Annotated in this window: 52 protein-coding genes and 1 tRNA gene (1 of these 53 running past the window's edge); 36 read left to right on the forward strand and 17 right to left on the reverse strand. The window is 57.0% G+C overall.

The window, feature by feature from the left end:
- The 5 genes in view from dapD to map are tightly spaced (at most 31 nt apart) and all read right to left on the reverse strand, a layout consistent with a single transcriptional unit that may run on beyond the window.
- Nucleotides 1-544, reverse strand: partial view of a 2,3,4,5-tetrahydropyridine-2,6-dicarboxylate N-succinyltransferase gene (dapD, locus tag AAC076_RS03600; protein ID WP_339843023.1) — the 5' portion only. It extends 491 nt beyond the left edge of the window; only the first 544 of its 1035 coding nucleotides appear in the window; the start codon lies at nt 542-544; the stop codon falls past the left edge of the window.
- A gap of 31 nt (nt 545-575) precedes the next feature.
- On the reverse strand, nt 576-920 hold the full coding sequence (locus AAC076_RS03605) for an ArsC family reductase (protein ID WP_339843024.1): 345 nt from the start codon (nt 918-920) through the stop codon (nt 576-578).
- Nucleotides 917-2113, reverse strand: coding sequence for a succinyldiaminopimelate transaminase (dapC, locus tag AAC076_RS03610; protein ID WP_339843025.1), 1197 nt, complete (start codon nt 2111-2113; stop codon nt 917-919). The genes AAC076_RS03605 and dapC overlap by 4 nt, the downstream gene beginning before the upstream one ends.
- Before the next feature lie 27 nt (nt 2114-2140).
- Nucleotides 2141-4840, reverse strand: a complete 2700-nt coding sequence (locus tag AAC076_RS03615) for a [protein-PII] uridylyltransferase (RefSeq protein ID WP_339843026.1) — start codon at nt 4838-4840, stop codon at nt 2141-2143.
- 20 nt (nt 4841-4860) lie between these two features.
- The gene (gene map, locus AAC076_RS03620; RefSeq protein ID WP_339843027.1) at nt 4861-5649 is read right to left on the reverse strand and encodes a type I methionyl aminopeptidase; all 789 of its coding nucleotides are present in this window, start codon (nt 5647-5649) and stop codon (nt 4861-4863) included.
- A 273-nt stretch (nt 5650-5922) separates the two neighbouring features.
- Here map and rpsB point away from each other — a divergent pair, with 273 nt between their 5' ends.
- The 26 genes from rpsB to AAC076_RS03750 all read left to right on the forward strand — a co-directional run bounded on the left by rpsB (nt 5923) and on the right by AAC076_RS03750 (nt 37840).
- Nucleotides 5923-6666, forward strand: coding sequence for a 30S ribosomal protein S2 (gene rpsB, locus AAC076_RS03625; RefSeq protein WP_339843028.1), 744 nt, complete (start codon nt 5923-5925; stop codon nt 6664-6666).
- A gap of 136 nt (nt 6667-6802) precedes the next feature.
- The gene (gene tsf, locus AAC076_RS03630; protein ID WP_339843029.1) at nt 6803-7672 is read left to right on the forward strand and encodes a translation elongation factor Ts; all 870 of its coding nucleotides are present in this window, start codon (nt 6803-6805) and stop codon (nt 7670-7672) included.
- Between the two features lie 201 nt (nt 7673-7873).
- Entirely contained in the window at nt 7874-8608 is a 735-nt protein-coding gene (gene pyrH, locus AAC076_RS03635; RefSeq protein ID WP_339843031.1) for a UMP kinase, read from the forward strand.
- A gap of 2 nt (nt 8609-8610) precedes the next feature.
- Complete coding sequence (gene frr, locus AAC076_RS03640; protein WP_339843032.1) at nt 8611-9168, forward strand: ribosome recycling factor; 558 nt, start codon at nt 8611-8613, stop codon at nt 9166-9168.
- A gap of 24 nt (nt 9169-9192) precedes the next feature.
- On the forward strand, nt 9193-9945 hold the full coding sequence (gene uppS / locus AAC076_RS03645; RefSeq protein ID WP_339843033.1) for a polyprenyl diphosphate synthase: 753 nt from the start codon (nt 9193-9195) through the stop codon (nt 9943-9945).
- Nucleotides 9945-10760: a phosphatidate cytidylyltransferase gene (locus AAC076_RS03650; protein ID WP_339843034.1), complete on the forward strand. Its 816-nt coding sequence runs from the start codon at nt 9945-9947 to the stop codon at nt 10758-10760. The genes uppS and AAC076_RS03650 overlap by 1 nt, the downstream gene beginning before the upstream one ends.
- Nucleotides 10757-11941 (forward strand): 1-deoxy-D-xylulose-5-phosphate reductoisomerase, encoded by a 1185-nt coding sequence (gene ispC / locus AAC076_RS03655; RefSeq protein ID WP_339843036.1) that lies wholly within the window; start codon nt 10757-10759, stop codon nt 11939-11941. Before AAC076_RS03650 ends, ispC begins: the two co-directional genes overlap by 4 nt.
- A gap of 75 nt (nt 11942-12016) precedes the next feature.
- Entirely contained in the window at nt 12017-13378 is a 1362-nt protein-coding gene (rseP, locus tag AAC076_RS03660) for an RIP metalloprotease RseP (protein WP_339843038.1), read from the forward strand.
- A 70-nt stretch (nt 13379-13448) separates the two neighbouring features.
- Entirely contained in the window at nt 13449-15800 is a 2352-nt protein-coding gene (gene bamA, locus AAC076_RS03665; RefSeq protein ID WP_339843039.1) for an outer membrane protein assembly factor BamA, read from the forward strand.
- Between the two features lie 34 nt (nt 15801-15834).
- Complete coding sequence (locus AAC076_RS03670; RefSeq protein WP_339843040.1) at nt 15835-16341, forward strand: OmpH family outer membrane protein; 507 nt, start codon at nt 15835-15837, stop codon at nt 16339-16341.
- A gap of 8 nt (nt 16342-16349) precedes the next feature.
- Nucleotides 16350-17411, forward strand: a complete 1062-nt coding sequence (gene lpxD, locus AAC076_RS03675) for a UDP-3-O-(3-hydroxymyristoyl)glucosamine N-acyltransferase (protein WP_339843041.1) — start codon at nt 16350-16352, stop codon at nt 17409-17411.
- Between the two features lie 50 nt (nt 17412-17461).
- On the forward strand, nt 17462-17899 hold the full coding sequence (gene fabZ / locus AAC076_RS03680) for a 3-hydroxyacyl-ACP dehydratase FabZ (protein WP_339843043.1): 438 nt from the start codon (nt 17462-17464) through the stop codon (nt 17897-17899).
- Entirely contained in the window at nt 17896-18672 is a 777-nt protein-coding gene (gene lpxA / locus AAC076_RS03685) for an acyl-ACP--UDP-N-acetylglucosamine O-acyltransferase (RefSeq protein ID WP_339843045.1), read from the forward strand. The genes fabZ and lpxA overlap by 4 nt, the downstream gene beginning before the upstream one ends.
- A 2-nt stretch (nt 18673-18674) precedes the next feature.
- The gene (gene lpxB, locus AAC076_RS03690) at nt 18675-19856 is read left to right on the forward strand and encodes a lipid-A-disaccharide synthase (RefSeq protein WP_339843046.1); all 1182 of its coding nucleotides are present in this window, start codon (nt 18675-18677) and stop codon (nt 19854-19856) included.
- Nucleotides 19853-20503: a ribonuclease HII gene (gene rnhB, locus AAC076_RS03695; protein ID WP_339843048.1), complete on the forward strand. Its 651-nt coding sequence runs from the start codon at nt 19853-19855 to the stop codon at nt 20501-20503. The genes lpxB and rnhB overlap by 4 nt, the downstream gene beginning before the upstream one ends.
- Nucleotides 20504-21471: 968 nt before the next feature.
- Nucleotides 21472-24996 carry a DNA polymerase III subunit alpha gene (dnaE, locus tag AAC076_RS03700; RefSeq protein ID WP_339843049.1) on the forward strand — a complete coding sequence of 1175 codons (3525 nt, stop codon included), beginning with the start codon at nt 21472-21474 and terminating at the stop codon, nt 24994-24996.
- A 102-nt stretch (nt 24997-25098) separates the two neighbouring features.
- Complete coding sequence (gene accA, locus AAC076_RS03705; protein ID WP_339843123.1) at nt 25099-26055, forward strand: acetyl-CoA carboxylase carboxyl transferase subunit alpha; 957 nt, start codon at nt 25099-25101, stop codon at nt 26053-26055.
- On the forward strand, nt 26056-27411 hold the full coding sequence (gene tilS, locus AAC076_RS03710) for a tRNA lysidine(34) synthetase TilS (protein ID WP_339843051.1): 1356 nt from the start codon (nt 26056-26058) through the stop codon (nt 27409-27411).
- A gap of 190 nt (nt 27412-27601) precedes the next feature.
- Nucleotides 27602-29233 carry a CTP synthase gene (locus tag AAC076_RS03715; protein WP_339843052.1) on the forward strand — a complete coding sequence of 544 codons (1632 nt, stop codon included), beginning with the start codon at nt 27602-27604 and terminating at the stop codon, nt 29231-29233.
- Nucleotides 29234-29242: 9 nt separating this feature from the next.
- Nucleotides 29243-30088 (forward strand): 3-deoxy-8-phosphooctulonate synthase, encoded by an 846-nt coding sequence (kdsA, locus tag AAC076_RS03720; protein ID WP_339843124.1) that lies wholly within the window; start codon nt 29243-29245, stop codon nt 30086-30088.
- 55 nt (nt 30089-30143) lie between these two features.
- Nucleotides 30144-31433: a phosphopyruvate hydratase gene (gene eno, locus AAC076_RS03725; RefSeq protein ID WP_339843053.1), complete on the forward strand. Its 1290-nt coding sequence runs from the start codon at nt 30144-30146 to the stop codon at nt 31431-31433.
- 107 nt (nt 31434-31540) lie between these two features.
- A complete protein-coding gene (locus AAC076_RS03730) occupies nt 31541-31813 on the forward strand; it encodes a septum formation initiator family protein (RefSeq protein ID WP_339843054.1) in 273 nt (90 codons plus the stop codon).
- A complete protein-coding gene (gene ispD, locus AAC076_RS03735) occupies nt 31813-32508 on the forward strand; it encodes a 2-C-methyl-D-erythritol 4-phosphate cytidylyltransferase (protein ID WP_339843055.1) in 696 nt (231 codons plus the stop codon). The genes AAC076_RS03730 and ispD overlap by 1 nt, the downstream gene beginning before the upstream one ends.
- Nucleotides 32509-32695: 187 nt before the next feature.
- On the forward strand, nt 32696-33310 hold the full coding sequence (gene imuA / locus AAC076_RS03740; protein ID WP_339843057.1) for a translesion DNA synthesis-associated protein ImuA: 615 nt from the start codon (nt 32696-32698) through the stop codon (nt 33308-33310).
- Between the two features lie 4 nt (nt 33311-33314).
- Complete coding sequence (locus tag AAC076_RS03745) at nt 33315-34730, forward strand: DNA polymerase Y family protein (protein ID WP_339843058.1); 1416 nt, start codon at nt 33315-33317, stop codon at nt 34728-34730.
- A complete protein-coding gene (locus AAC076_RS03750) occupies nt 34706-37840 on the forward strand; it encodes an error-prone DNA polymerase (protein WP_339843126.1) in 3135 nt (1044 codons plus the stop codon). The genes AAC076_RS03745 and AAC076_RS03750 overlap by 25 nt, the downstream gene beginning before the upstream one ends.
- A 27-nt stretch (nt 37841-37867) precedes the next feature.
- On the opposite strand, the gene AAC076_RS03755 is transcribed toward AAC076_RS03750, so the two are convergent.
- From AAC076_RS03755 to AAC076_RS03775, 5 genes are all read right to left on the reverse strand, one after another.
- Nucleotides 37868-39019, reverse strand: coding sequence for an acyl-CoA dehydrogenase family protein (locus AAC076_RS03755; protein ID WP_339843059.1), 1152 nt, complete (start codon nt 39017-39019; stop codon nt 37868-37870).
- Complete coding sequence (locus AAC076_RS03760; RefSeq protein WP_339843060.1) at nt 39020-40066, reverse strand: enoyl-CoA hydratase/isomerase family protein; 1047 nt, start codon at nt 40064-40066, stop codon at nt 39020-39022. It abuts the gene before it with no gap.
- Nucleotides 40063-40956: a 3-hydroxyisobutyrate dehydrogenase gene (mmsB, locus tag AAC076_RS03765; protein ID WP_339843061.1), complete on the reverse strand. Its 894-nt coding sequence runs from the start codon at nt 40954-40956 to the stop codon at nt 40063-40065. Before mmsB ends, AAC076_RS03760 begins: the two co-directional genes overlap by 4 nt.
- Before the next feature lie 100 nt (nt 40957-41056).
- Nucleotides 41057-41821, reverse strand: a complete 765-nt coding sequence (locus AAC076_RS03770) for a transporter substrate-binding domain-containing protein (RefSeq protein WP_339843062.1) — start codon at nt 41819-41821, stop codon at nt 41057-41059.
- Between the two features lie 136 nt (nt 41822-41957).
- Nucleotides 41958-42034, reverse strand: a tRNA-Met gene (locus AAC076_RS03775).
- A 259-nt stretch (nt 42035-42293) separates the two neighbouring features.
- On the opposite strand from AAC076_RS03775, the gene AAC076_RS03780 reads away from it, so the two are divergent.
- Nucleotides 42294-43475 (forward strand): GGDEF domain-containing protein, encoded by a 1182-nt coding sequence (locus AAC076_RS03780; protein ID WP_339843063.1) that lies wholly within the window; start codon nt 42294-42296, stop codon nt 43473-43475.
- A 62-nt stretch (nt 43476-43537) separates the two neighbouring features.
- Entirely contained in the window at nt 43538-44632 is a 1095-nt protein-coding gene (dinB, locus tag AAC076_RS03785; RefSeq protein WP_339843064.1) for a DNA polymerase IV, read from the forward strand.
- A 6-nt stretch (nt 44633-44638) separates the two neighbouring features.
- On the opposite strand, the gene AAC076_RS03790 is transcribed toward dinB, so the two are convergent.
- Nucleotides 44639-45076 (reverse strand): hypothetical protein, encoded by a 438-nt coding sequence (locus tag AAC076_RS03790; RefSeq protein ID WP_339843065.1) that lies wholly within the window; start codon nt 45074-45076, stop codon nt 44639-44641.
- 145 nt (nt 45077-45221) lie between these two features.
- Here AAC076_RS03790 and AAC076_RS03795 point away from each other — a divergent pair, with 145 nt between their 5' ends.
- Nucleotides 45222-46004 carry an SDR family oxidoreductase gene (locus AAC076_RS03795; protein ID WP_339843066.1) on the forward strand — a complete coding sequence of 261 codons (783 nt, stop codon included), beginning with the start codon at nt 45222-45224 and terminating at the stop codon, nt 46002-46004.
- A gap of 58 nt (nt 46005-46062) precedes the next feature.
- Here AAC076_RS03795 and AAC076_RS03800 read toward each other — a convergent pair whose 3' ends face one another.
- Together AAC076_RS03800 and AAC076_RS03805 are read right to left on the reverse strand one after the other, a co-directional pair.
- Nucleotides 46063-46491, reverse strand: coding sequence for a DUF2489 domain-containing protein (locus tag AAC076_RS03800; RefSeq protein WP_339843067.1), 429 nt, complete (start codon nt 46489-46491; stop codon nt 46063-46065).
- 25 nt (nt 46492-46516) lie between these two features.
- Nucleotides 46517-46987 (reverse strand): LEA type 2 family protein, encoded by a 471-nt coding sequence (locus AAC076_RS03805; RefSeq protein WP_339843068.1) that lies wholly within the window; start codon nt 46985-46987, stop codon nt 46517-46519.
- A gap of 121 nt (nt 46988-47108) precedes the next feature.
- Between AAC076_RS03805 and AAC076_RS03810 the strand changes: the two genes are divergently transcribed.
- Complete coding sequence (locus tag AAC076_RS03810; RefSeq protein ID WP_339843069.1) at nt 47109-47642, forward strand: hypothetical protein; 534 nt, start codon at nt 47109-47111, stop codon at nt 47640-47642.
- A 28-nt stretch (nt 47643-47670) separates the two neighbouring features.
- Here AAC076_RS03810 and AAC076_RS03815 read toward each other — a convergent pair whose 3' ends face one another.
- Together AAC076_RS03815 and AAC076_RS03820 are read right to left on the reverse strand one after the other, a co-directional pair.
- Nucleotides 47671-48141, reverse strand: coding sequence for a YchJ family protein (locus AAC076_RS03815; RefSeq protein WP_339843070.1), 471 nt, complete (start codon nt 48139-48141; stop codon nt 47671-47673).
- A gap of 2 nt (nt 48142-48143) precedes the next feature.
- The gene (locus AAC076_RS03820; protein ID WP_339843071.1) at nt 48144-48629 is read right to left on the reverse strand and encodes a DUF6231 family protein; all 486 of its coding nucleotides are present in this window, start codon (nt 48627-48629) and stop codon (nt 48144-48146) included.
- A gap of 172 nt (nt 48630-48801) precedes the next feature.
- On the opposite strand from AAC076_RS03820, the gene dinG reads away from it, so the two are divergent.
- The 4 genes from dinG to AAC076_RS03840 all read left to right on the forward strand — a co-directional run bounded on the left by dinG (nt 48802) and on the right by AAC076_RS03840 (nt 53789).
- Nucleotides 48802-50934 (forward strand): ATP-dependent DNA helicase DinG, encoded by a 2133-nt coding sequence (dinG, locus tag AAC076_RS03825; protein WP_339843072.1) that lies wholly within the window; start codon nt 48802-48804, stop codon nt 50932-50934.
- A gap of 78 nt (nt 50935-51012) precedes the next feature.
- A complete protein-coding gene (locus AAC076_RS03830) occupies nt 51013-52185 on the forward strand; it encodes a serine hydrolase domain-containing protein (protein ID WP_339843073.1) in 1173 nt (390 codons plus the stop codon).
- A gap of 79 nt (nt 52186-52264) precedes the next feature.
- The gene (gene pdxH, locus AAC076_RS03835; RefSeq protein ID WP_339843074.1) at nt 52265-52906 is read left to right on the forward strand and encodes a pyridoxamine 5'-phosphate oxidase; all 642 of its coding nucleotides are present in this window, start codon (nt 52265-52267) and stop codon (nt 52904-52906) included.
- Between the two features lie 64 nt (nt 52907-52970).
- Nucleotides 52971-53789 carry an SDR family oxidoreductase gene (locus tag AAC076_RS03840; protein WP_339843075.1) on the forward strand — a complete coding sequence of 273 codons (819 nt, stop codon included), beginning with the start codon at nt 52971-52973 and terminating at the stop codon, nt 53787-53789.
- Here the strand turns inward: AAC076_RS03840 and AAC076_RS03845 are convergent.
- Nucleotides 53773-55020 (reverse strand): TIGR03862 family flavoprotein, encoded by a 1248-nt coding sequence (locus AAC076_RS03845; protein ID WP_339843076.1) that lies wholly within the window; start codon nt 55018-55020, stop codon nt 53773-53775. The genes AAC076_RS03840 and AAC076_RS03845 overlap by 17 nt on opposite strands.
- A 50-nt stretch (nt 55021-55070) precedes the next feature.
- The gene (locus tag AAC076_RS03850; RefSeq protein WP_339843077.1) at nt 55071-55991 is read right to left on the reverse strand and encodes a histone deacetylase; all 921 of its coding nucleotides are present in this window, start codon (nt 55989-55991) and stop codon (nt 55071-55073) included.
- A 179-nt stretch (nt 55992-56170) separates the two neighbouring features.
- Here AAC076_RS03850 and tesB point away from each other — a divergent pair, with 179 nt between their 5' ends.
- Both tesB and AAC076_RS03860 read left to right on the forward strand, forming a co-directional pair.
- Nucleotides 56171-57034 (forward strand): acyl-CoA thioesterase II, encoded by an 864-nt coding sequence (tesB, locus tag AAC076_RS03855; RefSeq protein ID WP_339843078.1) that lies wholly within the window; start codon nt 56171-56173, stop codon nt 57032-57034.
- Between the two features lie 3 nt (nt 57035-57037).
- Nucleotides 57038-57637: an HAD family hydrolase gene (locus AAC076_RS03860; RefSeq protein ID WP_339843079.1), complete on the forward strand. Its 600-nt coding sequence runs from the start codon at nt 57038-57040 to the stop codon at nt 57635-57637.
- The last annotated feature ends 34 nt before the right edge of the window (nt 57638-57671 follow it).

Raw genomic sequence — 57671 nt, forward strand, 5'->3', positions numbered from 1 at the left:
CGCCGGTGGGTACCACGTAGTCGGTCATGGACGGGAACTTGTCGATACTCAGGACGTTGAGCATCTGCCCTGCCATACGCGCGGCAAGTTGCCGTTGGGGCAGCTCGTTGATATCGATTGCGCCCTGGTTGGTCCATGCCACATTGGGCAGCAATGGAAATATGCCCGCCAGTACTACACCGTGTGGCTTGACCAGGCGGTGTGACAGAAGATGCAGCTTGAGATAGGCCTCAGGGGTGGAAACAGGCGCAGCGTCGGTTTCCAGTACGGTGACAACCAGCGGACGGCTGCTGCCTTCGAGCTGGCTGACCATGGCCCCTGTATCGGCAAAACCAGCTTGCTTCAAAGCTTCACCAAGTGCGCTGCACTGGCTGGAAGGCAGGTTGATGGCCTGGTTGCCTTCGCTGTAACCAAGCAGGTCGGTAATTACCTTGACCATGGCTGGCTTGGGGTTCAGCACGGGCTGCGGATAATAAACCTCCAGCCACTCACCTGCAGTGTTCTGGGTACCGATACCAAAGGCCAGGCTAAAACATTCGCTCATTCGTAATTCCTTGGATTCTGTTGGTGCATGGTCATTGGAAAGCAGCGGCATAAAGGTCGGGCTTGAAACCCACCAGACGCCTCGAACCGATATCGAGTACCGGTCTCTTGATCATTGACGGATTGGCCTGCATCAGTGCTATGGCCTTATCCGTGTCGATATCGCTCTTATCGTCTTCGCTCAGTTTGCGAAAGGTCGTGCCCTGGCGATTGAGGATGGTTTCCCAGCCGTGTTCTGCGCACCAGGCAGCCAGACTGTCAGTGTCGATACCGTCCTTCTTGTAATCATGAAACTGATAACTCACGCCCTTATCATCCAGCCAAGTGCGAGCTTTCTTCATCGTATCGCAAGCCTTGATGCCGAAGAGGGTAATCATCTGGCCAGGTCCTCAAGAAACTGTCGGATGCGCTGTGCCGCTTCAATGCAATCGGCAAGGGGTGCTACCAGCGCCATACGTATGCGTCCGGCGCCGGGATTATACCCGTCAATTTCCCGGGAAAGGAAACTGCCGGGCACCACAGCCACATTCTGCTCAGCAAGCAGACGGCAGGCAAACTCACGATCATCGATTGGTGTCCGGGGCCACAAATAAAAGCCGGCGTCTGGTCGTTCGACGCTCATCACGCCGCCCAGAATGTCGAGTACCGCATCAAACTTCGCCTGATATTGACGGCGGTTCTCGGCAACATGGTCTTCATCCTGCCAGGCGGCAAGGCTGGCCATCTGGCTCTGAATCGGCATGGCGCAGCCGTGATAGGTGCGGTACGTCAGATAGGGTGCCAGCAGGCGAGCATCGCCGGCAACGAAGCCGGAGCGCAGACCTGGCAGGTTGGAGCGCTTTGACAGGCTGTGAAATACCACGCAGCGTGCATAATCATCCCGGCCCATCGCAGCGCATGCCTGGAGCAGTCCAATCGGGCCGACCGCTCCGGGGGCATGGATCTCGCTATAGCATTCATCCGATGCAATCACGAAGTCGTGACGGTCTGCCAGCTTGATCAGTTTCTGCAGCGTGGTCAGAGACATGACGGCGCCGGTGGGGTTGCCCGGTGTGCAGATGAACAGGATCTGACAACGCTGCCAGATCGACTCAGGTACCTGGTCGAAGTCTGGGACAAAGCCATTGCTTTCGTCGCAGGCAAGATAATGAGGCTCTACGCCGGCGAGAAAGGCTGCTCCTTCGTAGATCTGGTAGAACGGATTGGGGCTGACGACCAGGCCTGCGGTATCCCGCCTGACCATCGCCTGTGTGAAGGAAAACAGCGCTTCACGGGTGCCGTTGACCGGTATTATTTGTGTCGCTGGGTCTATCTGCTTGAGCTGGAAGCGATTTGTGAGCCAGTCGGCAATACCCTGGCGTAGCTCGCCGATGCCCAGGGTCGTGGGATAGATAGCAGCCTTGTCCAGATTGTCCGCCAGGGTCTGGAGCACGAACGGGGGGGAAGGGTGCTTGGGTTCGCCAATGGAAAGTGCTATCGGACGTAGCTCAGGATTGGGTGCCACGTCGGCGATCAGCGCGCGCAGCTTCTCGAAAGGATAGGGTTGCAGGCGATCCAGGTCGGCGTTCATTGGGCGGTCTTCATGGTTGGAGTGTCCTCAGATCAGAATCTGGTTGGGCATGGTTGTCTGCGTCTGATCACTGGTATTGCCGAGCGTCTCGACGATCGTGTTCTGCAGTCTGCGACACAGTTCGGGATCTGACAGAGCCTGATTATTTGCATCGGTTATGACGAATACGTCATCCACGCGCTCACCCAGAGTTACGATCTTGGCGTTCTGCACGTTGATATCGAAGTCCAGCAGTATGCGTCCCATACGTGCCAGCAGTCCTGGACGGTCGGGGGCGCTGAGCTCAAGAATCGTATGCTGGCGCTCGGGTGCATTGAAAATCGTTACTTCAGGAGCAAAGGAAAAATGCTTCAACTGGCGTGGCACAAGACGCTGGATGATTGACGGGTATGCGTCAGGATCGGCCAGTGCCTCAATCAGGTCATGCTTTATTTGACGAATACGTTCCGGACTGTCGCCGATAGAGCTGCCGTCGGCATCCAGCACAATGTAGGTATCGAGGCTGAACCGGTTGGTCGACGTAATGATCCGCGCGTCCTGAATGCTCAGGTTGAGCTGATCCATTGCCGCCACGGTCACTGCGAACAGATCGTGTTGCTCCGGGGTATAGATGAAGATCTGCGTAGCGCCCTCAAACTCGCGCTGGGCTGTTTCCTTTATCAGTACCAGTGGCCCGTTACGGTCGGGGTGCTGCACGATTGCCTCGGTATGCCAGGCAACATCACTGGCAGTGTGACGCAGGAAGTAATCTTCGCCCAATTGCTCCCAGAGCTCCTCGGCATCCTCTTCCTCGACACCGCTACGTACGAGAATATCCAGCGCCGCATGCTGAGTCTGGCGCACATGCTCTTCCCTGTCTGGCGGATTCTCCAGGCCGCGGCGCAGGGCGCGTTTGGTCTCTGTATAGAGCTGGCGGAGCAGGGAGGCACGCCAGGAGTTCCATAGCGTTGGATTGGTCGCATTGATGTCGGCGATGGTCAGTACATACAGGTAATCCAGCCGTACCTGATTGCCAATATGCAGAGCAAAATCGTGGATCACATGCGGATCGGAAATGTCCTTGCGCTGGGCTGTGGTTGACATGATCAGATGGTTTTCCACCAGCCAGCTGATCAGGTGTGAGTCCCAGGCAGGCAACTGGTGGCGCTGACAGAACGCCATGGCATCGACTGCGCCGAGTTCCGAGTGGTCACCGCCGCGGCCCTTGGCAATATCGTGGTACAGGCCGGCCATATACAGGAGGTCGGGTTTGGGCAGGCGACAGAAGATGCGCCAACCCAGCGGAAACTTTTCCTGGTACTCGGGCTGGTTCAGTTTGCGCAGGTGCTTGATCAGGTTGAGCGTATGCGCATCAACGGTATAGATGTGAAACAGATCGTGCTGCATCTGACCGACGATCTTGCCGAATTCAGGCAGATAACGGCCCAGAATGCCATAGCGGTTCATCCGGCGCAGATTGCGGTGGATGCCCTCCCGGCAACGGAACAGCTCCACAAACAGACTGGTGTTGCGAATGTCCGCTCGAAAGTCATCGTCGATCAATCGTCGATGGTCACGCAGCAGGCGAATGCTGTCGGCGCGCACGCCGCGGATTTGCGGGTTCTGCGCCATCAACAGGAATATTTCCAGCAGGGCGAAGGGCGTGCGTTTGAACACCTCGGGATGTGTCACTTCGATATAGTGGTTACGTATCTGGAAGCGCGCGTTCAACGGTTCGATCTCGGTCGTCTCGGCGTTGCGCAGCAGAATCTCCTCGAAGTGCTGCATCAGCAGGTCGTTGAGCTCCGACAGGGACATGACCGTTCTGTAGTACTTCTGCATGAAACGCTCGACGGCGAGCTTGCTGTCGTTGTCCTCATAGCCGAGCTGTTTGGCCAGCGTGCGCTGGTAGTCAAACAGCAGGCGATCTTCCGCCCGCCCGGCCAGATTGTGCAGGGCGAATCGGACCTGCCAGAGAAATGCCCGCCCGGCCGTCAGGATTCCGTACTCGGGCTCGTTGAGAAAGCCGCGGTCGACCAGTTCACGCAGGTCATTGGTACCAAAATGCCTGAGTGCCACCCAGCCAATGGTCTGTATGTCGCGCAAGCCGCCTGGTGAGCTTTTTACGTTGGGCTCAAGGTTGTACTCGGTATCGTTGAATTTGGCATGTCGGCGCTGCTGTTCGGATCGCTTGGCACGGAAGAACTCTGCGTCAGTCCACATGTGCTCGGCGCTGAGCGCCTCGATCATTGCCTGGCGCAGGCTCTCATCGCCTGAGAGGGTCCGCGACTCCATCAGGTTGGTGATCACGGTGATGTCGTTGCGCGCTTCGTCCTGACATTCGCTGATGGAGCGAACACTCTGGCCTACCTCAAGCCCGATATCCCAGAGAAGCATCAAGAACTGTTCTATGGAGTCGCGGTAGGCATCGGTATTGCTTTCGCGTAGCAGGATCAGTAGATCGATATCAGAATGTGGGTGCAGCTCACCACGGCCGTACCCGCCAACCGCAAGCAGCGCGATACCCGGCGTGTCGGTTGTGGCCTGAATCGACCACGCCTTGCGCAGTATCTGGTCGGTGAACCAGGCGCGCTCGTGGATCAGTTGGTGAATATCACGACCGCTCTCGAAGCGCGCACGTAAGACGGTATCCGCATTGCGAATAACTTTCTTGAATGCGCCCACCGGACTGCTCTTCAATGCCAGCTCGGCTTGAAACTGACCCGGGTCGAACAATTCGTTATCCACAGGACTACCCCGATTGTCGTTTACTGGAAGCTCTCTTCCTGGCGACGTGTGAGTACTTCGTAACCGTCCGCTGTCACGAGGATGGTGTGTTCCCATTGGGCGGAAAGCTTGCGGTCCTTGGTAATGGCAGTCCAGCCATCGCCAAGCAGTCGGGTTTCATGGCGGCCCTGATTGATCATTGGTTCGATGGTAAAGGTCATGCCTTCCTTGAGCTCCATCCCGGTGCCGGGGCGACCGTAATGCAGCACCTGAGGATCCTCATGAAAAACCTTGCCAATACCATGCCCGCAGTACTCGCGTACGACGCTGTAATGGTTCGCGTGTGCATGCTCCTGGATCACATGGCCGATATCTCCCAAGCGCGCGCCTGGACGAACCACTTCAATGCCCTTGTACATGCACTCCTGGGTAATCCGTGCCAGACGTTGCACCCACTCAGGTGTCTCGCCGACCAGAAACATCTTGCTGGTGTCGCCGTGATAACCATCCTTGATCACGGTGACATCAATATTCAGGGCGTCGCCGCTCTTGAGCTGCTTTTCGTTGGGAATGCCATGACACACGACGTGATTGATCGAGGTGCAGATTGACTTGGGGAACGGCACGCGGCCTGGCGCGCCGCCATAGTTGAGAGGCGCGGGTATGGCCTTCTGCACATTGACGATATGCTCGTGGCAGATGCGATCAAGCTCTTCGGTGGTGACGCCGGGTCTGACATGCTCACCGATCATTTCCAGCACCTCGGCCGCCAGGCGTCCGGCCACGCGCATGCCAGCTATATCTTCCGGTGTCTTGATGGTAACGGTCATTGCGGGATTCTCTTGGTTGTAACGCCTGCTGGCGAAGTAAACAATCGCGCAGTTTAACAGACATGCAGCGTGCTGTTGAGGGCTGCCGGGCGTGACCGCCGGGCATCTGCGCCTTTATCTGTTTCCGGTTGTATGGTATAAAGCGCCGCGCCTGAACAAAGATCCTCAGGCTAAAACTGAAACCACACACGTATCGACACATTGTCCTGGGTGCCCTCCGGGGTTGGACACTGGGATACGTGGAGGCCTAACCCGAAATACATTGGAGCTGTCATGACTCAAGTATCTATGCGCGATATGCTGAAGGCCGGTGCGCACTTCGGCCACCAGACCCGTTACTGGAACCCGAAAATGGGCAAGTACATTTTCGGCGCTCGTAACAAGATTCACATCATCAACCTCGAAAAAACCATGCCGATGTTCCACGATGCCCTGACCTTCGTAGAGAAGCTGGCATCAGGCAAGAACAAGGTTCTTTTCGTCGGCACCAAGCGGGCTGCCAGCAAGATCATTGCTGAAGAAGCAACTCGCGCCGGTATGCCCTATGTTGACCATCGCTGGTTGGGCGGCATGCTCACCAACTACAAGACCATCCGTGCATCGATCAAGCGTTTGCGCGACCTGGAAATCCAGGCCGAGGACGGCACCTTTACCAAGCTGACCAAGAAAGAAGCTTTGATGCGCACCCGCGATCTCGAGAAGCTCGATCGCAGCCTGGGCGGTATCAAGGATATGGGCGGCCTGCCCGATGCCATGTTCGTCATCGACGTTGATCACGAGCGCATTGCCATCACTGAAGCCAACAAGCTGGGTATCCCGGTTATCGGTATCGTCGATACCAACAGCAGCCCGGACGGCGTCGATTACGTCATCCCCGGCAACGATGACGCGATCCGCGCCATCAAGCTGTACGCTGCAGCCATGGCCGATGCCGTGCTGAGTGGCAAGAACAACGGTGGCGCCGGTGACGAGTTTGTCGAAGAGGCAGCTCCGGCCGCCGAGGCTTCCCAGGGCTAAGGTTATTTGTTAGCCGTTTGACGCCGTAACAAAAAGGGGGCCATGCCCCCTTTTTGCAATATAGTGAAAGCAACATGATACGGCTGCCGGCCAATGAACAGGCAGCCTCAAATCAAGCAAGTTAGAGGAACAACTCATGTCACAGATTTCTGCAGCTATGGTCAAGGAACTGCGCGAGCGCACTGGCCAGGGCATGATGGATTGCAAAAAGGCCCTTGAAGCCGCTGGTGGTGATATCGAAAAAGCGATCGACGATATGCGCTCTGCCGGTGCTATCAAGGCAGCCAAGAAGGCCGGTAACATTGCCGCTGAAGGTGCAATTGCTGCCAAGGTATCCGACGACGGCAAGACCGGCGTTATTATCGAAGTCAATTCCCAGACCGACTTTCTGGCACTTCAGGACGATTTCAAGAACTTCGTCAGCGAAAGCCTGGATGAGGCCGTCGCAGCTGGTTATACCGATGCAGCGCCATTGATTGCCGATCGGGAAACTGCCCGTGAAGCACTGGTCGCCAAGTGTGGCGAGAACGTCAATATCCGCCGTCTGACCCGCGTTGAAGGTGACGTGATTGGTGCCTACCTGCACGGTCACCGCATTGGTGTTCTGGTCACTCTCAAGGGTGGCGACGCAGAGCTGGCCAAAGACATCGCCATGCATGTTGCTGCCAGCAACCCGCAGTTCCTGGACCCGACTCAGGTGTCCGATGAGGCTGTTGCCAAGGAAAAGGAAATCTTCCTGGCTCTTAACGCGGAAAAAATTGCCGGCAAGCCAGAGAATATTGTTGAGAATATGGTCAAAGGCCGTATCAACAAGTTCCTGTCCGAGGCCAGCCTGGTCGAGCAGGCCTTTATCAAGGATCCAGATGTTAAAGTGGGTGAATTGGCCAAGAAAGCCGGTGCCGAGATCATCGACTTCGTACGTTACGAAGTGGGCGAGGGCATCGAGCGCGCTGAAGTCGATTTCGCTTCCGAAGTAGCCGCGCAGGTTGCGGCTACCAAGCAGTGATTATGCGATTGGAACGGCGCATGACAGGCCACCCGCGAGGTGGTCTGTAGTACGTGTTCAGATAGAGGCTTCCCGCGCAGGCGTGAAGCCTCTTTTTTAGGAAACTCTGAACAAGTGGCAACCACCATGACCTGGAGTATCACCCGGTTGTTGCGGTTGTAACTTGTTGAGCGTTTCGCCATTTACAGCAGGAGAGTCCAGATGGCCCAGGTACCCGGCAGTCGCCAGCCCAAGTACAAACGAATCCTACTCAAGCTAAGCGGTGAAGCCCTGATGGGCACCGAGGGTTTTGGTATTGACCCCAAGGTGCTGGATCGGATGTCACTGGAAATCGGTCAGCTGATCGGTATCGGTGTGCAGATCGGACTGGTCATCGGTGGTGGAAACCTGTTTCGTGGCGCGGCCCTGCACGCTGCCGGGATGGACAGGGTTACCGGCGATCACATGGGTATGCTGGCCACCGTCATGAACGCCCTGGCCATGCGGGACTCCCTGGAGCGCTCGAATATTCAGACCCGAGTGATGTCAGCAATTACCATGGAAGGCGTCACGGAGCATTACGATCGCCGCAAAGCGATGCGCTATCTTGCCGGTGGGGACGTGGTAATATTCTCCGCAGGTACGGGCAACCCCTTCTTCACCACCGATACCGCAGCCTGTCTGCGCGGTATCGAGGTTGACGCCGATCTGGTGCTCAAGGCGACCAAGGTTGATGGTGTATATAACGCTGACCCCATGAAAGATCCCAATGCCGAGCGGTTCGACAGTCTGACCTATGACCAGGTTCTGGACCTCAAGCTGGGCGTGATGGATCTGACCGCGATCTGCCTGATACGCGATCACAAGATGCCCCTGCGGGTATTTAATATGAACAAGCCAGGTGCGCTGCTCAATGCGGTAGTAGGCAGCGCCGAAGGAACATTGATCGAGGGTTGATAATGATCAACGAAATCAAGAAAGATGCGCAGGAGCGCATGAAAAAGTCAGTCGAATCTCTCGGCGGCGCCTTTGCCAAGATTCGTACTGGTCGGGCTCATCCGAGTATTCTCGATAGCGTCATGGTCTCCTACTACGGCAGCGATACGCCCCTGAAGCAGGTGGCTAATGTCAATGTCGAGGATTCCCGCACGCTGGCGCTAACGGTGTTTGACCGAAGCATGATTCAGGCTGTTGAAAAGGCCATCATGACCTCCGATCTGGGGCTTAATCCAGCCACGGCGGGCACTACTATCCGTATTCCGATGCCGGCACTCACCGAGGAAACCCGCAAGGGCTTCACCAAGACCGCGCGCTCCGAAGCTGAGAACGCGAGGGTTGCGGTGCGTAATATCCGTCGTGACGCACTGAGTTCACTCAAGGATCTGCAGAAGGAAAAGGAGATCAGCGAGGATGAGGAGCGTCGCGCTGCAGACGAGATCCAGAAGCTGACCGACAAATACATCGCCGAGATCGACAAGGCGCTGGAAGCCAAGGAAGTGGATCTCATGGCCATCTAAGGCCTGGATTCCTAACGCTTATTGATGAATGACAAGACTGCAACAGCACCCTCTTCGGTACCCCGTCATGTCGCCATCATCATGGATGGCAACAACCGCTGGGCACGCAAACGGTTAATGCCCGGGGTGGCAGGACACAAGGCCGGTGTGGATGCGGTAAAGGCGGCGATTGAGGTCTGTGGGGAGGACGGCGTCGAGGTGCTTACCCTCTTCGCTTTTTCCAGTGAGAACTGGCGTCGTCCAGAAGATGAAGTCGGGGCGCTGATGGAGCTGTTTCTTGGTGCGCTGCGCCGGGAAGTTCGACGCCTTCGTGAAAATGATATCCGTCTGCGTATCATCGGTGATCGTTCACGCTTCACCCCAGAATTGCGCAAGGCCATGCACGATGCCGAAGTCCTTACGCAAGGGTGCCGGCGAATGACCCTGGTCATTGCTGCCAATTATGGTGGGCAGTGGGATATCGCCCAGGCGGCACGCCAATTGGCATCCAGGGTTGCTACTGGGGAGCTTGATGCCGGGGCCATTACTGAAGCACATCTCGAGTCCTGTCTGAGTACCTCGGAGTGGCCGCTTCCGGATCTTTGCATTCGTACCGGAGGGGAACGCCGAATCAGCAATTTTCTACTATGGCAGATGGCCTACGCAGAGCTGTATTTCTCAGACCTGTTCTGGCCTGATTTCAAGCAGGAAGCTCTTCGCGAGGCGTTTGCGGACTTCGCCCGTCGCCAGCGGCGATTTGGCAAAACCAGTGACCAGATCGCAGGAGTGCAGACCTGATGCTCAAACAGCGAATCATTACAGCTGTCATCCTCGCACCACTGGCCATTGCCGGTTTTGTGTTTCTGGACGGCGCCGGTTTTGCACTGTTTGTCGGCGTGATTGTCGCACTGGGCGCGTGGGAATGGGCGCGACTGGCCGGTGAAACAACACAGAAGGGTCGTATCGTTTACGCGCTGGTGGTGGCGTTGTTCATGTTTGGCCTGTATCGCAATGCGTGGCCGGCTCATTATCTCTTTCTGCCCGCTCTGGCTTGGTGGCTGGCTGCTCTGGTATTGATCAGTCGTTATCCAAAAGGCCGGGGGCTATGGGCTGGATCCATGATCACTCAGTTGTTCGGGCTGCTGATTCTGCTGCCCGCCTGGTATGGCCTTGTCTGGCTGCGTGCCCAGGAGAGCGGTCTATGGCTCATCCTTGGGGTATTGATACTGATCTGGGCTGCTGACGTGGGCGCCTATATGGCAGGCAAGACCTGGGGGAGCCGCAAGCTTCTGCCTAGCGTCAGCCCGGGCAAGACTGTCGAGGGTTTGCTGGGCGGATTGGTTTTCACTCAAGCGCTGACGCTGGGTGTGTTGTTATATCTAGGGTGGGGAATGACGGCATTGCTGATGGGTCAGGTGACTGCCGCATTGGTTGTGCTGTTCTCCATTGTCGGTGACCTGACGGAAAGCATGTTCAAGCGCGAGCAGGGTCTCAAGGATAGCAGCAGTCTGCTCCCTGGCCACGGCGGTGTTCTTGACCGCATAGACAGTCTGACCGCAGCTGTACCTGTTTTCGCTCTATGCTGGATGGTTCTTGGGGAAAGACTGGCGTGAGTGTTTCCTGGGTAACGGTATTGGGCGCAACGGGTTCTATCGGGGTAAATACGCTCGATGTGATCGCTCGGTACCCGGAGCGTTTCGCTCTGTTTGCCTTGACCGGCCACAGCCGCATGGATGTACTGGAAGCTCAATGTTTGGCTCATCGCCCGCGGTATGCGGTGGTGGCCGATGATCAGCAGGCTGGGTTATTGCAAGCTCGTCTTCGCGGTGCCGGGTGCTCCACTGATGTGCTGGTTGGATCTGACGCGCTAGAGCAGGTCGCTTCAGCGGCGGATGTTGATGTAGTCATGGCAGCTATAGTTGGGGCTGCCGGCCTGCGTCCGACCCTGGCAGCAGTTCGCGCCGGCAAGCGAGTTCTGTTGGCCAACAAGGAAGCGCTGGTAATGTCCGGCGCTCTGTTCATGCAGGCAGTACAGGAAAGCGGTGCCGTGCTGCTCCCGATAGACAGCGAGCACAACGCGATTTTCCAGTGTTTGCCAGTCGACTATGCCCGCGGGATGGCCCAGGTGGGTGTGCGCCGCATCCTGCTTACCGCCTCCGGTGGCCCGTTCCGGGATATGTGTGCCGTCGATTTGAAATTGGTTACCCCGCAGCAGGCCTGCGCTCATCCCAACTGGTCGATGGGGCAAAAAATCTCCGTTGACTCGGCCAGCATGATGAACAAGGGACTCGAGTTGATCGAGGCTTCCTGGTTGTTCAACGTTCGGCCGGCGCAGATCGAGGTTGTGATACATCCCCAAAGCGTAGTGCATTCCCTGGTTGATTATATTGATGGGTCGGTCATTGCGCAGCTGGGTAACCCTGATATGCGAACGCCCATTGCCCATGCACTGGCCTGGCCCGAGCGCCTGGAGTCTGGTGTCAGTCCACTTGATCTGCTATCAATTGCACGCTTGGACTTTCGGCCACCTGATCCGCAGATGTTTCCCTGTCTGCGTCTTGCGAGGGAGGCAGCAGAGGCAGGTGGTACTGCCTGTGCTGTTCTCAACGCCGCAAATGAGGTGGCTGTTGATGCTTTCCTGACCGGCCGCATTGGTTTTACCGATATCCCTGTTATCATCGAGCACACGCTGGACCGCATGGCCTCCGAATCCGTTCAGGATCTGGATCACATCCTTCTGACCGACCGCCTTGCGCGCGAGCATTCGAATAACTGGCTGAGTAAGTATTTCTGACCAGCCGTTTTTGAACCAGTACCGCTGATCGATCGATCGGAACGCGGTATCCACTTTCCCTGAGCGAGGTACTGGATGGATCTCTTATTCACCCTGCTGGCAACCGTCGTAGCCTTGGGTCTGTTGGTGACAATTCACGAATATGGTCATTTCTGGGTGGCCAGGCGTTGTGGCGTAAAGGTTTTGCGCTTTTCCGTGGGGTTTGGTCCTGCGCTCTACAGCTGGCACGACAAGCGCGGCACTGAGTATGCGATTGCATCGATACCACTGGGTGGCTACGTCAAAATGCTGGACGAGCGGGAGGGTCCTGTGGATCCGGCCGAGCTCGATCAGGCCTTCAACCGCAAGGATGTCAAACAGCGTATCGCCATCGTGGCTGCCGGTCCCATTGCCAACTTTCTTCTTGCCATAGTCGCTTTCTGGTTTATTGCCGTGTTCGGTATCACAACCTTGGCGCCCGTGCTTGGCCCGGTAGAGCAGGGTAGTGTGGCAGCCCGCGCCGGTCTGGTCGAAGGATTGGAAGTCGTCGAGGTCGATGGCACGCCCACCCGTAGCTGGCAGGAGGTCAACCTCCAGTTGATCCGCAGGCTCGGGGAGACAGGCCAGATGCAGGTCAAGGCCGTTGAAGCCGGTAACGATGTGCCGCAGAACTACACGCTGGTGCTTACCGACTGGCTACGTGGCGCTGATCAGCCTGACCCTATCAGTGCGCTGGGATTGAGCACTTGGCAGCCCGATGTGCCTCCACTGGTTGGTCAGGTCAGTGATGGCGGGGCAGCTGAGGCAGCCGGTCTGCAGGCGGGTGACCTGATAGTGAGTATCGATGGCGACTCGGTGGATAACTGGCTCACGCAGGTGGTTCCAGCCATTCAGGCCAGTGCTGATCAACCATTGGAACTGGGTATCGAGCGTGATGGGCGTTTTCAGGTTTTGACTCTGGTGCCGCAAGGACGGGAACAGAACGGTCAGGTGTCAGGGTTCGCGGGTCTGGGTGTCGCTGCATTCGATTGGCCCGAGAGCATGATTCGTGAGATCGACTACAACCCTTTGGTTGCTGTTCCGGTAGCTGTAGGTAAAACCTGGGACATGACAGTGCTGACCCTGGAGTCACTGAAGAAGATGCTTACGGGGTTGGTCTCGGCAAAAAACTTGAGTGGCCCGATAACCATTGCTAAAGTGGCGGGCGCTTCGGCCAAGTCGGGACCTGAAAGTTTTCTTAACTTCATTGCCTACCTGAGCATTAGCCTGGGCGTGCTTAATTTACTGCCTATCCCGGTTCTGGATGGGGGACACCTAGTCTATTACACGGCTGAGTGGATCAGGGGCAAGCCGTTGTCCGAGCGGCTCCAGGCCTGGGGGTTGCAGATTGGGGTGGCGCTGATAGCCGGTGTGATGCTGTTTGCCATCTTCAATGATATAAGCCGCCTGGGTAGCTAGTCCGGACCGTATGAACACGAACTGCCGCACGCGGTGGATAGAATTTAACCAGTCAGCCAGAACGGATTTCATGAAACGTTACCTATTGCCTGCGCTATTGCTGATACTCCTCGCGCCAATGGCCCTTGCCGACGCCTTCCGTATCTCCGACATCCGCATTAATGGCCTGCAGCGGGTCTCCGCCGGCAGTGTCTTCGCCGCCCTGCCTCTCAATATCGGCGATCAGGTGGACGACCAGACGCTGGTGGAGGCGAGTCGCTCACTATTTCGCACGGGTTTCTTTCAGGATATTCAGCTTGGGCGCGACAGTAACGTCCTGGTGATCACCGTTGTCGAGCGGCCGTCCATTGCGGCTATCGAATTGGAGGGCAACAAGGCCATCGAAAGTGAAGACCTGCTTGATGGCCTGCGCCTCGCCGGTCTGTCGGAGGGTGAGATCTTTCAGCAGGCTACTCTTGAGGGGGTTCGCAACGAGCTGCTACGCCAGTATGTAGCTCAGGGCCGTTACTCGGCGGGCATCGAGACTGAAGTCATAGCCGAGCCCCGCAACCGGGTATCGATCAAGATTCAGATCGACGAGGGTTCTGTTGCCTCCATAAAGAACGTCAACGTGGTGGGTAACACAGTCTTCGATACCGAAGAGCTGGTTGACCTGTTCGAACTCAAGAGCAGTGGCTGGCTGTCTTTTCTGCGCAGCGACGATAAGTACTCCCGCGAAAAACTGTCAGGCGATCTGGAGCGACTGCGTTCCTGGTACCTGGACCGCGGCTATATCAACATGAATATCGCTTCCACCCAGGTGACCATCACTCCTGACAAGAAGAACGTCTATGTGACCGTCAACATCGACGAAGGCGAGCTTTATACCGTCAGCGACGTCAACCTGTCGGGTGATCTTATTGTTGCCGAAGACGAGGTGCGCCGACTGCTCCTGGTTGAGCCGGGACAGGTGTTTTCGCGTCAGGTCATGACCGCGACATCGGAACTGATTACCCGGCGTCTGGGTAACGAGGGTTATACCTTTGCCAACGTCAATGGTATTCCGGAAATCAACGAAGATGATCAGAGTGTGGGCGTAACGTTCTTTGTCGATCCCGGCAAGCGAGCCTATGTCAATCGGATCAACTTTCGCGGTAATACCAAGACCGAGGATGAAGTCCTGCGCCGTGAAATGCGCCAGATGGAGGGGGGCTGGGCTTCGACCTACCTCATCGACCAGTCCAAGGTTCGTCTCGAGCGCCTGGGCTTCTTCAAGGAAGTGGACGTTGAAACCGTGCCTGTGCCAGGTGCGGACGATCTTATCGACGTCAATTACACCGTTGAAGAACAACCCTCCGGCTCAATCACAGCAAGTCTGGGTTTTGCGCAGGGTACCGGCCTGATTCTGGGTGGCTCGATCAGTCAGAACAACTTTTTCGGTACAGGTAACCGGGTTAGTATCAGTGCCAACCGCTCTGATTATCAGACGGCGCTCTCATTCGGTTTTCTCGATCCCTATTTCACCGCTGACGGCGTAAGCCTGGGTTATAACGCCTTCTATCGGGCTACGGATTACGACAAGCTGAACGTTGATGTGTCGAGCTACTCGGTAGACTCCTACGGTGCGGGATTTAATATAGGCTACCCGATTAGCGATACATCCAGACTGTCCTTTGGCTTGAGTGCCCAGCAGGACGACATTCAGACCGGTAGTTTCACCGTTCAAGAAATCAATCAGTTTCTTGTTCGCGAAGGCGACAGCTTCACCAACTTCAAGTTTAACGCTGGCTGGTCTCAGTCGACCCTTAACAGAGGCGTCTTTCCTGATCGCGGTAGTTCGCAAAGCGTTAACTTCGAGACCACCATTCCCGGAAGTGATCTGTATTTCTACAAGATCGATTACCGGGCTCAGCGTTACTTTCCCCTTAACGACGCTTTCACCTTGCGCATGCATGGTAACCTCGGTTTTGCCCGCCGCTTCGGATCTACCGAGAGCGTGCCTTTCTACGAGCACTATTATGCGGGTGGTATCGGGTCGGTACGGGGCTACCGCGAGAGCTCTCTGGGTCCACGTAGTACTCCAGCAGTGGCTGATCCGGATAAAGATGAACTTCCTTTCGGCGGCAACATCAAAGTTGTTGGTGGTGGCGAGTTGATCTTCCCGGTTCCTTTCATCAAGGATCAGCGATCCCTGCGGACTGTACTTTTCCTGGACGCGGGTAATGTTTACGACACCTATTGCAGCAGAGACGTGCTGAGCAATGGTGAAGATAACCCCGGTTGCGGCGAAGTGGATCTGAGCAGTCTACGCTACAGCGCCGGCCTCGGACTTTCATGGTTGACGGCCCTCGGACCCCTGGGGTTCAGCCTTGCGGTACCGCTGAACAGCCAGTCCGAAGACGATACACAGGTATTCCAGTTTACCCTGGGTCAGACATTCTGATTCGGGACCCCTATCAAGTAACAGGAGCTCTAGAGTGCGCAAGTTTATTCAGGTTGCAATGATTTCCGCCCTGGTCATGGCCAGTTTTACCGTCTCTGCCGAGATGAAAATTGCAGTGCTCGATTATCAGATGGCATTGCTGGAGTCTGATGCAGCCAAGTCGTATTCAGTTGACGCCGAAAAGAAATTTGGTACCCAGTTACAGCGTTTGCGTAACCTCGAGGCCGAGGCCAAAAGGCTTCAGGAGCGCATGCAGCGTGATGGCGAGAAATTGGGTCAGACCGAGCTTGAGAAGCTTGACCTGGAATTTCGTCAAAAGGCGCGTGATTTCCAGACCGAGTCCAAGCAGTTGAACGAGGCCAAGGCCCGGGCCGATCGTGAGATGCTCGAAACCTTGAAGCCACGTCTGGACAAGGCAGTTGAAAGCGTTCTGCAAGGTGGTAGTTATGATCTGGTAATCGATCGAAGCGCAGTAGTCGACGTCAAGGCTGAGTACGATATTACGCGCCAGGTTATCGAGCGCCTGAACGCGACGCGTTGAGAAGACTGGTGAACTCGCCATTTCAGCTATCGCTTTCGACTATCGCCGAGATTGTCGACGCCCGGCTGGTCGGTAATCCGGACCAGCTCATCTGCGGGTTGGCAGCACTGCAGGACGCAGGTCCCAACCAACTCAGTTTTCTGTCAAGCAGTCAGTATCGCAAGTATCTGGGATCGACTGGCGCGGGCGCGGTGTTGCTTACCGAATCCGACGCTGGAGATTTCCCCGGTAATGCGCTGATTGTTGCCAATCCCTATGTTGCTTACGCTCGCCTTTCGCACCGCTTCGATCCCAAACCGCTGGCGGTACCGGGGATTCATCCCTCGGCCGTGGTAGAGGCGGACGCGCAGGTTGATCCAACTGCCAGCATTGGCCCCGGGGCGGTTATTTCCTCGGGTGCACAGGTCGGAGCGGGAACGGTGATCGGTGCGCAATGTTTTGTCGGCGCGCGCTCGGTTGTTGGTTCTGATGGTTGGCTGGCGCCGCGCGTGAGCATCTATCATGATGTTCATATTGGTGATCGGGTGGTCATTCAGTCTGGAGCCGTATTGGGTTCAGAAGGGTTTGGCTTTGCCAATGACAGAGGTCATTGGGAAAAAATCGCTCAGATCGGCGGCGTGGTTGTGGGAGATGACGTCGAGATTGGAGCCAATACCACGATTGACCGTGGTGCCTTGGCTGAAACTCGTATCGGTAATGGTGTGAAACTGGACAACCAGATTCACATTGCCCATAACGTGCACGTGGGTGATCACACGGCCATCGCCGCTTGTGTGGGAATTTCCGGCAGCACTCGCATTGGACGGCATTGCACCATCGCCGGGGGTGTGGGTATGGTCGGGCATATTGAGATTTGTGATAACGTTTTCGTCACGGGTATGACGATGGTTACGCGGTCTATCACTGAGCCCGGCGCCTATTCCTCAGGTACGGCGATGCAGCCTGCGGTTGAATGGCGCAAAAGTGTCGCCCGCTTCCGCCACCTTGATTCGCTGGCCAAAAAAGTCCAGCGACTTGAAAAAGAGCTCATGGCGGTGACTCGGGACTCTCAAGGCTCATCAGAGTCCTGAGCCGCGCCAGCAAGGCGCCTACTACTGTTTATTGCAAGGCCTGCTAATACATGGATATCAAGGAAATAAAAGAATACCTGCCCCACCGCTACCCCTTTTTGCTGGTGGACAGGGTCGTGGAACTGAATCTTGAATCCCGGAATATCCGTGCCTACAAGAATGTCTCGGTTAATGAGCCCTTTTTCAATGGTCATTTCCCCGAGCATCCGATTATGCCTGGTGTGCTGATCATCGAGGCGATGGCCCAGGCTGCTGGCCTGCTTGGTTTCAAGATGATGGACGTCAAGCCAGCCGATGGGACGCTTTACTATTTCGTCGGTTCCGACAAGTTGCGCTTTCGCCAACCGGTTGTACCAGGTGATCAGTTGCAGCTTGAAGCACAGCATTTGAGTAACCGTCGTGGCATCTGGAAGTTTGCCTGCCGCGCGACCGTGGACGGTAAGGAAGCCTGTTCGGGCGAAATTATCTGCGCGGAACACAAGGTATGAGTCGGATTCACCCTTTAGCTCTCGTCGATCCGGCTGCGCGCCTGGCCGATGACGTTGAAGTCGGTCCCTGGACACTGATTGGACCTGATGTGGAAATCGGCGCCGGAACGGTCATTGGGCCCCATGTCGTAGTGAAAGGGCCTACAACCATCGGTAAGCATAACCGTATTTTTCAGTTTTCCTCGGTAGGTGAAGACTGTCAGGACAAGAAGTACAACGGCGAGCCTACGCAGCTGATTATCGGTGACCACAACGTCATCCGTGAAGGGTGCACCCTGCATCGCGGCACCATCCAGGACCAGGGCATAACCCGCATAGGTAGCCATAATCTGCTGATGGCGTATGTGCATGTGGCCCACGACTGCATCGTGAACGACCACATCATCATGGCGAACAATGCCACTATCGCAGGGCATGTACATATCGGTGATGGTGCGATTCTTGGTGGTTATACAACGGTCCATCAGTTTTGCAAGTTGGGCGCATGGTCCATGAGTGCCGCCAACAGCGCTGTGTTCAAGGATATCCCAGCCTTTGTCATGGTCAGTGGAAATCCCGCAGGTGCACACGGCATGAACTTCGAGGGCATGCGACGCCGGGGTTACAGTCCCGAGCTCGTTGCTGCTCTGCGCAAGGCCTACAAGACGGTCTATCGCCAAGGTCTTACCCTTGCTGACGCTCTCAAGGAGCTGGAGGACAGCGCCAACCTGTACCCTGAAATAGCACTGTATCGTGACTCTATTATAGCTTCGACCCGTGGCATAACCCGCTAGCCATGAACGCAGATCATGCTCCGGCGGCACGGCCACTGCGTATCGCCCTGGTCGCCGGCGAAGCTTCTGGAGACACTCTGGGCGCCGGTCTTATTCAAGCCCTGAAGATATCCCACCCTGATGCCGTGTTCATTGGTATTGGCGGGCCCAGAATGATCGCTGAAGGGCTGCAAAGCCGGGTTCCCATGGAACGACTATCGGTCATGGGGTTGGTTGAGGTATTGGGCCGCCTGCGTGAACTGCTACGTATCCGTAAGGAGCTGGTCGCCTGGTTGATCGAACAAAAACCGGACGTATTTATCGGTATCGACGCACCCGACTTCACGTTGGGCGTCGAGCGCAAACTGCGTGAGGTCGGAATAGCGACGGTGCATTACGTCAGTCCTTCTGTCTGGGCATGGCGTGAAAAGCGTGTACTCGGCATCCAGAAATCCACTGATCTCATGTTGACGCTTTTCCCGTTCGAGGAAGAGGTCTATCGCAAGCATCAGGTTGCCGTTCGCTGCGTTGGCCACACCCTGGCCGACGAGATTCCATTACAACCCGACCGCGAGGCCGCCCGAGCTACTCTCGGCATCGCCCAGGATGCACAGTTGCTTGCCTTGATGCCGGGCAGCCGCAATGGTGAATTGCGAAAACTCGGGCTGCTGTTCTTGCAGACTGCCTCCTGGTGCCTGCAACGTGAACCGCAGTTACGTTTCGTGATGCCCTGCGCCAGTGAAGACCGGAAGCAGCAGATGCAGGCGATAATTGCCGAGAGCGGTATCGATCTGCCCCTGATTCTTCTGGATGGTCAGGCCCATCAGGCACTAGCCGCCTGTGATGCGGTGTTGATCGCCTCTGGTACCGCAACCCTCGAAGCCATGCTTTTTAAACGCCCTATGGTCGTTGCTTACCGCATGGCTGGGCTGACGTTCAAGATACTCAAGCGCCTGGTCAAGGTGGGTCATGTGTCCCTACCCAACCTGTTGGCCAAGCGTGAAGTGGTACCCGAGTTTCTTCAGGATGATGCCACCCCTGAAGCTATGGGACCTGCATTGCTGAAACTGCTGGCTCCGACTCCCGAGCGTGCGGAAACCCAGGAAATTTTCATGTGTTTGCATGAAATGCTCAGACGTAATGCTGATGAGGCTGCCGCCGAAGCGGTACTCGATCTGCTCAGGCAAAAGGGCAAACTGCAATGAGTCAAATACTCATGGACTGGAATCGGCCAGTCGGGGCTGAGCTGGTCGCTGGAGTCGACGAGGTAGGACGAGGACCGCTCTGCGGCGCGGTGGTTACAGCAGCCGTGATCCTTGATCCCGCGCGCCCCATCGAGGGTCTGAACGATTCCAAGAAACTGACTGAGGCAAAGCGCGAAGCCTTGTTCCCGATTATTCAGGAGCGCGCGCTGGCCTGGTTCATTGCCCGCGCAGAGGTTGAAGAGATTGACCGCCTGAACATTTTGCATGCGACCATGTTGGCAATGCAGCGAGCTGTTGCTGGCTTGTCCATTCAGCCGGATCGGGTTCTGGTTGACGGCAACCGTTGTCCGGTATTGCCTATGCGCAGCGAGCCGGTCATTCAGGGTGATGGGCGTGTTCCGGCCATTTCAGCTGCTTCAATTCTGGCTAAGGTGGCCAGAGACCGAGAAATGGTAGAGTTAGACCAGCTCTACCCCGGCTATGGCATAGCCCAACACAAGGGCTATCCCACTCCTGTTCATCTGGCTGCCCTGCGCGAACTAGGTGCCTCGGTTATCCATAGGCGCTCGTTCGCTCCGGTAAGACAAGCTCTAACTGTATCTGAATCTGAATCTTCTAAACTTGAGTCTCGGCAGCCCCAGCGCTAGAGTCCACGCCGACACGCTGCAATTACGTCCCTGTAAGCTCGACGATGGCATCCCTGCCATCGACGGTCTGCTTAGTTCTCAAGCCCTGCGTCTGCCGCCAGCTATCAAGCTGCTGATGAGAAAAGCAAAAGCCAAGGCATTGATATGTGTCTACTTTAGACCTTGGACCGCAAACCCAACCTCACTCCTTTGTCCGATGAGCGCACAGCCTGGCAGGGTGCAGAAAGTGTCTAAAACAAGGATGTTTTAGCCAAGCCTCCATGGACGGATTCACGGCGTCTTTCGGAACCTTGCCAGGGTGGGAGCTCCCAGACTCCGAGCCGGCCGGGGACCTTGATTCCGAAAGTGGGAGCCCGGCAGACCCAGACCGAAAGTCCACGCCGACACGCCGTAAATACGTCCATGTAGGCTCGACGATGGCATCCCTGCCATCGACGGTCGGCTTAGTACCCTCGCCCTGCGCCTGCCACGAGCCAATGAGTTGCCGGAGAGAGAACCCAGGGTGTTCCCGGACGAAAAGGCGGGGGCTTTTGACTTTGGATAGCAAATGCCATCCCTGGCGGTCGGGACTTGTGACAAGCCTCCATGGACCGATTCACGGCGTCTTTCGGAATCCTGCCTGGTTGGTAGCTCGCAGACTCCGAGTCTGCGGCCAGACCATTTCTGCACCAATGAGCAGGCAGCCCCAGTCTGAAAAACCACGCCTTCACAGTCGCTCTACCTGATCGGTTTTCTGTATTGCCGGTACTGGCTCGTCAGACCTGGTTGAAGGTCAAAATGGATTCCCGCCTTCGCGGGAATGACGGGAGTGAGGCTGGAAACGATCAGTATTGGTTGCCCGGCGCACAAGTGGTCCCCGGTAAGCCAAGCGCTGCCAGACAGAATTTCAGAGGCATAGTCTGCTAGCCCCCAACTCCCCTCACCGTTACAATCCCAGTCTTGTAGTAGCCCTCAGAAACAGGAATACCATGACCCACTCCTTCGTCCACTTGCGCGTCCACAGCGAGTATTCACTGGTCGACGGCATCGTCAAGATCAAGCCGCTGATCAAGACTGTGGCAGAGCAGGGGATGCCTGCAGTCGCAGTGACCGATCAGAACAACATGTGCAGTCTGGTCAAATTCTACAAAGCCGCCACAGCTGGCGGGATCAAGCCGATATCCGGTGTGGACGTCTGGCTGGTAGGTGATCACGACGAAAGCCAACTGACCCGTCTCAGTCTGCTGGCCATGAATCGCCAAGGCTATCGGAATCTGACTGAGCTTATTTCCCGCGGTTATACCGAGGGCCAACGTAACGGCGTGGTGACTATCCGCCGCGAATGGGTCGCCGAATCCAGCGAAGATGTCATAGCGTTGTCTGCAGCCCGCGAGGGCGAGATCGGCCAATCGCTGCTGTCCAACAACCCTCAGGAAGCCGACGCACTGCTGCAGTACTGGATGAAGGTCTTTCCCGGGCGCTTCTATCTCGAGCTACAGCGCACCAGTCGTCCCAACGATGAAGAGTATCTTCACGCCGCCGTTGATCTCGCGGTCAAGCATGACTGCCCGGTGGTAGCGACCAACGACGTGCGCTTCATCAAACGCGAAGATTATGAAGCCCACGAGACGCGGGTCTGTATTGGTGAGGGTCGCGCTCTGGATGACCCCCGGCGGGTGCGGCAATACAGCGAAGAGCAGTATCTCAAGACCCCACAGGAAATGGCCGAGCTGTTCAATGACATTCCTGAAGCTCTGGCCAACAGTGTCGAGATTGCCAAGCGTTGCAGCATAGACGTGCAGCTGGGCAAGAACTTCCTGCCGGCATTCCCAACGCCTGATGGCATGACCGAGGCCGAGTTCTTTCGCAAGGTCTCCTTTGAAGGCCTGGAAGAGCGTCTCAAGGTCGTTCTGCCGGCCGACTCTGACAATTATGAGGAGCGTCGCCAGGTCTATATCGACCGGTTGAATTTTGAGCTGGATATCATTATCCAGATGGAGTTCCCCGGTTACTTTCTGATCGTGATGGACTTCATCAAGTGGGCCAAGAACAACGGTGTGCCGGTAGGCCCGGGCCGAGGTTCGGGGGCAGGTTCGCTGGTCGCGTACTCCCTGCTGATTACCGATCTTGATCCGATGCAGTATGACCTGCTGTTCGAACGCTTCCTGAATCCCGAGCGGGTATCGATGCCCGACTTCGACGTCGACTTCTGCATGGAAGGTCGTGACCGGGTCATTGAGTATGTGGCTCAGACCTACGGACGCAACGCGGTATCGCAGATCATCACCTTCGGCACCATGGCCGCAAAAGCGGTAGTGCGTGACGTCGCGCGGGTTCAGGGCAAGTCATACGGATTGGCCGACAAGCTCTCGAAAATGATTCCGTTCGAAGTCGGCATGACCTTGGCCAAGGCCTTCGAGCAGGAAGAAATTCTGCGTGATTTTCTTGCGAACGACGAAGAAGCCCAGGAAATCTGGGATATGGCGCTCAAGCTTGAGGGTATTACCCGTAACGTCGGCAAGCACGCCGGCGGCGTAGTGATTGCTCCGACCAAACTGACCGATTTCTCGCCGCTCTACTGCGACGAGGCGGGCGGCGGCCTGGTAACCCAGTTCGACAAGGATGATGTGGAGTCCGCCGGCCTGGTGAAGTTCGACTTCCTGGGTCTGCGTACGCTGACAATCATCGATTGGGCGATGGATACGGTCAACCGTGTGCGCGCCAAGACAGGTGGCGAGCCGCTGGATATCAACTTTATCCCGCTTGATGATCAGCCGACCTACCAGATGTTGCAAAAGGCCGAAACCACTGCTGTGTTCCAGCTGGAATCGCGTGGCATGAAAGAGCTGATCAAGAAGCTCAAGCCCGATTGCCTGGAAGATCTTATCGCCCTTGTAGCCCTGTTCCGGCCCGGCCCGCTGCAGTCGGGCATGGTTGACGACTTCATAAATCGTAAACACGGACGGGAAATTCTGTCTTACCCGCATCCGAACTATCAGCTGGATAGTCTCAAGCCAGTGCTAGGGCCCACCTACGGCATTATCCTGTACCAGGAACAGGTTATGCAGATTGCCCAGGTAATGGCCGGTTATACCTTGGGTGGCGCCGACATGCTGCGCCGCGCCATGGGCAAGAAAAAGCCCGAAGAAATGGCCAAGCAGCGCCAGGTCTTTCTTGAAGGGTGCGAAAATAACGGTATTGATGCTGATCTGGCAGGTAACATCTTTGATCTTGTGGAGAAGTTCGCTGGATACGGCTTTAACAAGTCACACTCGGCTGCCTACGGTCTGGTGTCATACCAGACCGCCTGGCTAAAGGCGCATTACCCTGCGCCCTTTATGGCTGCGGTATTGTCGGCGGATATGCACAACACCGACAAGGTGGTCACGCTGATTGAAGAGTGCCGCAGCATGAAGCTGCGTCTCAAATCGCCTAACGTGAATATCTCCGAGTACAAGTTTACCGTCGATGACGAAGGTGACGTGGTTTACGGTCTGGGCGCTATCAAGGGCGTGGGTGAAGGACCAGTCGAGACCATCGTCGAGAAGCGCCGTGAAGGCGGTCCCTTCGTGGACCTCTTCGATTTCTGCGCACGGGTGGATCTCAAACGCATCAACAAGCGGGTCATGGAAGCATTGATTCGCTCAGGCGCGCTGGATAGCCTGGGCCCTTTCTTTGACACCGACCAGCCGTCCTTCCTCAAGCAGATTGATCGCAATCGCGCATCCTTGATGGCGGCTATGGAAGAGGCAATCGCGTCGGCCGAGCAAACTGCCAAAAGTGCTGATAGCGGCCACGCGGATCTGTTCGGCGACCTGCTTGGGCCATCTACTGAACGGGACGTGTATGAGGCCTATCGCGGTGCACGGGAATGGTCTTTTAAGGAGCGCCTGCGGGGCGAAAAGGAAACCCTCGGTCTGTATCTGACAGGCCATCCGATCGATGAATATGAAAAAGAAATCCGTCGTTTTGCGCGACAGCGGATTATTGATCTCAAGCCTTCCCGGGACAGCCAGACAATAGCCGGCCTGGTATTCGACCTGCGAGTGATGAAAAGTAAGCGGGGGGACAAGATGGGTTTTGTCACCCTGGATGACCGCTCTTCGAGAATTGAAGTTTCCTTGTATGCCGAGGCCTATCAATCGGCCCAGGCACTGTTGCAAAAGGATGCGCTGCTGGTAGTCGAGGGCGAAGTTTCACAGGATGATTTTTCCGGGGGACTGCGGATGCGGGTCAAGCGGGTGATGAGTCTTGAAGATGCCCGTACGACTCTGCTCGACAGCGTACGGATCAGTCTGAATACCAGTCGCCATGGCCCGGAAAGCCTGGGCAAGATCGCCAGTATTCTGCAAAAGCATCCCGGTCATTGCGCGGTGACCATTGACCTTCAACGCCCGGATGCAGCTGCCGAGTTGCGTCTCGGCGAGACCTGGCGGGTTGAACCGGCAGATGACCTGGTGCAGGGATTACGTGACCAACTAGGTAAAGATAGCGTCTCACTGCACTATAGATAACAAGCCATAAGGGGTGTTGGCTCGACGTCGGGCCGCCAATCCCTTAAGGTAATGCAAAAATCGTACGCCCTGTCGCGGGGCCCACGTGGATGATGGATGCTTATGAGTAAGAGCCAGAAATACCTGGAGTTCGAACAGCCTATAGCCGATCTGCAGGCCAAGATCGAGGAGCTGCGGCTGGTAGGCAGCGACAACTCCCTGAATATTACTGACGAGATCTCCCGTCTTCAGGACAAAAGTCGCTCATTGACCGAAAGTATTTTCGGTAACCTGAGCAGCTGGCAGATTGCCCAGATGGCACGTCATCCCCAGCGTCCCTACACCCTGGATTACATCAGCCATATTTTCACCGACTTCGAAGAGCTGCACGGCGATCGACACTTTGCCGACGACGCAGCGATCGTCGGCGGCATCGCCCGTCTGGATGGTCGACCCGTCATGGTTATTGGCCACCAGAAAGGGCGCGATGTAAAAGAGAAGGTGCGTCGTAACTTTGGCATGCCCAAGCCTGAAGGCTACCGCAAGGCCTGCCGTCTCATGCAGATGGCTGAGCGCTTCAAGATGCCGCTGCTGACTTTTATCGATACCCCGGGTGCCTATCCGGGTATTGATGCAGAAGAGCGTGGTCAGAGTGAAGCCATTGCCTGGAACCTGCAGGTCATGGCGCGTTTGAAAACGCCCATTATCGCGACGGTCATTGGCGAGGGCGGCTCCGGCGGAGCACTTGCTATTGGTGTATGTGATCGGCTGATGATGCTGCAGTATTCCACCTACGCGGTTATTTCACCTGAGGGCTGCGCCTCGATTCTCTGGAAGAAATCGGAAAAGGCAGCTGACGCCGCCGAAGCCATGGGGATCACCGCAGAGCGTCTCAAGGAGCTCAAGCTGGTTGATAACCTGATTGCCGAGCCTCTTGGCGGCGCGCATCGTACGCCCGAAGAGATGGCAGCACGCATCAAGGCGCAGTTGCTGGTAGAGCTGGACGCCCTCGAAGCGCTTCCCGCTGATGAGCTGCTCGAGCGTCGTTATGACCGCCTGATGGCATTTGGTCTGAAGTAGATGCTATCCCCGCAGGAGCTGCTCAGGCAGTTGCTGCCCTGCACGGATGCCCGGACCTGGTGGTTGGGGTTGTCCGGTGGCATGGACTCGATGGTACTGCTCGATGCGCTTGTTGAGTTGAGCCGCGAGCATCCCCTCCCTCCCTTGCGTGCAATTCACGTCCACCACGGCCTGCATCCTGACGCTGACGGCTGGGCTGAGCATTGTGCCCGTGAGTGCGAAGCAAGGCAGGTTCCCCTGGTGGTCGAGCGGGTTCACCTGGCGCCTGGCGCTAGCATCGAAGCCCAGGCCCGTGATGCCCGTTATGCCGCCTTTGCTCGTCATATGGGCAAAGATGATTGCCTGCTGCTCGCCCACCACCGGGAAGATCAGTTGGAAACGTTGCTGTTCAGAATGCTGCGTGGCACCGGTCTGCGCGGACTGGCTGGCATGCCATCCAAGAGGGCTCTTGCCCGTGGCAGGCTGGTCAGACCCCTGCTTGAACAGTCACGCAGTGAATTGCAGCTCTGGGCTCGGGCGCGCGACCTGACCTGGGTAGAAGATCCTGCCAACAGTGACCCCCGGTTTGCCCGCAGTGCGCTGCGTCACAACCTGTTGCCGGCCCTGCGGCAGGGATGGCCGACAGTTGATAAAAGTCTGCTGACCCTCGCGCGGCATGCTCGAGAGGCGAATGAACTGCTTGATGAGCGAGCAGCGGAGGATATGCAGTTATTGACGTCCGGTATTGAGGATCTCTGGCTGGCGCACTGGCCAAGTCTTTCTGTTGCAGGGCTGCTGGCGCTGTCCACTGCGCGGCGTAACAATGTGCTGCGTTATTGGCTGCGCCTCCATGGCTGCAGCCTGTCTGAGCGTCGCCTGCATGCCCTTGATCAGCAGCTTGATGGAGCTAGTGATAGTCAGCCCTTGGTCGAGCTTGAGGATGGGAGGCTATGTCGTTCATCGGGTAGGCTGTGGCTCTTGCTGGGTAGGGAGCTTTCACCCTTGGATGTCCAGCCCATTTTGTCCCAGGGGTGGGTGATCCTGGCGCCTGACAACGGTGCGCTGCTGGTCCATTTGCCTGCCGTTGCATCAAGAGATCTGGATAAATGGAACGTGCGCTATCGTAAGGGCGGAGAGGTAATTCGGCTCGCAGGCAGACCCACTCAGTCGCTGAAAAATCTGATGCAAGAGGCGGGTCTGCCAGCGTGGCTGCGGGCTAGAATCCCCCTTGTTTACCACGGCCAGGAGCTGGTTTCGGTGGGGGGGCGCTGGAACAATGAAACCTATTTACTAAGCCATGCGGGTGAAGACTGGAGCCTCCGCTGGGAACCGGCCGAACAATTCACGCGAAGTGCCCAGACTGATTCAGAGCAGTAGGCTTGTACGTATCGGCTGCAAGCGGCGGTCAGCGTACTTTTGGCGGCACTTGCGGATTGAGCAATTCGGGGGTGTCTGGTATCCTGACTTCCCATCTTGACGAGACTTTGGGAATCAGCAATTGCTTCCCCCGGCCTCCCTTCGATTCCCTGCGGCAAGACCGCTTAACAGATCAATCAACGGGTTTTTCATGACGCGCTACATCTTCGTCACGGGTGGTGTTGTATCTTCTTTGGGCAAAGGCATTGCCTCTGCTTCCCTGGCCGCCATCCTTGAGGCTCGGGGTCTGAAAGTCACGATGCTCAAGCTGGATCCCTATATCAACGTTGATCCGGGCACCATGAGTCCGTTCCAGCATGGTGAAGTCTTCGTGACCCATGATGGCGCCGAGACCGATCTGGATCTGGGCCACTACGAGCGCTTCGTTTCCGCCACCATGAGCCGGGCCAATAACTTCACTACCGGTCGGGTCTACGAGGAAGTGCTGCGCAAGGAACGCCGGGGTGATTATCTGGGTGCAACCATCCAGGTGATTCCGCACATCACTGACGAGATCAAGAGCCGCATCATCAAGGGCGCCGGTGATGCTGATATTGCCATGGTCGAAATCGGCGGTACGGTGGGTGACATCGAATCCCAGCCGTTCCTTGAGGCTATTCGCCAGTTGCGTATCGAGGTCGGTGCCAAGCGCGCCATGCTGATGCACCTGACGCTGGTGCCCTACATTGCCACTGCCGGTGAAACCAAGACCAAACCCACCCAGCATTCGGTCAAGGAGCTGCGTTCCATCGGCTTGCAGCCCGATGTGTTGATTTGCCGCTCAGATCATCCCATTGATTTGTCCTCACGACGCAAGATCGCCCTTTTCACCAACGTGGAAGAGCGTGCGGTGATCGGTCTTGAGGATGTCGATACCATTTACCGAATTCCCGCAGTACTGCATGCCCAGGGCCTGGATGACTTCGTTATTGAGCGTTTTGGCATGGATTGCGGTCCGGCAGATCTGTCCGAGTGGGATAGGGTCGTTGCTGGCAAGCTGTATCCCAACAAGGAAGTCACCATTGCCATGGTCGGCAAGTACATGGAGTTGCTGGAGGCCTACAAGTCGCTTATCGAAGCCCTGAGTCACGCTGGGATTCAGAGCCAGACCAAGGTCACCATGCGCTACATCGATTCCGAAGAGATCGAATTCAAGGGTCTCGGTATTCTTGAGGGTGTGGATGCCATTCTGGTACCCGGCGGCTTCGGCCTGCGTGGTGTGGAAGGCAAGATCGCCGCGGTGCGTCACGCTCGCGAGAACAAGATACCCTATCTGGGTATTTGCCTGGGCATGCAGGTGGCGGTCATTGAGTACGCGCGTAGCGTGCTCGGCTGGGCCGACGCCAACTCGACCGAGTTCGACAAGACCAGTACTCACCCGGTTGTCGGGCTGATCACCGAATGGGAAAACGCTGCCGGTGATCGCCAATTGCGTACCGAAGAGTCGGATCTTGGCGGCACCATGCGGCTGGGTGGTCAGGAATGCAATCTGACGCCGGGCTCCAGTGCCCATGCCTGCTATGGCAAGGATGTGATCGTCGAGCGGCATCGCCACCGTTACGAGGTGAACAATAATCTGTTGCCCGAGCTCGAGGCGGGCGGGCTGAAGGTCACTGGTCGCTCTGTTGATGGCGCGCTGGTTGAAGTCATCGAAGTTGGTGATCATCCCTGGTTTGTGGCCTGCCAGTTTCATCCGGAGTTCACCTCGACGCCGCGCTACGGGCACCCGCTGTTCAGTGGTTTCATCCAGGCGGCGCTCGCCCAGCACAAACTCAAGAGCTGAGGTATGCAGATGCAACACAAGACTATCCAGGTCGGGGCAATCGAGATCGCCAATGACAAGCCCTTTGTGCTGTTTGGCGGCATGAACGTCCTGGAGTCACGGGACATGGCCATGCAGATATGCGAAACCTATGTCAGTGTGACCGAGAAACTGGGTATTCCATACGTTTTTAAGGCCAGTTTCGACAAGGCCAATCGTTCCTCGATCAATTCCTACCGCGGCCCCGGTCTTGACGAGGGGCTGAAGATTTTCGAAGAGATCAAACAGACCTTCAATGTTCCGATCATCACTGATGTGCACGAGCCCCACCAAGCGGCACCGGTGGCAGAGGTCTGTGACATTATCCAGTTACCGGCTTTTCTCTCTCGTCAGACCGATCTGGTTGTGGCTATGGCCAAAACCGGAGCAGTGATCAATATCAAGAAGGCGCAGTTTCTGGCCCCACAGGAAATGCAGCATATTCTGACCAAATGCGAAGAGGCCGGTAACGACCAGCTCATACTCTGTGAGCGTGGCTCCAGCTTTGGTTACAACAACCTGGTGGTCGACATGCTGGGTTTCGGCATCATGAAGCAGTTTGGCTATCCGGTCTTTTTTGACGTTACCCATGCCTTGCAGATGCCAGGTGGTCGCAGTGATTCGGCAGGTGGTCGGCGCGCCCAGGTGACCGATCTGGCCAAGGCGGGCATGAGTCAGGGCCTCGGAGGATTGTTTCTCGAAGCGCACCCCGATCCGGACAACGCCAAGTGCGACGGTCCCTGTGCATTGAGACTGGATCGGCTTGAGCCGTTTCTGACTCAGCTCAAGGCATTGGATGATCTGGTCAAGGGTTTCCCGGTGCTGGAAACCGCCTGATAATCCGTCCCTATTACATACACAGTCTTTCAGTTAGATGGAGCAAGTAGCAACCATGGCAAAGATCATTGATATCAAGGGTCGGGAAGTTCTCGATTCGCGCGGCAACCCTACTGTTGAAGCTGACGTTACCCTGGACGGTGGCGCGTTTGGCAGTGCCTGCGCTCCCTCTGGTGCTTCCACCGGCTCACGGGAAGCCCTGGAACTGCGTGATGGCGACAAGAGCCGTTACATGGGCAAGGGTGTCCTCAAGGCTGTCGCCAATATCAATGGTCCCATTCGCGAGCTGCTGGTGGGCCGGGATGCCACTGATCAGGCCGGTCTGGACCGCGCGATGATCGAGCTCGACGCTACCGAGAACAAGGCTACCCTGGGCGCAAATGCAATCCTTGCTGTTTCCCTGGCTGCTGCCAAGGCGGCTGCCCAGGCCAAGGGTGTTCCGCTGTACGCACACATTGCTGATTTGAACGGCACGCCCGGTGAATATTCAATGCCCGTTCCGATGATGAACATCATCAACGGTGGTGAGCATGCTGACAACAATGTGGATATTCAGGAGTTCATGGTTCAGCCAGTTGGTGCCAAGAGCTTCGCTGACGCATTGCGCATGGGCGCCGAGATATTTCACCACCTCAAGGCAGTACTGAAGGCCCGTGGCCTGAGCACTTCCGTAGGTGACGAGGGCGGTTTCGCACCTAATCTCGCATCGAATGAAGACGCGCTGGCGGCGATTGCCGAAGCAGTTGCCAATGCCGGTTATACCCTGGGTGATGACGTGACTCTCGCACTGGATTGCGCCTCCAGCGAATTCTACAAGAACGGCAAGTATGATTTGGCTGGCGAAGGACAAGTGTTCGATGCCGCCGGTTTTGCCGATTACCTGGCTGGTCTTACCGAGCGTTATCCGATCATCTCCATCGAAGATGGTATGGATGAGTCCGACTGGGCTGGCTGGAAAATCCTGACCCAGAAGATCGGCGACAAGGTGCAACTGGTAGGTGATGACCTGTTTGTGACTAACACCAAGATCCTCAAGCGCGGTATTGATGAGTCCATCGGTAACTCGATTCTGATCAAGTTCAACCAGATCGGCTCGTTGACCGAAACCCTGGAGGCTATTCAGATGGCCAAAGCGGCCGGCTTCACTGCGGTGATTTCCCATCGCTCGGGCGAGACTGAGGACAGCACCATCGCTGACCTAGCCGTAGGCACCTCCGCCGGTCAGATCAAGACCGGATCCCTATGCCGCTCTGACCGCGTAGCCAAATACAACCAGTTACTGCGTATCGAAGAGCAGTTGCAGGGCAAGGCCAAGTACAACGGCCGCGCCGAGTTCCGTAGCTGAGCGGCAAATCTAATGATGGCCATCACGGCGCTATACACCAACCTGAAGCCAAAGCCAGCCCCTAGAGGGTTGCTTTGCCTGTTTGTTGCACATTGCGGTGAAGCGCGGTGAAATGGCTATGGCTAGCCGCATTGCTGTTGTTGGCCGGGCTACAGTATCGTCTCTGGGTAGGCGAGGGCAGTCTCGCCCATGTGGCTCAGCTAAAACAGGAGATCGCTGAACAAGCACGCGTGAACGAAGAGCTTCTGGAGCGTAATCGAGTGCTTACTGCCGAAGTCAGGGAGCTGAAGCAGGGCCTGGAAACGGTTGAGGAGCGTGCCCGGCACGAGCTGGGCATGATCCGTGAGGGCGAAACGCTGTTTCAATTGAGCACCGATTGATGAACACACCCGTGTCCTTCTGGGTGGTCATTCCCGCCGCGGGTATCGGCTCACGCATGCAGGCAGACCGGCCCAAGCAATATCTGCCATTGGGTGATCGGTTGCTTATCGAGCATACCCTCGACTGCTTTCTGGATCGGCCCGGTCTCAAGGGGCTCATCGTCTGTCTTTCCGCTGCTGATCGCTGGTGGGATGATCTGGATTGTGCCACGGACACGCGTATTCAAAGAGTCCTTGGTGGCAGAGACCGTGCAGACTCGGTTCTGGCTGGCCTCAAGGCGCTATTGCGGCAGGGGGCGGGCAGCAGCGACTGGGTGCTGGTGCACGATGCGGCCCGTCCCAATCTCGCGGCAACAGATTTGCACAAGCTGCTCAATACCCTGGCCGATGATCCCGTTGGCGGGCTCTTGGCGGTGCCGGTGCGCGATACTCTGAAATGCGTCGGTGCCGATGGCCGGGTGGCATCTACCCCTGATCGCTCCCTTTACTGGCAGGCTTATACCCCCCAGATGTTTCGCCTCGGTGCGTTGCACGACGCCTTGACCCAGGCGCTGGCTAACGGCGCGGTCATTACTGATGAAGCTTCGGCGATGGAATATTCTGGCCAGGCGCCCCGTCTGGTCGAGGGTCGTTCGGACAATATCAAGGTCACCCGTCCCGAAGACCTTGAGTGGTTGGCCCGACTCCGCGACTAGGTCTGCAGCTCTGTTCCCCCAGCTTTTCCAAAGTCTTTCCATGCTTAGGTATTAGTCCTGTCAGGGGCTTTATTTGCTTTGCTGCTTTGCTCTTTTCTGCCATCCGTCTCTCCACTACAAAATCCCGTTGACCGACTTGGCGTCGGTGATATGCTGTATAGATATACAGTATTTTGGAGTGGTGATTATGGGCGTCGTTGCTCTTGATACCCTGCTACAGCAACAACATGTGTGGAGAGGCCAGCCCACCGGCTTGCCGGCCACCGTTCAGCCTACCGGTCACGCAGCTCTTGACGCTGTACTGCCAGCCGCTGGCTGGCCGGACGCCGCATTGAGCGAAATTCTTCACGCCCGTGATGGTATGGGTGAACTGCAATTGCTCTGGCCGACCCTGGCCCGACTGAGTAATGCGGGCGAACGCATCATGTTGGTAGCTCCGCCATTCGTTCCCTATATTCCGGCATGGAGAGCCGCGGGTGTGGACGAGCGGCAGCTGGTGATGGTGGATGCAACAGAAGATCAGTCGTTGTGGACCGTGGAGCAATGTCTGCGTTCAGGTTGCTGTGGAGCGGTCATCTGTTGGCCTCAACGTGCTGGTGACAGAGCATTGCGGCGCATTCAGGTGGCTGCGGAGACGGGAGAAACCTTGGCCTTTGCCTATCGTCCGCTGGCTGAATCGGTTAACCCTTCACCGGCAGCGTTGCGGCTGGTCTTTGACGACGTCCCCGGCCAGGTCAGAATACTCAAGTGCCGGGGCGGTCGACCGCCGGCGGGCACGTTAAGCATTCAGGCAGGTCGTTGATACCATGCGTTGGGCCTGCATACTTTTTCCCCAGCTTGCACTTGATGGCGTTCTTCGTAGCCGCGAAGACCCCGCTGCGGCTCTGGCTTTGATAGCTGGTCCGACGCAACGACGGGTACTGCAGACAGTCACTCCGGCTGCCAGGGAACTAGGTCTACGCCCAGGCATGTCGCTTACAGCAGCCAGGGCTTTGACTGATGCGTTTGTGTCAGCCGAATACGATGAGAAGCAGATAGGGCACTGGCATCAGCTCCTGGCAGCCTGGGCGTATCGTTATAGCTCCCATGTGAGTCTTAATTATCCACGCACATTGCTTCTGGAGGTGCAGTCGAGCATGGGGTTGTTTGGTCCTTGGCCACGCTTTGAGCAACGCTTGCGAGATGAGCTTGACACCATGGGTTTTCGTCATCGTATAGCCCTGGCGCCTAATCCTGCTGCCGCACGCATGCTAGCTAATAGTCATGACGGAATAGCCGTCGCTGACCGGCATGCGCTATGTGAGATGCTCGGGCATATGTCGGTTGAGCGCATAGGCCTACCTGATGAATCGGCAACGGCGTTATCGCGAATGGGCCTGCGACGACTACAGCAGGTTCTGGCGTTGCCGCGAGCAACCCTGGCCAGACGCTTTCCCGAGACGGTTCTTAGGCATATTGACACCTTGCTGGGGGATCGCCCGCTGGTGCTTGATTGCTACGCACCGCCGGATTGTTTCGATAGTCGCCTGGAGCTCAACTTTGACGTCGAATCAAATCAGGCGCTGTTTTTTCCGGTCAAAAGGCTGGTCTCTGACCTGGCAGCGTTTCTTGCCGGTCGCGACAGCGGGGTGCTGCGCTTTATGCTGCACCTTGAGCACCGCAACCTGGAAGATACTCAACTACCCATTGGCTTGTTGGCCGCTGAACGCGATGCCGAGATGCTTTTTGAGTTGACTCGCGGTCGTCTCGAACCATTGCAGATAGCTGCGCCAGTGCAGGCTGTTCGTCTGGTTGCGCGGGACTTGCCTCACTTTGTACCCCGGTCATCCCAGCTCTTCGAGGACCGGCCGCAGCAGACTCTGCTCTGGGAGCAATTGCGAGAACGGCTGCGGGCTCGCCTGGGCGATGATGCGGTGCTCGATATATGCGGCCATCCGGACCATCGACCCGAACAGGCCTGGCGCCAACAAACAGCGGGTAGAACCGAACTTCCAATTGATTATCCGCTGCGTCCAGGTTGGTTGCTCGCCGAGCCCGTTGCCTTGACTTGCGATCCAGCGCAAATACTCGCAGGCCCGGAACGTATTGAGTCCGGTTGGTGGGATGGAGGCGATGTTCGCCGTGATTACTACCTGATCAGAACCGATCTGGGTCAGTTGGCCTGGGCATTTAGGCCCGTCGGCCAGGCAGGTCCTTACTGGCTGCATGGCTGGTTTGCATGAGCGGTTATGCAGAGCTGCACTGCCTGTCGAATTTTTCTTTTCAGCGCGGCGCCTCAAGCGCCACAGAATTGTTCGAGCGCGCCGTGCAGCATGGTTATAAAGCGCTGGCGGTGACGGATGAATGCACCATGGCTGGCATCGTCCGGGCCTGGCAGGCTGCCGAGGAAAATCAGCTACAGCTGATTATCGGCAGTGAAATGCAGATAGAGTCTGGTCCGAAAGTAGTGCTGCTGGCGGAGAGCCTCATCGGTTATCAGGTGCTCTGCGATCTGATTACCCGAGCCCGACGCCGGGCTGGGAAGGGAGAATATCGCTTGCTCGCCGAGGATTTTGATCAGCCGCTGCAGGGCCTGCTAGCGTTATGGGTTCCCGACCTTGGGATAGAAGAATCACAGGGTGTATGGCTCAAGGAACGCTTTGCCGAATCGCTCTGGTTGGCCGTTGAACTGCATTGCGGACCTGACGACAGGGCACGGCTACAGGCATTGCTGGCCTGCGCTGAACGGTTACGGATTACCCCGGTGGCTGCCGGTGATGTACATATGCATGCCCGAGGGCGGCGTGCATTGCAGGATACGATGACGGCTATTCGCTACCACTGCACTGTGGCTGAGGCCGGTCTGCGGTTATTTCCCAACGGCGAGCGCCACCTGCGCAGCCCTCAGTTGCTGGCGGAAACGTATCCCGGTTTTCTGCTGGAAGAGACACTCATAATCGCCAGGCGCTGTCAGTTCGATCTGGGTCAGTTGCGTTATCAGTATCCACGGGAACTGGTGCCCGAGGGCCGCACCCCCAGCCAGTGGCTAAGACATCTGACAGAGGAAGGGATTGCCTGGCGCTGGCCCCAGGGTGCTACTGCCAAGGTGCGCCAACAAATAGACAACGAATTGGAACTGATTTCAGAGCTCGAATACGAAAGCTATTTTCTGACAGTGCATGACATCGTTCGCTTTGCCCGCAGCAGGCATATTCTCTGTCAGGGGCGCGGTTCGGCAGCAAACTCGGCGGTCTGTTTTGCACTGGGTGTTACCGAAATCGACCCGGCTAGGATGAACATGCTGTTCGAGCGCTTTCTGTCCCGCGAGCGCAATGAGCCACCTGATATCGACGTGGATTTTGAGCATGACCGTCGTGAGGAGGTGATCCAGTACGTGTTTCAGCGTTATGGACGCAATCGGGCCGCTTTGACCGCGGTAGCCAGTTCCTATAGGGGCGCCGGAGCACTGCGTGATGTTGCCAGAACCCTTGGGCTGCCCGCTGATCAGGTGAGTGCCTTGGCCGAGTGTTGTGGTCGCTGGAGCAGCAAGATACCCAGCCCCGAACGGTTGCTCGAAGCTGGATTTGATCCCGATAATCCGATATTGCACAGGGTGCTGACGCTGACCGAGCAACTGATAGGCTTTCCCCGCCACCTGTCGCAACACCCGGGAGGCTTTGTGATCTCCGAACAGCCGTTGCAGACCCTGGTCCCGGTGGAGAATGCTGCCATGGATGATCGGACCATCATCCAGTGGGACAAGGATGATCTGGACAAGGTCGGCCTGCTCAAGGTGGATATCCTCGCCCTGGGTATGCTCAGCGCGCTGCGGCGCAGCTTTGATCTGCTAAGGGATTATCGCCAACTGGATCTGACACTGGCGACCATTCCGGCTGAGGATAAAGCAACCTACGACATGCTCGGACGGGCCGATACCGTCGGCGTGTTCCAGATTGAGTCCAGGGCGCAGATGGCAATGCTGCCCCGGTTAAAACCCAGAACTTTTTATGATCTGGTCATTGAGGTGGCCATTGTACGCCCGGGTCCTATACAGGGTGACATGGTGCATCCCTACCTGCGCAGGCGTAATGGTGAGGAGCCAGTGGTCTATCCCTCCGAAGCGCTCAAGGAGGTATTTGAACGTACCCTGGGCGTACCGCTGTTTCAGGAGCAGGTGATGGAAATGGCCATCGTCGCTGCTGGTTACTCGGCCGGGGAGGCCGATCAGTTGCGTCGCTCAATGGCGGCCTGGAAGCGACGGGGTGGTCTGGAGCCGCATCAGGCACGGCTGGCAAAGGGGATGCTTGAACGTGGCTATACTGCGGAGTTCGCCACGCAGATTTTCGAGCAGATCAAGGGCTTTGGGAGTTATGGTTTTCCCGAGTCCCATGCTGCCAGTTTTGCGCTGCTGACCTACGCCAGCAGCTGGCTCAAATGCAACGAGCCCGCCGCCTTTGCCTGCGCCCTGATCAACAGTTGGCCAATGGGGTTTTATAGCCCCGACCAGATTCTGCAGGATGCACGCAGGCATCGCATTGAGACTCTGCCGGTCGATGTGCAGTGCAGTGACTGGGACTGCACGCTTGAGGCTGTCGCCACCAATCAGGCTACTGCAGGGCAGCAACAAGGGCAGGCTGGAGATCAGCCGGCGATTCGTTTGGGTCTGCGGATGGTCCGTGGGCTACATGTTGAGGCGGGGCACCGTATTGCCCAGGCCAGGTTGCAAAAGCCCTTCAATGATGTGACGGATCTGAGCTTGCGCGCGGCATTGAACGATCGTGATCGGGAGTTGCTGGCTGACGCCGGCGCACTTCTGGGTCTGGCAGGTGACCGTCATCATGCACGCTGGGCAGTAGCCGGGGTTGAACCGCAGTTACCCCTGTTTGCCGGTCAACCTTCAGATAAGGAAGAGGAGGTAGAGTTGCCGTTGCCGACGGTGGCTGAAAATCTGTTTGCTGACTACGCCTCTGTTGGTACCACCCTTGGGCCCCATCCACTCAAGCTGCTTCGTGAAGAGCTTCAGCGCCGGCGATGTCGCAGCTCCCGCGATCTGCTTATTGCTGAAAGCGGGAGGCCAATCTCTGTTGCTGGGTTGGTAACCGGTCGCCAGCGACCCGGCACGGCTAATGGTGTCACCTTCGTCACCCTGGAAGACGAGTTCGGCATGATCAATGTGATCGTCTGGCAGGACCTGGGCGAGCGCCAGCGCAAGGAACTGGTCGGAGCGCGATTACTCCGGGTCGACGGCCGGTTCGAGTCCGTCAATGGCGTCAGACATGTCATTGCCGGGCGCTTGCAGGATATGACGCCCATGCTGTCAGGTCTGGATGTGCGCAGTCGTGATTTTCACTAGCCGCTGCGCCATCCACCGTCCGGCGCGTTACAGGCTGTAGTGGCGTAATTCCCGGGCTATCAGTAGTCGCTGGATCTCGCTGGTACCCTCATAGATCTGGGTAATCCGCGCATCCCGATAGAGCCGTTCCACCGGGTAATCCTCCAGGTAGCCGTAGCCACCGTGGATCTGGATCGCCTTGGAGCAAACATCTTCAGCCATTTCACTGGCAAACAGCTTGGCCTGGGATGCCTCGGACAGGCAGGGCTGCCCTGCGGTGCGCAGACGCGCGGCATGCAGGATCAGTAAGCGTGTAGCGTTGAGCTTCATATGCATGTCGGCGAGCATGTTGGCAATGCTTTGATGCTCTGTCAGAGCCTGACCGAACTGGGTACGCTCGCGTGCATACACCAGGGCTGCTTCAAACGCTGCCCTAGCAATACCCAAAGCCTGGGCTGCGATGCCAATCCGACCACCCTCAAGATTGGACAATGCTATGGACAGGCCTTTGCCGCGAATGCCAAGCATGCTGTCTTCCGGAAGACGGCAGTTATCCAGCGTGATCGCGCAGGTGTCCGAGCCGCGGATACCCAACTTGTGCTCCATGCGCTCGACGCGAAATCCAGGGTTATCCGTCGGTACCAGAAAGGCCGACAGGCCTTTCTTGCCCAGCTCCGGGTCGGTAACGGCAAATACCACAGCCATACTCGCACGCTTGCCGTTGGTGACAAATTGCTTGGCGCCATTGATGATCCATTCGCCGTTTTCCAATACGGCCCGGGTACGCAAGTTGTGCGCCTCGGAGCCTGCATGGGGTTCAGTCAGGCAGAAACAACCAATCACCTGACCACTAGCCAGCTTTTCCAGCCAGGTTTTTTGCTGTTCGGCAGAGCCGTAGTTGAGCACTGGCCCGCAACCCACCGAATTATGTACGCTCATCAGGGCGCCCGTCGCGCCACAGCCCGCCGATATTTCCTCCACGGCCAACGCATAGGCGCTGTAGTCGGTAAAACTACCGCCCTTGTCTTCCGGAACCACCATGCCTAACAGCCCTAACTCGCCCATATGGCGAACCACCCGGTCCTCAATCCAGCCATCGCGATCAAACTGCGCAGCCCTGGGTGCCAGTTCCGCTCGGGCAAACTCGCGGGCCATATCGCGAATCATGCGTTGCTCTTCAGTGAACTCCAGGTCGTTCATTTACAGCCCCTTGAAGAAAGCCTCGACCCGCTTGGGGTCCAGCTTCGAGATGGATGGTGGATTCCACTGAGGATTCTTGTCCTTGTCGACCAGCAGCGCACGAACGCCCTCGACGATATCGCCATGCTCGAACCACTGCCGGTCCAGGTGCAGCTCCATGGCGAAACATTCGGGTAGGCTCAGCTTGCGCCCACGGCGCAAGAGCTCAAGCGTCACTGCAAGGGCCAGGGGTGAGCGCTGATCAAGCGTGTCTGCGGTTTTCTTCGCCCACTCCTTGAAGTCGCTGCGATGCTCATCCAGAAGTGACTGACGGATCGCCGGTATTGTAGGTTCGGCGAAATGATGATCGATGGCCGGTCGCAGTCTTGCCAGCTCGCTGCCGGGCAGCTCGGTCAGAGCGATATCACGTATCAGTTGCTCTGGCGTCTTGAGCGACCAATCCAGATGGTCGAAATGCTGATCCAGCTTCGACATGCGTTCGCTTGGCAGGTGCACGTCCGCAAGGCCGGCGTATAGCGCGTCTGCGGCGCCGACGTGGTTGCCGGTGAGGCCCAGATAAATGCCCAGCTCGCCAGGCAAGCGCGGGAGAAAGTAACTGCCTCCCACATCGGGAAAGTAGCCAATGCCCGTTTCCGGCATACCCAGGCGCGCGCGCTCGCTGATCAGCCTGAGTCCGCAACCCTGCGCCAGGCCCATGCCGCCACCAAGAACAAAGCCATCCATCAAAACGATGATGGGTTTGGTGTAGTCGTGAATGTACTGGTCGAGTAGATACTCGTGGCGGAAAAATTCCTCGATTCCGTGCTTGCCTGCCTTGTGCAGTTCATAGAGACCACGTATGTCACCGCCAGCGCAGAAGGCACGGTCTCCGGCGCCGCGTAAAACGACAGCCTTGACTGATTCATCACTGCTCCAAGTCTTGAGCTGGTCATGCAGCAGTCGCACCATCTCCAGCGTCAGCGCGTTGAGGCCTTCCGGACGATTCAGCGTCAGATGGCCTATGTGGTTGCGCGTTTCGGCCAGTATGACCGCTTGCGGCTCTGTCATTGATCCTCTCCTGAATACATTTTGATGATGGCGGAAAAGTCCATTGTGCCATGTCCCTGGCTGCTGAACGTCTGATAAAGCTGCTGGGCAAGAGCGCCGAGTATGACCGGTTGCTTCTGCTGTTTCGCAGCTTCAGTTGCCAGGCCGAGATCCTTGAGCATCAGGTCAGTGCCAAAGCCGCCAGTGTAGTTTCTTGAAGCGGGTGCGCCCTCGATTACCCCCGGATAAGGGTTATAGGTGTCCGAACTCCAGCAGCGGCCGCTCGAGGTATTGATAATGCCAGCCAGTACTTTCGCGTCCATTCCCAGGGACACCCCCAGACTCATGGCTTCTGAAACCCCGATCATGGATATGGCCAACAGCATATTGTTCGCCACCTTGGCGACCTGCCCATTCCCGGCGGGGCCACAATGCACAATGTTTTTCCCCATGGACTGTAATACTGACAGGGCAGCGTCATAGTCCGCAGTGTCTCCGCCTACCATGAAAGTCAGGGTACCGGCTTCTGCTCCGCCGGTACCCCCTGAAACCGGGGCGTCGAGCATGGGATTACCCTGCTTTGATGCAATAGCGGCAACCTCACGGGCAGACATCGGATCAATGGTTGAGCTGTCAATCAGGCGCACACTCGGGGCCACGCTGGACAACAAGCCGCTGTCGCCGAGATAGACCTGCCTGACGTGGGAGGCTGCCGGCAACATGGTGATGATCAGCTCGACATCGCTATGCGCAATGTCGGTAACGGAATGGACGGCATTGGCACCTGCTTCAACCAGACCTTTAACTGCCGCTTGCGAAAGGTCAAAAACGCTAAGCCGGTGCCTTGCGCCGAGCAGATTGCGCGCCATCGGCGCGCCCATGTTACCCAGGCCAATAAAACCGATGTGCATGTTGGCAGCTCCGCTTTTTTCTGATTAGTTTTATCCATTCATGTTAGTCGGCAAGAAGCTGTTGATACAGGGGGATAACGGACGCGGGCAGGACTGAGTCTCAGTGATTGTCCATCGGGGGTAGCTGCAGCGAATTGCGAAACATGGCATCCAATTCGCCGTTGTCACGCATCTCTTCCAGTGCGGCGCGTACTTTCGGTACATGGACTGCGTTGCGGCTGCCCTGGGATACATAAAGGAAAGCCTCATGACCGCGCGTTAGCACCTGAGCACGGAAGGCTTCAGGGTCCAGCTGAGCTTGCCTGAGGCTGTGGTGCAGCAATATATCGCTGGTTATCAATGCATCCAGGCGCCCTAGCTGCAGCATGCGTATTGCCTGGTCAAGGCTCGATAACGGCAATTTGACGATACTCTGATCAGCCTGGAAGGCCCCGCCATAATAGGTGCCACCAATATAGCCCAGCGTTTTGCCAGCCAGGGCGCCCAAGGTCAGGCTTTGCTGCGACTCGCGTTGGGTCACTAACAGAATGTCGCTCACCTGGACCATGCCTACTCGCTCGGCGAAGCTATCTACCTCAGGGTTTTGAAACAGCATCGTATAGTCGCCCTCGTTGCGGCGAAAATCAGCCAGCACGCGTTGGTGCGGCAAAATACGGTAGTTCATTTCAACACCGGTGTGCTCGGAGAGCCTCGCGGCAAATGTCTTTATCAGGCCTGCTGGTTCATGGTTCTGGTCGAAGTAGCCCCAGGGCCAGACTTCGGCAATCAGAAATGTCGGGGCTGCGGGTGAGCGAGTTTCCGTTTCGCCCATTGCACTGCATGAGGTGATCAGAAGTGATATCAGCAATAGTCTGAGAAAAAGCATTATCAGCGCCTGAGTATTCTGGAGGCATTTCGCTGACAGTATAGGGCTGCGCGTGGTGTCCGCAATATTCTGACGGAAGGAAATTCAGGCAAAAAAAACCGCCGAAGGAGAGTATCCGTTCGACGGTTTTTCAATGTGGTTGCGGGGGCAGGATTTGAACCTACGACCTTCGGGTTATGAGCCCGACGAGCTACCAGACTGCTCCACCCCGCGTCTGAGGGCGCCATTCTACGCATTGGCACTGAGCTGTCAAGCGATTGAACAGAAAAGATTTTTTTGTTCTGGAATGTAAGGGTGACGGTTGTTTGACACTTTTCCGGGAACGTGACCGCAGGCCACGGTTTCCATGACATGCGTCACAATGCCACTACGGTTTCTTGGCTATATTGCTGTGTCTGTCGTATGCTGGAAAAAGTGGAAGGTTGGATGAGAATAAAAAAAATAATCGCCCGATGCGGCGGTGGAGCCCAAAGTGAAAGATGAATCCAAGCGTTACGCTCTGTCTGCCTGGCGCGGCGAATTTCTGCACAAAGAAACCGAGCTTGCCTATCGGGAGCATGTCAAAGAGGAAACGGCAAGGCATCTGGTTGTGGCTTTGCGCGTGTGGGCTTTCCTGCTACTTGCCTTCGGCTGGCTCGATTACATTGCTCTGGGTATGAGCGGGGGCTTCTATCAACTCATGGGCATGCGGGTTTTTTCGGCAACGCTCGTGCTGGTCTATTCTGTTTTTGTCCAATTCCGGCCCGGGCTGGCCCGAGACGGTACCGGTGTTACGATCATCGAGATAATTGGCTTCCTGCTATTCTTCATGATCTATTTTGTGCGGCCAGACATTAATAGCTGGAACATTGGTGTCACCGTAATCTTGCTGATCAGTATCTATATCTTCGTGCCCAATCGGATAATCAATTCGAATCTGGTAGCCCTGTTCGGAATCTTCGGCTCGCTCTATTCCATGGCCTTGCTCGATGTTGCACCGCGACTGCTGGTGGGGATTTTCTTTATTCTCTGGCTACCAACCATCATCGGGTATTTTGCCGGTGTGCGATTGAATCTGGGCAAACGTCATCAATACGCGCTCTTTATTGAAACGGTCCAGGTCAATCAATCTCTCCAGGCTGAAATCAAGCGCCGTGAGGAGTTGGAGGTTGAACTCAAGCTGCAGGCCACCACGGACCCCCTGACCGGCCTGCTGAATCGCAGGCAGTATGAAACCCTGTTTCGCCGCGAGCAGGAGCGGGTCCGCAGGCATGCCAGCAAGCTGACCCTGTGTGTAACCGATCTGGATCATTTCAAGAAGATCAACGATCATTATGGGCACGATGCAGGCGATCAGGTACTCAAGCACATCTCCGATCTGTTTGTCGCCACGCTGAGGCATACCGATATTGTGGGGCGCTTCGGGGGCGAGGAGTTCATTCTTCTGTTGCCAGATACGGATCTGGATAATGCGATGATTGTGATCAACCGCTTGCGCGAAAAATTGCAGGCGAGTTCCGTCAGGGCTGACGACCATGAAATTAAAATAACCGCCACCTTTGCCGTTACTGAGGTTACCCAGGACGATGCAACGATCGAAGACGTGATTCGCCGCGCCGACAAGGCTTTATACCAGGGCAAGGAAGCTGGCAGAAATCAGGTGGTTGCCAGTTAGCTGTGTTCGCGACTAAATGACCAGCGGTGATCAGGCCGGGCTTTACTGATCGGGTACAATGAGTGCTTAACTCGTTCCTGTTGTGTTATCCGAGTCAGCCTGCCGTGCGCAAAATCATCCATGTCGACTGCGACTGTTTTTATGCTGCGATTGAAATGCGTGACGATCCGCGTTTGCGCGGGCGTCCGCTAGCTGTGGGTGGTGACCCCGACAAGCGGGGAGTCGTTGCAACCTGCAACTACGAAGCTCGGGCCTTTGGCGTGCGCTCTGCCATGGCCTCGGCCTATGCGCGCAAGTTGTGCCCGGATCTGCTGATCGTGCCTCCACGCATGGCGGCCTACCGTGAGGCTTCCCAGGCCATTCATGCCATATTTACCCAGTTTACCCAGCTGATTCAGCCACTCTCCCTTGATGAAGCCTATCTGGACGTCACAGCCAGTGAATCCTGTCGCGGTAGTGCGACTCTGATGGCCAGGGAAATACGGCGTTTGGTGCAGGCCGATCAGGGCATTACTGTGTCTGCCGGCGTTGCACCAAACAAGTTTCTGGCCAAGATCGCCAGTGACTGGAACAAGCCCGATGGGCTGAAGGTGATCTTGCCTGAAGAGGTGGAAGCGTTCGTCAGGAAGCTTCCGGTCGAGCGACTGCATGGGGTCGGTCGGGTGACGGCGGCGCGCTTGAAAAACCTGGGTATAGATGTCTGCGCTGAACTCCTGCCATGGCGCAAACAGGATCTTGCCAAGGAGTTCGGTAGTTTTGGTGAAAGGCTATGGCAACTGGCCCGGGGGATTGATGATCGGCCGCTGACTGTGGAAAGTAAACGCCAGTCGGTAAGCGTCGAGAACACCTATGATCAGGATCTGCCAGATCTCGAGGCCTGCCTCAATGCTCTTGGACCGCTGCTGGAGAAACTCGCCCAGCGATTAGGGCGGCTTGAGGGCGAGTATCGGGTAAGCAAGCCGTTCATCAAACTCAAATTTCACGACTTTACTCAGACCACGCTTGAGCAGGCTGGCGCGCCGGTGACCCCTGAGGGCTACCGTGAGCTATGCATTCAGGCCTTTGCCCGAGGTGGTCGTCCGGTGCGTCTGATCGGGGTCGGTGTGCGTCTGGATCACGCCCACAGCCTGCTTGGGGAGCAACTCAACCTGTTCTGAAACGCGTCAGTCCCTCTGTCTGACACAAGCCGGGCACACATGGTTCGCGCCCTGGGGTACCCAGCCCATCTCACTAATACGCACCACTGCCTTTTCTGTGCGTGCTTCCAGATTGTCCTTGTCCAGCACAAGAAACTCGAAGGGCTGCTCTTTTTCGCAGTTGTCGCAACGTATAGACCAGCCAAGCACCGAATGACTTCGCAAATCCGGCCCTCTGGCCGTAGCAGTCCATTGCCCCGGTGGGTTGATCAGATAGCGCACTTTGTCGACCAGCAATGACATGGGGAGTTCGCGGCTGCCCTTGATGGTGCAGATCAGAGTATCCCCTGGCTGAACGCCGCCGCCTTGTCCCGTCACCTGAAACAGGCCGGCTGACAGAGTGCGGCATTCAATCAATGTATGTGCCGGGTTGAGAAGGCTGTGTCTGAAATCGTGTTGAGCCATGGGATTCACCGCAGATGAAGGGTGAGTATGATAACACCCGAGCTTGGTGGTACATCACGCGGATCACTGATGGTCGGTTGGAAACCAGTGACCGGCTATGATGTTCTCACACCTGTATGCATTTATATCAAAAGAGGGATATCTCATGAGCGTCAAGCAACTGTTCGATCTGACCGGCAAGGTTGCCCTTATAACCGGCGGAACCAAGGGCCTTGGCCTGCAGATGGCCGAAGCACTGGGGGAGCAGGGTGCGAAAGTGTTCATCAGTGCGCGAAACAGCGCCGAAGTCGATGACGTCGTGGCCCAGCTCAATGCTCAGGGCATAGAGGCTGGTGGTCTGGCCTGCGATCTGGGCAAGCTCGACAGCCAGCCGATCAAGGCATTGGTCGATGCCGTTGAAGCCAAGTTCGGGACTGTCGATATTCTGGTCAACAACGCAGGTACTACCTGGGGCCAGCCCGCAGAAGAGCATAGCTATGAAGGCTGGCAGAAGGTCATGACCTTGAACGTCGATGTCTGTTTCCTGATGGCTCAGGAAGTCGGCCGCCGTTTCATGATTCCGCGTCGCTCGGGCAAGATCATCAATATTGCGTCGATCGCCGGTTTCAAGGGGAATCGCGCCAATTCCGGTATTCATACTGTTGCCTATAACACCAGCAAGGCAGCGGCGATCAACCTGACGCGCGCTTTGGCGGGCGAGTGGGGCGCCTACAACATCAATGTCAACGCCATCTGCCCGGGCTATTTTCCGACCAAGATGGCCAAGGGCCTTGAGAAGGTGACCGAACTGATCAAGGAAGGTACTCCCCTGGGCCGTATCGGTGGCGAGGAAGACATCAAGGGGCCTGCAGTATTCCTGGCCTCAGAGGCTTCGCGCCATGTGACTGGACAGGCTATTGCCGTGGATGGTGGCAACTCTGTGGTCTGATTGAGTTTCTTGCCGGGCTTTGTGCCCGGCATGCTGTAAGCGCTCGCGGTCAGTTGACTCAGCGGGCGCTGGCCAGCCCTTCTCGCAACTGTGCTGCAGCGTTTTCCAGGCGCACTTTATGGCTTCGCTCGATTGCGGCCATTTCTCCCTCATGAATCTTTCGCTGTGCAAGTGGCAGGTCTTTCCATGCCTTATGCGTGGGAATATGCGCAGTGGCGTCGTACACCTCCTCGAAAACGGCAACATCGAGGACCTCGCGCCGAGGTCCGGAGTAGTTATCCAGTAGTACCTTGATCCGGATAGCGCCCTCTATGGGCGGCAGCTGTCCGGTTGACAGACTTTGTGCCAGAAACTCGATATCCGCAGCCAGGCGCTCTTCACGCTCAAGTTGAAGTGTGCGCTGTGCCTCGCTCTTGCGCCGTACCTGGCGCCACAAAATGGTGGCATATATTGCCAGCGCAAGAATAATCGCAATTCCGGCCAGCATAAACCAGTTCGATAACGTCATATTTTCAGAAACTCAGGTTGGCGGGATCCAGCGTGCCTTTTTCACTTAGAGTCAGTCTAGGCGAGAAGAGCAGCCCGGTGCGGATATGACCTTCTATCCGGTAATCCACGGCTTGTTGACTTTCGATCAGTTTGACGATGTCACCCACATGTCGCCACAGGTTGGACCGTACATTCAATTCAAAATATTCCGAGCCATAGGCCGGTACTGTGAAAACCTGATCGCTGACGCCGGTCGCCAGGCGGGCATCATTCAGATAGATTTCGTACTGCATGCCACGTATGGGGAGGCTTCGATCATTGGGGTTATCCACGCGTAGCCTGAGCCTGAATGACTGCTCCCACAGATTGGCCTTGAGCATTTCGACATTGGCCAACGCAATATCCGGTTTGATGTAGGAGGGACCGAACAATGCGCACCCGTTCAGCAGTGACAAAACTGCCACCAATGCGATTGCCGAAATGGTTCTGAACATAAGTCCCCTCCAGGTATGGGGCAGGTCGCCTTTTTATCGAGTTGCCGGACTGCCTGCGTCTGTCCATACTAATCAAATGCCGCTCATGGTGCAGGACTAATCATTGCAAGGGAGAGACAAGATGCCTCTTTTCGAAATTGCTTTTCAGGGACAGGTGCGTTCTGGCGTGACGCAGGATCAGGCACGGGCTCGAATCGGGCAGCTTTTTCAGGTTGGAGGCGAGCAGCTCGATGTGCTGTTTTCCGGACGTCGGGTAGTTATCAAGCAGGGGCTTGACCAGACTGCAGCGGAAAAATACCGGCAGGCTATCGAGCGGGCTGGGGCGCTGTGCAGCATCGATCCGATGGATGCCGCTCCCGAACACTCAGAGTCGGCCCCTCAGGCGACTCAGGCCACGTCGGATGAGAGCCATTCGCGTGGCACCCCTGTCGAGCCGCGTGATGCCTATATGGCTGCCTTCAGCGAAGTAGACGCGCCGGACTTCGGTATCGCTCCGGTGGGTGCCGACATGCAGGATGATTACGATTCATTTACCCCGCTGCCCATCGATCTCTCGGCCTTGAGTCTGGCGCCGCCCGGCGCCGATCTGGATCAACTCAAGCCTTCAGTTGATGCCAGGGTTCCTGATACCGATCATCTGAAACTCGAGGACTGAGAGGCTCTGGTAACGGAGCTGGTGAGCTTCAAAGGGCGCAACAGCGTTTGAATTTTTTCCCTGACCCGCAAGGGCAGGGTGCATTGCGCCTGGTGTCAGTTCGATGATTGGGATCTACGAAATACCATTTGCTCGACTTGCGGATAAAATCCGAGCACTCGCGGTGCTGGTGCCGACTGCCGTCTGGATCAGCCCAGTGCGCGATAAAAATCACCTGGGCGTGATCAGCCCCGTCGCCTGTCGCGCTCTCTATTTCCAGGCCAAGCCAGGTGCTTTCATGGCTCCACCTGGTCATGGAATTCACATCGAGCTCTGCCTGTTGACTCGGTAACGTTGTATTCACCAGGTAATCTATCAGGCCAAGGCAGTAGGCACTGTAACGCGAACGCATCAGCGACGGTGCATCGCTCGCGGGTGATCCAGCATGCAGTGGCCCGCAGCACTCGGAGTAGCAACGATCGCTACAGCACAGGCATGTGATCTGCGGGGTAGCGGTCATCGCTACCACCAATAACGGTCGAAGTTTTCCGGATTTGCCCAATACTTGGCATTCAACCAGTCGGGTACGGTCTTGTACTCTGCAAGGTCGTAGGTAAACAGTGTCAGGCAGCGCTCGTCTTTTTCAAAGCGTGCGTCGCGCTGCATCGCAAGGCCGTAGAAATCGTTCGAGTCCCATTCCGGCGCTTCGCTTAGCTCAACCAGCACGGCCATCCGGCTGACCGACAGGTTACGCAAGCCTGCCAACAGTTCGATGCCCTGGCGTTTGTCCAGCTGTTCCAGTTGATCAGCGACGATCGCCAGGTCATAACGCTGGTTGGCCAGCTCAGGTGGCAACGGCGCCTGGCTTGTTTCGATCAGTTCGCATTCCGGATGCTCCTTGATGTAGGCGGTGACGGCAGGAATCGAATCACTGCTGATGCACAGCAGACGCTCGGGTTGACATTGATCGAGTATGCCCAGGAGGGCATGGGTAGGTGTGGCGGACATTGGAGTTCCGGGGGGTATGTTCAGAATATCGACTATTCGGGATAACCAGATTCCGGCCTGTTGCCTGTTCTGGCAAGCGAAAACTGCAACCGGAGGTTACCTGTCGGCCGGTGGCACCAGCAAGCCCGCAAGGGCGCGAAGTGATATGATGCCGCTCTTGCCTGGAGCCCGCATGCTGAACGATGAATTGAAAGGCCAGATCCAGACGGCCTACCGCACCTTCCTCGAAAACAAGTCCCTGAAACCGCGTTACGGTCAGCGGGTGATGATCGCCGAGGTAGCCAAACTGTTTGGCGGCATAAAGCTTGATGACGAGGGTCGTCGGGCCGGTGACGCGGCCGTGGCTGTGGTTGAGGCGGGCACAGGTACCGGCAAGACGGTGGCTTATTGTCTGGCGGCCATCCCTATTGCCCGGCATCTGGGCAAGCCGTTGGTGATCTCTACCGCCACAGTGGCCTTGCAAGAGCAGATAGTGCTCAAGGATCTGCCGGATATTCAGCGCAATGCGGGGTTGAATTTTCAGTTCTCCCTGGCCAAGGGTCGAGGGCGTTATGTATGCCTCTCCAAGCTCGACCAGTTGCTCAGCGATAATCAGTCGTTGGCCAGCCGGCAGCAGGGTTTTGCTGACGAGGGCTTCAATCTCGACGTCGACGAGGCAGGGCTGAAGCTCTACACCAGCATGGTCGAGGCCCTGGGTACCAGTAAGTGGGACGGCGAGCGCGATTCCTGGCCTGCCGCGTTGCCTGATCAGGATTGGGCACGGCTGACCACCGACCATATCCAATGCACCAACCGTCGCTGCGGCCACTTCAACCAGTGCGTTTTCTACAAGGCCCGTGAGGGCGTGCAGAAGGTTGATGTGATAGTCACCAACCATGATCTGGTACTCGCCGATCTGGCCCTGGGTGGCGGTGCGATCTTGCCTGATCCCCGCGATTGTCTGTATATCTTTGACGAAGGGCATCATCTGCCCGACAAGGCGATTGCCCACTTTGCCCATCACACGCGCATGGCTGCAACCGCTGACTGGCTCGATCAGCTGGACAAGAACCTGACCAAGCTGCTGGCGCAGAATCCGCTTCCCGGGGACTTTGGTCGGATACTGGAGCAGGTCCCGCAGATTGCCAGGGATCTCAAGCCGCATCAGCAATTCATGGCTCAGGCTCTGACCGAGGTATCGGATTTTGCCAATGCCGAGGATCTTAGTGGCCAGATACGCCCCCAGCACCGCTTCAAGGATGGCGTCATACCCGAGCATCTATGCGATATGGGTGTCGAGCTCAAGGCGGGTTTTGGCCGGATAACCGACCTGTTGCAGCGCCTGGTGGACCAGCTCAAGGAGGCTATGGATGGCGAGGCAGTTGGCGTGACCTCGCATCAGGCCGAAGAGTGGTATCCGCTATTTGGCGCCTTGCTGGCTCGCTCGGAGGGTAACTGGACGTTGTGGACGCAGTTCTGTCTGCTCGATCCGCCTGACAAGCCCCCTACCGCCCGTTGGTTGACCCTTACCGAGCAGAACGATATCGAAGTGCACGTGAGCCCGATTCTGGCTGCTGATACCCTGCGCCAATTCCTCTGGCACAGTGCCTTCGGTTGTCTGGTCACCTCTGCGACGCTGACCGCTCTGGGACGCTTCGACCGTTTCAGCCAGCGGGCGGGTCTGCCAAGAAGTGCGGTATGCACCATGGCGCCCAGCCCATTCAATTACCCGGAAAAGGGTCTGCTACGTATTCCCGATCTGGGGGCTGATCCGCGCGACAGCGCTGGCCATAGCGCCGCGATAATTGCGCACCTGCCGACCATTCTCGATGAGGCCCTTGGCAGTCTGGTGCTGTTCTCATCCCGGCGGCAGATGCTTGAAGTTTATGCCGGCCTGCCTGGCGCCTTCCGCGAACGCATCTTTGTGCAAGGCGATCTGTCCAAACAGGAATTGATCCGTCAGCACCGCACGCGGGTCGATGATAAGCAGCAGAGCGTGATTTTCGGTCTGGCGAGTTTTGCCGAGGGCGTCGATCTGCCCGGCCGCTATTGTGAGCATGTGGTCATCGCAAAGATTCCCTTTGCAGTGCCCGACGATCCGGTTGAGGCGGCGCTGTCGGAATGGATTGAACGTAACGGTGGCAACCCCTTTATGGAAATTGCAGTACCTGACGCCTGTCTGCGCCTAATTCAGGCCTGTGGAAGGCTGCTGCGTAACGAGCAGGACAGTGGCACGGTCACGCTGCTCGACCGCCGTCTGGTGACACAACGTTATGGCAAGGCGATTCTGAACGCGCTGCCTCCCTTTCGCCGTGAAATCGAATAGGGCGGATTTACGATGCGGTATCGAGTTTCAATCTGCGCTTAAATACAGAACAACGATAAACACAATAACGGAGTTTCCATGAGCAATGTCCAGGGCTATTTCGACCCCCGTTTCGAGTCCGTGCGTACTATATTTGCCGAACAACAACAGGATCCTCAGGCACGTGGCAGTGCGCTCTGTGTCACCGTCGGCGGCGAAACCGTACTGGATCTATGGCAGGGCGTGGTCGACAAGGACAATCAGCAGGTCTGGGAGCAGGATTCTCTGGTCAATGTGTTTTCCTGCACCAAGCCCTTGGGTGCGGTGGCTATTCTTCAACAGGTAGAGGCAGGCAAGCTGGGACTGGATGCGCCCCTGGCCGACGTTTGGCCCGAGTTTGCCCAGGCCGGCAAGGAACACATTACCCTGCGGCAGATTCTCAGCCACCAGTCAGGGCTCTCGGCGATTTCCGAAACCCTTGCGCCCGAGGCTTTGTTCGACTGGGATGCAATGAGCAGCGCTCTGGCTGGCCAGAGCCCTTGGTGGACGCCCGGAGAAACACACGGATATGCCCCGGTTACCTATGCATGGCTGGTAGGCGAGCCCCTGCGTCGTGTCAGCGAGACCCGCCCCGGCCGTTATATTCAGGAGCATATCTGTCAGCCCCTGGGCATGGATTTCTTCGTTGGGGTGCCCGACAGCGACCTGGCCCGCGTTGCCCATGTTTCGCGGCTGAGAAACCAGTTCGGAGACGAATACGCCCGAGCCCTTTTTGCTTCCATGGGCCAGCCGGAGGGTCTGGGTTTCAAGGCATTCGGTAACCCCTCGAGCATGATGGTGAGCAGCAACGAGCGGCACTGGCAACAGGCCGAGATACTCTCGGCCAATGGAACCGGCAACGCCAGGTCTCTGGCACGCTTCTGGCAGGTCATGGCCCACGGCGGGCAACTGGATGATGCGCGCCTGCTTGATTCCGACCTCGTCGCAGAGATGCGCCAAGAGCACTCGCAAGGCATGGATCGCACGCTGCTGGCGCCGACCCGTTTTGGCCTGGGTGTGATGCTCGATCAGGATTACCAGGGTGGTGGCTTTGGTATGGGGCCCCAGGCTTATGGGCACCCGGGAGCAGGGGGCTGTCTGGGTTTCTGTGATCCTGAGACTCAGGTCGGCTTCGGCTATGTAACCAACGCGATGGGCCCCTACGTGCTGATGGATCCCCGCGCTCTGGCCTTGAGTAGTGAAGTCTACCGATGCCTGCGCAGCGTGGATTGATACAAGCCTTGTCCGGGATCAATGCAGGCGTCATCGGCAGTGCTAGGATTGCACCCAATATACCTGGGAGACATTGTCGATGAAGCCTGATATTGCTGATCTACGCCGCAACTACACCCGTGACGGTTTACTTGAGGACAACGTGCCTGATGAGCCGCTAAGTCTGTTCGCCAACTGGTTCGAGCAGGCGGTGGAGATCGAGTCCACGGAGGCCAACGCCATGATGCTGGCCAGTGTCGGTACCGACAATCAGCCACATTTGCGCACGCTTCTGCTCAAGGGCGCTGATGAGCGTGGCTTTGTGTTCTTCACCAATTACCAGAGTGCCAAGGGCCGTCAGTTACTGGAGCAGCCCAAGGCCGCGATGACCTTTTGGTGGCACGACCTGGAGCGTCAGGTGCGTATTGAAGGAGAGGTAGAGCGCATCAGCGAGGAGGAGTCCGATGCCTACTACCACAGCCGCCCGGTCGGCAGTCGCTTGGGTGCCTGGGCCTCGCCCCAGAGTGAAGTGATTGCCAGCCGTCAGGTGTTGGAAGACAAGCTGGCCGAGCTGGAGGCGCGATATGCCCTGGAGGCGCCCCCGCGTCCGGAACATTGGGGTGGCCTGCGTTTGAAACCGCAACTGATTGAATTCTGGCAAGGCCGTCCCAGCCGTTTGCACGACCGTCTGAGCTACCGACTGGTCGGCGGACAATGGCTGCGTGAGCGCCTGGCTCCCTAGTGATCTTCTTGCAGCGCGCTTCTTTTTGGCCCACTCTTTGAGCTAAAGCAGTGGGAGGCGGGTGATGGCCAGAGGGATGTTTCAACAGAAGGTAGTAGTGGTGACTGGCGGCTGCGCAGGTATCGGGCGGGCGCTGGCACTGCGATTTGCCCAGGCGGGTGCAAGAATCGCGATACTCGACGTGCAGGATGAACCTCTGGTTGCCTTTCGCGAGCAGCTGATGACCAAGATCAACGCCGAGGTTCTTGCCATCCACTGCGACGTGGCAGATGACCATGCATGCCAGCAGGCCATCTGCCAGGTAATAGAACATTTTGGTGGCGTTGATGTGTTGATCAACAACGCCGGCATTACCCATCGCAGCGACTTTGCTGACACCGATCTCGACGTTTTCCAGCGCATCATGGCGGTAAATTACTTCGGTGCCCTGCATTGCACTCGTCATGCATTGCCCAGTCTGATTGAGCGCAAGGGTCAGATAATTGTGCTCAGCTCCATTTCCGGGTTTGCCCCGCTTCTGTATCGCAGCGCCTATAACGCCAGCAAACATGCTTTGCATGGTCTATTCGAGACCTTGCGGCTGGAGGTGCGCGAGCAGGGTGTCAATGTGATGCTGGTCAGTCCGGGCTACACCGCTACGGATATTCGAAAGAATGCGCTAGTCGGTGATGGTTCGATCAATCAGGCAAGCATTGTTACGCCTTTCAAGGTCTCTTCGCCCAATGACGTGGCAGATGATATCTATCTGGGTGCAGTCAAACGCAAGCGGTTGCTGGTCTTGTCCAATGTAGATTGGCGTGCCCGGTTCCTGTCCCGATTCTTTCCGCGTCTGTTCGAGCGCTGGATGTTGCCGCGACTCTCTGGGGTCAAGCTGGAGCGTTGAGCCAGTCCGCAACGCCGTAGCCGGCAGCGCGACCACTGGCGAAGCAGGCCGTCAGCAGGTAGCCGCCAGTGGGCGCTTCCCAGTCGAGCATTTCGCCGGCGCAAAACACCCCCGGCATCTTTTTCAGCATCATTCGTTTGTCCAGTGCGTCGCGGGTGATGCCACCTGCACTGCTGATAGCCTCGTCCAGTGGACGCGTACCCCGCAGTGTTATGGGTACCGCTTTGATGCCTTGTGCCAGTGCGTCTGGGTCGGTCAGAACAGCCTGTTCCAGGCATTCATGCAGCAGGGCTGTCTTCAGAGGGTCAAATCCTGCGCGCTTGCGTAGAACGGAGGCCAGAGATTGCCCCTTGCGCGGTCTGGCCAGTAGCGCAGCCAGTTCCGGCTGGGTACGGTCCGGCGCCAAATCCAGCCAGAGGCGGGCGCTTCCACTGGCAAGCAACTCATCGCGCAGGGGGGCGGATAGGGCGTAGATCAGACTGCCCTCGAGTCCATCGCGGGTGACCACGCATTCGCCCCGTTTTACCAACCGTTGACCGTTGGACATGGTCACGGTGGCGATCACCTGTTTGAGCGGCGCGCCGGCAAAGCGTTCGGACAGGAAGTCGGTCCATTTGACAACGAAACCGCAATTGGCAGGCAGCAGGCTTGCCACATTGATGTGCTTTTCACGCAGTGTTTTCACCCAGGCGCCGTCTGATCCCAGACGAGCCCAGCTGCCGCCGCCCAGGGCGAGGATGGTCGCCACATGAGTCTTGAGTTGTGGGCCGGTTGGCGCGTCGAACTGCAACTGCTGCTGTTCGCTCCAGCCAGTCCAGCGATGCCGGGTATGCAGCCGCACACCTGCCTCACGCAAGCGCCTGAGCCATGCTCTTAGCAGTGGCGCAGCTTTCATTTCCACCGGGAAAACCCGTCCGGAGGAACCCACAAAGGTTTCTACACCCAGCCCATGCACCCATTGGCGTAATTGGCCTGGGTCCATTTGCTGCAACCAGGTTTCGACCCACGGGCTGGCTTCCCGGTAACGGGGGACAAAATGCTCGACGGATTCAGAATGGGTAATATTCATGCCGCCAACCCCAGCCAGCAGAAACTTGCGACCCGGTGAGGGCATCGCATCGTACACATCTACTTGCAGGCCGCGGGCAGCTAGTGTCTCAGCTGCCATCAGGCCGGCAGGACCGGCGCCGATCACGGCAACACTTGGGAGAGGTTCAGAACTGGCGGGCATGGATGATCCGGTGAGGTCGGGCGGATTGCGGGGTGGGCAGGGCTGCCAGTTTACCCCAAACCGCGTTCGCGCCAAATCTGTGTAGCGCTATGGTGCAATAGAGCATGGCGCTGGGCGAGTGCATTGCGATCCTTGCTGTAGCCACCGCCGATCACAGCGCAAACCGGAACATCCCGGCCCAGACAATGTTCGATAACCATTCGGTCGCGGCTGGCGATGCCCGCATCGGTTAATGCAAGATAACCGAGCGCATCATCCCGGTGAACGTCCACGCCGGCGTCATAGAGCACGATATCGGGCTGATACATGGGCAGAAGATAACCCAGAACATCGTCCACCACTTTCAGATAACCCTGATCGTCGAGTTGCCGTGGTAGGGGTATGTCCCAGTCACTGGCCGCCTTGCGCGCGGGAAAGTTGTTTTCACAGTGCAGTGAAACGGTAATTGCCTCTCTGTCGTTTTCCAGAATCCGCGCGGTGCCGTCGCCCTGATGCACGTCGCAATCAAAGATCAGGACCCGTTCGGCCTTGCCACTGGCCAGCAGGTACCGACTGATGATCGCCAGATCGTTGAAAATGCAGAAGCCTGAGGCAAAGTCATAATGTGCGTGGTGTGTACCGCCGGCCAGATGGCAGGCCAACCCATGCTGTAACGCCAGCTCGGCAGTCAGTAATGAGCCGCCCACGGCGCGGGTGGTGCGTTGCAGTAACGCTTCGCTCCAGGGTAGTCCCATACGGCGAAGCTCCGCGGGGGCCAGTTGGTTGGCGCTAAAGCGGCTGACATAACCTGCATCGTGGGCCAGGCGCAGCAGTTCATGGGTGGCGACTTCCGGTTGATGCAAATTACCCTCGTGCAGTACGCCCGTGGCACGGAGGTGGTCGTGCAGCAGCATGAACTTGTCCATCGGGAAGCGGTGCGCAGCCGGAAAGACGAAGCTGTAATCGGCGTGATAAACAAGGGGTAGGTCCATGCATACAGGCCCTTTGGTGAGTAGGCTGGCAGTATGAAGGGCCAGGACGCGGGCCAACAAGCGTTCAGGCATTACCAAAAGCTGCAGGTTAGCGGTTAGAATGTCCCGCTTTGCGACACACTGTCGCAGCCCCCTGTTCGCCGCCCTTAGGGACGGCTGTCGTCGAGGAGCCCTTTACCATGACCAAAATGCTGGATGACCTGGTTAGCCTGCTGGCGCTGGAGAAAATTGAGGAAAACCTGTTCCGTGGCAAGAGCCAGGACCTGGGCTTCAAACAATTGTTTGGCGGGCAGGTGTTGGGCCAGTCGTTGTCGGCGGCGAGTCAGACCGTAGATGCCGAACGTCACGTGCATTCGGTGCATGGCTATTTCCTGCGACCGGGCGATGCCACTTTGCCGATCGTTTATCAGGTTGATCCATTGCGTGACGGAGGTAGCTTTACCACACGTCGCGTGCAGGCGATTCAGAAGGGCAAGCCGATCTTTACCATGATCTCGTCCTTTCAGGGAGACGAAGAGGGTTATAGTCATCAGGCGCAGATGCCTGAGGTTCCTGCCCCCGAGGAATTGCGCAACGAGACGGAGCTTACCCGAGACCATCAGCACCTGATTCACGAGAACGTGCGCGAAAAGGTACTGGTGGACAAGCCTATCGAGATCCGTCCGGTTGGTACCTTCAATCCGTTCAATCCCAAGGCGTCGGAACCTGTGCGTCATATGTGGTTCCGGGCTGATGGTCGCCTGCCGGATGATCCGCAGCTACACCGGTACCTGCTGGCTTATGCCTCGGATTTTCATCTGCTTGGTACGGCGATGCTTCCCCACGGCATTTCCTCATGGACGCGGAACATGCAGGTTGCCAGCCTGGATCATTCGCTCTGGTTTCATCAGCCGCTGCGTATGGATGACTGGTTGTTGTATTCGATGGACAGCCCCTCAGCCAGCGGTTCGCGTGGTCTGTCCAGGGGGCAGGTCTTCACTCGCGACGGCGTTCTGGTGGCGTCAGTCACCCAGGAATCGCTGATGCGTCTGGTGGAGCGTTGATCTATGCGTGAGGCCAAGGCATGGATATTCGATCTGGACGGTACCCTGACGCTTGCTCAGCATGATTTCGTCGCTATCCGCGAGGAATTGGGTATTCCGGCCGATGAGGATATTCTGAGTTATCTGAAAACGTTGCCCCAGGCTCAGGCCGGCGAATTGAGCAGACAGCTGGACGCCATCGAACTGCGTCTGGCCCGAGATGTCGCCGCGGCCCCGGGTGCGGCAAGCCTCATCAGGCATCTGCGCGATAGTGGCAAGCAGCTGGGGATCCTGACCCGTAATCTGCAGTCCGTAGCCGTTTCGTCCCTTGAGGTATTGGGTATCGCCGACTGCTTCGAGGCCGAGCATATTCTTGGCCGCGCTGAGGCTCTGCCCAAGCCGGACCCTGCCGGCATCCATCACCTGCTTGAGCTATGGTCGGTTGAACCGCACGAGGCTGTGATGGTCGGTGACTTTCGCTTTGACCTCGAGGCGGGGCGCGCAGCAGGCTGCCGAACTTGTCTGCTGCACGAGCACAATGGCTGGCCTGCTCTTGCGGATCTGCATCTTCCTGACTGTGAGCGCCTGCTGATGTACCTAAGGGACTCTGTCGCTAACCCCTGAGAGTTACGCGCGCTCGCCGCAAAAAATAGAGTTG

Source organism: uncultured Halopseudomonas sp., from assembly GCF_963977355.1.
Lineage (GTDB): Bacteria > Pseudomonadota > Gammaproteobacteria > Pseudomonadales > Pseudomonadaceae > Halopseudomonas.

Coding starts and splice junctions, on each gene's coding strand:
- rpsB (WP_339843028.1), top strand. CDS start 5,923: ATGACTCAAGTATCTATGCGCGATATGCTGAAGGCCGGTGCGCACTTC.
- AAC076_RS03815 (WP_339843070.1), bottom strand. CDS start 48,141: ATGACCGCTACCCCGCAGATCACATGCCTGTGCTGTAGCGATCGTTGC.
- AAC076_RS03830 (WP_339843073.1), top strand. CDS start 51,013: ATGAGCAATGTCCAGGGCTATTTCGACCCCCGTTTCGAGTCCGTGCGT.
- AAC076_RS03760 (WP_339843060.1), bottom strand. CDS start 40,066: ATGACAGAGCCGCAAGCGGTCATACTGGCCGAAACGCGCAACCACATA.
- ispD (WP_339843055.1), top strand. CDS start 31,813: ATGAACACACCCGTGTCCTTCTGGGTGGTCATTCCCGCCGCGGGTATC.
- AAC076_RS03810 (WP_339843069.1), top strand. CDS start 47,109: ATGCCTCTTTTCGAAATTGCTTTTCAGGGACAGGTGCGTTCTGGCGTG.
- rseP (WP_339843038.1), top strand. CDS start 12,017: ATGGATCTCTTATTCACCCTGCTGGCAACCGTCGTAGCCTTGGGTCTG.
- dinG (WP_339843072.1), top strand. CDS start 48,802: ATGCTGAACGATGAATTGAAAGGCCAGATCCAGACGGCCTACCGCACC.
- AAC076_RS03860 (WP_339843079.1), top strand. CDS start 57,038: ATGCGTGAGGCCAAGGCATGGATATTCGATCTGGACGGTACCCTGACG.
- AAC076_RS03795 (WP_339843066.1), top strand. CDS start 45,222: ATGAGCGTCAAGCAACTGTTCGATCTGACCGGCAAGGTTGCCCTTATA.
- pdxH (WP_339843074.1), top strand. CDS start 52,265: ATGAAGCCTGATATTGCTGATCTACGCCGCAACTACACCCGTGACGGT.
- tsf (WP_339843029.1), top strand. CDS start 6,803: ATGTCACAGATTTCTGCAGCTATGGTCAAGGAACTGCGCGAGCGCACT.
- dnaE (WP_339843049.1), top strand. CDS start 21,472: ATGACCCACTCCTTCGTCCACTTGCGCGTCCACAGCGAGTATTCACTG.
- fabZ (WP_339843043.1), top strand. CDS start 17,462: ATGGATATCAAGGAAATAAAAGAATACCTGCCCCACCGCTACCCCTTT.
- frr (WP_339843032.1), top strand. CDS start 8,611: ATGATCAACGAAATCAAGAAAGATGCGCAGGAGCGCATGAAAAAGTCA.
- AAC076_RS03800 (WP_339843067.1), bottom strand. CDS start 46,491: ATGCTGGCCGGAATTGCGATTATTCTTGCGCTGGCAATATATGCCACC.
- AAC076_RS03770 (WP_339843062.1), bottom strand. CDS start 41,821: ATGCTTTTTCTCAGACTATTGCTGATATCACTTCTGATCACCTCATGC.
- accA (WP_339843123.1), top strand. CDS start 25,099: ATGAGTAAGAGCCAGAAATACCTGGAGTTCGAACAGCCTATAGCCGAT.
- lpxB (WP_339843046.1), top strand. CDS start 18,675: ATGAACGCAGATCATGCTCCGGCGGCACGGCCACTGCGTATCGCCCTG.
- pyrH (WP_339843031.1), top strand. CDS start 7,874: ATGGCCCAGGTACCCGGCAGTCGCCAGCCCAAGTACAAACGAATCCTA.
- AAC076_RS03715 (WP_339843052.1), top strand. CDS start 27,602: ATGACGCGCTACATCTTCGTCACGGGTGGTGTTGTATCTTCTTTGGGC.
- tesB (WP_339843078.1), top strand. CDS start 56,171: ATGACCAAAATGCTGGATGACCTGGTTAGCCTGCTGGCGCTGGAGAAA.
- rnhB (WP_339843048.1), top strand. CDS start 19,853: ATGAGTCAAATACTCATGGACTGGAATCGGCCAGTCGGGGCTGAGCTG.
- lpxA (WP_339843045.1), top strand. CDS start 17,896: ATGAGTCGGATTCACCCTTTAGCTCTCGTCGATCCGGCTGCGCGCCTG.
- mmsB (WP_339843061.1), bottom strand. CDS start 40,956: ATGCACATCGGTTTTATTGGCCTGGGTAACATGGGCGCGCCGATGGCG.
- AAC076_RS03605 (WP_339843024.1), bottom strand. CDS start 920: ATGATTACCCTCTTCGGCATCAAGGCTTGCGATACGATGAAGAAAGCT.
- AAC076_RS03845 (WP_339843076.1), bottom strand. CDS start 55,020: ATGCCCGCCAGTTCTGAACCTCTCCCAAGTGTTGCCGTGATCGGCGCC.
- imuA (WP_339843057.1), top strand. CDS start 32,696: ATGGGCGTCGTTGCTCTTGATACCCTGCTACAGCAACAACATGTGTGG.
- AAC076_RS03850 (WP_339843077.1), bottom strand. CDS start 55,991: ATGGACCTACCCCTTGTTTATCACGCCGATTACAGCTTCGTCTTTCCG.
- bamA (WP_339843039.1), top strand. CDS start 13,449: ATGAAACGTTACCTATTGCCTGCGCTATTGCTGATACTCCTCGCGCCA.
- tilS (WP_339843051.1), top strand. CDS start 26,056: ATGCTATCCCCGCAGGAGCTGCTCAGGCAGTTGCTGCCCTGCACGGAT.
- dapC (WP_339843025.1), bottom strand. CDS start 2,113: ATGAACGCCGACCTGGATCGCCTGCAACCCTATCCTTTCGAGAAGCTG.
- AAC076_RS03790 (WP_339843065.1), bottom strand. CDS start 45,076: ATGGCTCAACACGATTTCAGACACAGCCTTCTCAACCCGGCACATACA.
- uppS (WP_339843033.1), top strand. CDS start 9,193: ATGAATGACAAGACTGCAACAGCACCCTCTTCGGTACCCCGTCATGTC.
- AAC076_RS03755 (WP_339843059.1), bottom strand. CDS start 39,019: ATGAACGACCTGGAGTTCACTGAAGAGCAACGCATGATTCGCGATATG.
- AAC076_RS03650 (WP_339843034.1), top strand. CDS start 9,945: ATGCTCAAACAGCGAATCATTACAGCTGTCATCCTCGCACCACTGGCC.
- map (WP_339843027.1), bottom strand. CDS start 5,649: ATGACCGTTACCATCAAGACACCGGAAGATATAGCTGGCATGCGCGTG.
- AAC076_RS03805 (WP_339843068.1), bottom strand. CDS start 46,987: ATGTTCAGAACCATTTCGGCAATCGCATTGGTGGCAGTTTTGTCACTG.
- eno (WP_339843053.1), top strand. CDS start 30,144: ATGGCAAAGATCATTGATATCAAGGGTCGGGAAGTTCTCGATTCGCGC.
- kdsA (WP_339843124.1), top strand. CDS start 29,243: ATGCAACACAAGACTATCCAGGTCGGGGCAATCGAGATCGCCAATGAC.
- AAC076_RS03745 (WP_339843058.1), top strand. CDS start 33,315: ATGCGTTGGGCCTGCATACTTTTTCCCCAGCTTGCACTTGATGGCGTT.
- AAC076_RS03820 (WP_339843071.1), bottom strand. CDS start 48,629: ATGTCCGCCACACCTACCCATGCCCTCCTGGGCATACTCGATCAATGT.
- AAC076_RS03840 (WP_339843075.1), top strand. CDS start 52,971: ATGGCCAGAGGGATGTTTCAACAGAAGGTAGTAGTGGTGACTGGCGGC.